This is a genomic window from Pseudomonas syringae group sp. J309-1 (genome assembly GCF_032582135.1).
Taxonomy (GTDB): domain Bacteria; phylum Pseudomonadota; class Gammaproteobacteria; order Pseudomonadales; family Pseudomonadaceae; genus Aquipseudomonas; species Aquipseudomonas quasicaspiana.
Window position 1 is genome coordinate 1 of record NZ_JAWHNU010000056.1, and the last position, 45004, is coordinate 45004.

Genomic DNA, 45004 nt, shown 5'->3' on the forward strand with positions numbered 1-45004 from the left:
GCCAAGGACGGTGAAGATTTCTAAAACCCGGTACCCAGTGGACCGTAAGGCTGCTCCGCTTAAGTGAACAGCATTACCTGCATGAGGGGCTTTTTGGATTACGTCACCAGCAGGTCAATTCTTGCTCGCTTCGACCCCTGCGGTGTTGTCCAGCAAGCTCTTGGTCGCCGTTTGCAGGAAGCTGTCAAGCTTCTCGCGCATTTCCTTGGCACCAGGCGCATTCGGAATCACTTCAGCATGCGGGGTATGTCCCAAGGTGTAGGACAGAACCTTGGGCTCCATGTCCTTGGGTTCAATCAGAATCCGGTCTTGAGTGACCAAAGCAACGGTCTGTTCACCACCCGATGGCTTGATCACGCCAAAGCCCGTGTCGCCAGCCGGCAGATTGAGCAGGTCGCGCCCCCAGCACTGATGACGGGTTTCACCGCCAAGACGACCCATGATCGTCGGCACGATGTCGATCTGGGTTCCTACAATACTGCTGCGCTGACCAAACTTCTCTTGAACACCCGGAGCGATAATCAACATCGGCACATTGAAGCGTCCCAGATCCATTTCAGTAATCTGCTGATGATTACCGAAACCATGGTCACCCACTACAACAAACAGGGTTTCCTTATAGAACGGCTCTTTCTTGACCTTCTCGAAGAACTGGCCAAGCGCCCAATCTGAATAACGCATTGCAGTAAGGTGTTCGTCCAGCGAGCCTTGACCGGTAACTTTCTCGACCGGCAGGTTGGTCGGCAATGCATAAGGTGTGTGGTTGGAAAGGCTTTGAAGCAGCGCATAGAAAGGCTTGCCCTTCTCCGCACGAGCTTTCAACTCCTGCGCGCCGCGATCAAACATGTCCTGATCAGAAACACCCCAGGTCGGATCGGAGAACACTGGATTGACGAAGTCTTCACGACCCACAAAATTGGTCATGCCCTGATTACTGAAGAAACCTGACTGGTTGTCCCAGGCGAAGTTACCGTTGTAAACATAGACGTCGTCAAAACCACGGGCACTCAGCAACTGCGGCAAGCCAGACAGCTTGTGTGCGCCCTCAGGCATGCGCATCAGGTACTCGAAAGCCGGCAGATTGGGGAAGCAAGCCATGGTCGCGAACATCCCCTGGTGGGTGTGCGTACCATTGGAGAAGAAGTGATCGAACAACAGGCCTTCTTTGGACAACTTGTCGAAGTACGGCGTGATGCTCGACTCATCACCCAATGCGCCCACGGCGTGCCCCGCGAAACTTTCCATCAGGATGACAACGACGTTCTTGATTGGCAGCGTATTTTCCACCGGCGGCGTGAAGTCGCGGCGGACAGAAGCAATATCGCCATCTACCAGCTTGTCGTGACTGGTCAACAGCATGCCACGCACGATCTGCTCCGCCTCTGCTTCAGGCAGCGTGGCTTTCCAGGCGTTGTCGCGATGCGATGACATGCTGGCCTTGGCCGCGGAGATCAACGTCAGGGTGCCATTGAGGCCCAGTGTGTTGGCGAAATTGGATTCCGTGGTGTAAGCGTCACCCCAGCGCAGCGGCGGCCCCTGGCGCAGCGTGCCGCGCACGGCAACAACAGCGATGAGCAGGCAAACCACGAATACGCCAATACGCGCATACCAGGGCGCAACGACGCGATTGCTGGCATCGCTGACACTGAACTCACCACGTGGGCGGGTTGCACGATCAACACCTTTGAATACCAGGCTCAGCAACCATGTTACTGCAGCCCAGGCCAACAGATAGCGCACCACCGGAAAGCCGTACCACAACATGCTCAGAACGGTCTTTGGATCTTCCTTAACGTACTGGAACACCAGACCATTCAAGCGCTGGTGGAACTCGCGGTAGAAGTCCATCTCCATCAGGCCGAGAAACAGCGTGATGCTGGCAACCAAAGTTAGCCAGAAACGAAAGAAGCCTCGTGCAGCCATTGCCCGCGCGCTGAATAAAGAGAGCAGCAGCGGGACAAGCAGGTAAACCGTCAGACGCAAGTCGAAACGCATGCCGTTGAACAGGGCTTCGACAAATGCCGAGGCCGGTGTATCACCGATCATCTCGCGGTTATAAACCAGCAAAGCGACCCGCAGCAGCGTGTACATGACCATCAGCACCAACGCGCTGAGCAGCGTATAGGCAAGGTGCGATTTGACGGTGGGTTGCAGCGAGCGCGACGACGCGTGCTTATGAATCATAGCGTCCGGTTTAGCCATGTTGTTCTAGGATCCGTTGGATTCAAAGTAAGGTTCGAAAAGCAGTCGCGCCCGGCAATGACAGGGCATTGGCGAACGACGGGCGCAAATCTTACGTGATCGCCCAGGATTTAGCAGCGATACACGGCAGATGTTTTACTTTCAGCTGTAGGAAGTCGGGTGAGAAGTGAGAGGAAGGCGGATGATAAAACCCGGCCACACCAGTACCCATCGCTAACGGCTGAAAAGCGCGCGCAATCTTCTATGAAGAGGCGTGAAAATTTTGTAGTGGCGAATCGACGGTAATGGGCGCCCTTAGCATGTTACGCAGGCATCGCTCCCCGGCAGCAGAAGCCTGCGTAACTTTCGCAGAGGTCAGTCGTTGCTGGGTTTGTTCACAGCCTGCAACACATACTGCGGCAACGCGAACGCGCCGATGTGCACTTCAGGATTGTAATAGCGCGTAACAATGCCGCTGCCTGCGAAACGCTGACGCAAGGTTTCCAGTGGCAACTTGCGATAAGCCGGATCGGTCGCGCCCCACGCAAATGTCATGGCACCACCGATGTAAGTCGGAATCGCTGCCTGATAGAAATGCCAGTCCGCGAACAGGCCACGCATGCGCCCTGCCGTGGTTTGCACGCCGCTGAGCTGCATGAACGGAGTACCGTTCTGCGTCACCAGAATACCGCCTTCGTTCAGGCAGCGATGGCAGGCCTGATAGAAGTTTTCCGAAAACAACACCTCGCCCGGACCAATCGGGTCGGTGGAGTCGGAAATGATTACGTCGAATTTCTCTTCAGTGGTCGCGACAAAACGCATGCCGTCGTCGATCACCAGATTAAGGCGCGAGTCATCGAAGGCACCCTTGGAGTGTTCCGGCAGGAACTCCTTGCACATCTCAACCACGGTGCCGTCGATTTCAACCATGGTGATGTGTTCAACGGTGTCGTGCTTGGCCACTTCACGCAGCATGCCGCCATCACCGCCGCCGATGATCAGTACACGACGGGCTGCGCCATGAGCCAGGATCGGCACGTGGGTCAGCATCTCGTGGTAGATGAATTCGTCAGCTTCGGTGGTTTGAATCACGCCATCCAGAGCCATGACCCGGCCCATGCGCGGGTTCTGGAAAATCACCAAATGCTGATGCTCGGTGCGCACTTCGTGAAGCATTTTTTCAATGCGAAAGCGCTGGCCGTAACCCTCGTACAACGTTTCTTGATAATCGCTCATGGGTAGGTCCCTGATGAATGCTGAAGACAGGACGGCCAGCCGCCCATAAGAAAGGCGCGCATTCTACGTCGCGAAAGATGACAGGTCGAACCTCGGATGACGCAATCGCTGAAAACCCTGGGTTTCTGTTAAAAAAATCCCCGAGTCTGAAGATGCGCATTTTGTAGGAGCTGCGGAAGGCTGCGAAGCGTTTAACCTGATACACCGCTATCGCAGCCTTCGGCAACTCCTCACACTGCATATAAATCATTGAATGCACGAGATTTTCATTTAGGAGCCGAGCTTGCTCGCGATAAACGATAACGCGGTATGGCTTATGGCTGTGTCTCATATATCGCGGGCAAGCCTCGCTCCCACAGGGGATATGCGTGCCTCATGCTTCGCGGACAAGCTCCGCACATGGAACCGAGTCAAATCCGCACATTACCCCGCGGGCCAGCGAGGGCCCAGATGACCAGCCCCAGCACAGGCATCAGGACGATCAGCAATATCCAGAGAACCTTGATCCCGGTTTCTGCTCCACTTTTCAGTACGTGGATGACGGCCCAGATATCGAGAGCCAGAATAATCAGCCCTACCAAACTATTAAACGTCGAACCCATGATGTTGCTCCAGATTGAATACTTGCCGCTTAGGATAGTGGCTTTCCTGCAGGGTTCCGTTGAACCAACAGCATATTTGCAGGTTCCGAATCGGATCAGGTCATTATTTAAACAGTGACCTTCAGATTTTTCAGACAGGTCGGCCAGTCATGCAAACACCCGCACAACCAAGATCGCTCTGGGCCTCATGGTTAGCCCAGGTTCAGTCCACGCCCCTTCTCAGCCTGGGGTTTCTGCTGGTGGTACTGGTCGTCCTCGGGCTTTTCATTGCCAGCGGTTACAACGCTATTTACGGCACCAATCAAGACAACCTGCATTACGCGCTACTCGGTGGTACCGCAGGTTTCGCGGCGACGGCTTTAGGGGCAATCGTTGCCGTGGCACTGAGGGAAGTTGCTCAGCGGACTCAGGATGTGATGCTGGGTTTCGCAGCCGGAATGATGCTTGCCGCCAGTTCGTTTTCGCTGATTTTGCCCGGCCTGGCGGCGGCCCGTGAAATAACCGACAGCGGGCCTCTCGCTGCAGGCACCGTAGTGCTCGGCCTTGGGCTGGGCGTGCTATTGATGCTTGGCCTGGATAAATTCACCCCCCATGAACACGAAAGTGTCGGCCGCCAGGGCCCTCATTCCGAGCGCATCAACCGGGTCTGGCTGTTCGTGCTGGCAATCACTCTGCACAACCTGCCCGAAGGCATGGCAATTGGCGTCGGTTTTGCCAATGGTGACATGGAGGTCGGGATACCACTGGCCACTGCCATTGCGATTCAGGACATCCCCGAAGGTCTGGCTATCGCTTTGGCGTTGCGGGTAACGGGCCTGTCTTCAATGAAAGCCATGCTGGTCGCGGTTGGCTCAGGTTTGATGGAGCCAATCGGCTCGCTGATTGGCCTGGGGATTTCCAGCGGCTTTGCCATCGCTTATCCGGTCAGCCTGGGGCTGGCTGCGGGCGCGATGATCTTCGTGGTGTCGCACGAAGTGATTCCGGAAACCCACCGCAATGGCCATCAGACTTCAGCGACCCTGGGGCTGATGGGCGGCTTTGCGGTGATGATGTTCCTCGACACGGCGCTGGGCTAAGCCGTTAAAGGCTGCGCAGCGCTTCCAGTGCCGGCGCTGCGTGGATGTTCAATGCAGCACACAACTCAAGCACACGAGCCTGATCATTACCGTAGATGAGTACCGTCTGCAGTTCATCATCCAGCGGCTGGCTGAAATTCATCAACACATAGCCACCGTTTTCCTTATTCATGCTGCCCAGCTGAATCTGGATGCGATTGAGCGCAACCAGCGCCTCAACCTTGGCCAGTTGCTTGGGCTTGATATTGAACACCACCTCTTTACCAAACGATTCGACGATCTGCGCGAACAGGTCCATGTAGGTATCGGCCTGAAACAGTACGGTGTCAGGCAGACTGCCCACCACCACCCACTCACCCAACGGGATCGGAAACGTGTCGTCGTAATTGATATCGGAATTGGCGGCCAGAAACGCCGAAGGATCCGCATAGGCCTGTGCGGCCTCATCGGCAACACGCTCGATATCCTGCTCGCCCATGCAACCCGAACTGATTTTGCCGATTAATTCGATGAGTTGATTCTTCACGGGAGATCCTGATCACGAGCAAAAATAAAGGCGCGAAGGATACCGGCAATTCCTTCGCGCCTCTATCACTTAAGCCGGTAATCGATCAGCCAGCGAGCCGGGCCAGTTGCTCAGCGGTATCTGCGGCCCCCATGGTTTGAGCGGCGGCCAGCGGCGTGACGCCCTTGGCGTCCCTGGCATTAGGGTTGGCGCCCTTGCTGATCAGGTAGTCGACAATAGCGGTTCGGTTGAACATGGCCGCCATCATCAGTGCAGTGCGACCGTCAGCCGAAGCACCTTCGACTTCAGCGCCGCCATCGACCAGCAATTTGACCACTTCGAGATCACCTTTGAATGCAGCCCCGGCAATCGGGCTTTGACCGTTGTCATTACGAATCTCCGGATCAGCCTGATAGTTGAGCAATACCTGCACGGCATCCTTGTGGCCGTGATAGCTGGCGAGCATCAACAGCGTGTCGCCTTTGTGATTGCGCAAATTCGGCGTAAGGCCTTTCTCCAGCAATCTGTCCAGCATTACTGCATCGCCGCGACGGGCGACGTCAAATACCTGCTCGGCAAACTCCAGAGCCTCTTCGTCGTTCATTTGCACAGGTTGATGGCTGGTGTTCTGGTCTGACATCGGTGACTCCCGCAGAAAATGAGGCATGGGCAGAGCAACCGCACGGCAACTCCCTTCTTGCATTTAATGACCGCAAGTCTCCAGAGGCGTTCGTCCAGAATCAAGGTAGATGGCAATCTACTACCCGTCATCGACTAGTGAGGCGTCCACCCCATCTTTTTTATTGGCTGGCCGAATAAAAACCCCATCACGCGGTCGTAGTATTCACGAAACAAGACACGACCTGCCCGCTGAATCCTTTCTGCTCCCCGCAGCAAAGTTCCCTCGCTGCAAAAAAAAACCTTAAAAAAACCGCAAAATGCAGGATGCCCGGCAGCCATTCATGCATATTGCACGAATCCGTAAAAACAAATTATTTATAAATCATTGTTTTTAAAGGATTTTTTTATAACACAAACACTGGCACAGTCACTGCACTAGTACTACCAAGCTTGTTATCCCATGAGCAATGGAGCCGCTAGACATGACTTTTATCCAAGAGAAATTCGCTTCCGTATTCTCCGAATTCGACGTAACCACTCAGGCCCGCCCGGATGGCGGTGTGCTGCTGTCGTTGCGTAACGGCGAAGGCAAACAAATCCGTCGTTCTATTTCCTACGCTCAGTTGCACACCCCAGTGCAGCTTGAGTGGGTGATCAGCGCGATTCGTCGTGACCTGGCTGGCCAGGCAAGCGACCTGCCCGCGATCTCCATGCTGCAAAGTCAGCACCGCTTTGATCTGCCGACTTACCACACCCGTTGATTTTGAATGTTGACTGTCCGTTTCATGCTGCATTGATTCAAACGCTTCGCTCCCTTTGTTTAGCCGTGATTGCCAATTGGCATTCACGGCTTTTTTTTGCTTTGGTGAAAGATCAGCCGAAACCCAGCCCCTGCAGGAGACGACTTTTGGGGAGGCGGAACCTTTGACTGTGCAAAGCCAATGGCTCGCCGACAAGTTGGCTCTCGTCAAACAAAATGCAATTACCTGCCTTGGAATGCATTTTCTGTAGGAGCTGCCGAAGGCTGCGAGGCATTTCTCCTGATACACCGCGATCGCAGCCTTCGGCAGCTCCTACAGATCTATGCTTGCTTCGCGACAGCGGTGTGTCATGGGCATAAGGCGCGCTCCTGCAGGGAACGTCTGATTGTTGCTCACTTGATGATGCCCTGACACAAAGCCTCCCCCACCGCCTGAGCTCTGTTGGAGACCCCGAGCTTGCTGTAGATGCTTCTGAAGTGATATTTGACCGTCGCCTCGGATACTTGCCGGATCGTGGCGATTTCCCAAGCGGTTTTGCCGTCACGCGCCCATTCGAGAATCTCGACTTCCTTCTCGCTCAGCCCTCGAGAGCGCAGTTTCGTCCCTCGCCCTACCAAATGCAGGACCGGAACCAGACTGGATAACAAATACATATCAGGAGCCTTGAGCGCTCGACTCAATCCGTTGAGTGAACAGATCGAAGTCACCCCCTGAAAACTGCGCGCCGGACTGGTATAGCCGTAGGAACAAGCCGGTGTCAGCGCATGTTTTTCTACGCTCTGTATATAACTGTCAGTGGGTGGATAGCGCTTGAATGCCGCTTTCCAGTCGATAAACCCCAATTGCTCCCGGTAGTGATTGACCACCGGATCGTCCATCAACAGCAATTGACGTCGATAATGCTGACTCCAGGAGCGATCAATGTTGGAGGTCACCAACGTCAGCAGCATTGAGCCCCTGAACTGGCAAAATATCGCCCCTTCGCACTGACACTCCTGGCGTAACCAGTCCAGCGCATTCTCGATAGCCTGATTACTGTCCAGCTCATGAATGCTCCTGACCATCTGTTGTATGAGAGGGTTTTCGGTCGAGTTGATTGATTCAGCACTTCCCATCGCAGTTCGCTCCTTTGTCCAGGCACGGCGCAGGGTTTGAAGGATTGTTAGTTGGCTGCGCCAGGGATGGATCGATCAGAAAACTACACGATTAAAAGCTTTGTAGAACAACTCCAGAAACAAACAGGTATTACGCACCCAAGTAAAAGCCTCATCCTACTTTTCAACAAGACGAGGCTTACACGTAATGGCTTGGTATTGGCTGAACAAGTTGAATCGTCTGACCGGCAGCCGCGATTCATTCCTGCAATAGCAGCCGGAACTCAGCGGCTAAAATGCGCCCAGGTCGATGTCGGTGAAGCTGGCAACATTGACGTGCCCCTTCAACTCGCCACCGTCACGCACCAGGCCACACGTAGCCATGCCAGCGGCCTTGGCGGCATCCAGCTCTTCGACGATATCCGACAGGAAAACAATCTCTTCAGCCGGCAAGCCAATCGCCTTGGCGATGTTGCAGTACGATTGCTCCTCGCGCTTGGGGCCCGAGGTGGTGTCGTAATAACCGCTGAACAAGCCCGAAAGGTCGCCCGCGTCCGAGCAACCGAAGATCAGTTTCTGTGCCTGAATCGAGCCAGAGGAATAAACGTAAAGCCCATAACCTTGTTGATACCAGCGCTGCAGCGCTTGCACTGCATCGGGGTAGACATGGCCCTTGAGCTGACCGGCGTCGTAACCCTGCTCCCAGACCATGCCTTGCAGCGCCTTGAGCGGTGTGGCCTTGCGATCCTCGGCTATCCAGCTCAGGAGAACCTCGATTACCTGCTCGACGTCAGCATCCGGCTGCGCGCTGTCTTCGCGCACTTTTTCAAGCTGTGCGGCGACATCAGGGCGAGAGGCGTGCTCGCGGACAAAATCCGGCAAATGTTTTGCCGCGTAGGGAAACAACACATCGAAGACAAAACTGACGGCGCTGGTAGTGCCTTCGATGTCAGTCAGGACCGCTTTGATTGTCATGAACTGAATCCTATAAATCGTCAAGCTGCGGAAATAGGCTGGCAATCTTCTCGCCAGTGAAGTTCGCAACCCAGCCCTCAGTGTTATTGAACAGGCGGATCGCGACGAAGTGCGGGTTTTCCCCCATGTCGAACCAGTGCGGCGTTCCCGCCGGAACCGAAATAAGGTCGTTCTTTTCGCACAGCACGGCATACACATACTCGCCGATATGCAACGTGAACAAACCACGCCCGGCGACGAAGAAACGTACCTCGTCTTCGGAATGGCGATGCTCATCGAGAAACTTTGCACGCAATTCGGCTTTTTGCGGGTGATCACTATTGAGGCTGATCACATCGACAGTGACGTAACCGCGCTCGGTCATGAGTTTGTCGATTTGCACCCGGTACGCATTGATCACCTCTTCCTGGCTGGCACCCGGGGTAATAGGCGTCGCAGCCTGCCAGCGGTCAAAACCCACGCCGTGCTCGGCCAGGGTCGACGCGATATCCTCGACATGGGTCAGGACTTTATCTGGCTGCTCAGGGCTGGACTGGTGATAAACATACAGGCTGCTCATGGCGGCGCTCCTCGGTTCAGTTAAACCCGGTTGAATATGCCCTGCGACTTTTACAGTTCGTTCAGGCAGAAGGCTAAAAACGTTATCGGTTCAGTATGGAGAGGGTTTTGAGTTCACATTCAAAAAGGAACTCGAACGCCTCGATCTGCCGCAGTGCATCGCTCATCTTCGCACCCCAGGTATATAAACCATGGCCGCGAATCAGGTAGCCCGCGCAATCAGGATGCGCATCAAGCCAGGGCTGCACCTTCGCCGCCAGACGCGCAATGTCCTGATCATTGTCGAAAATAGGAACCACGACCCGGGACTCATGGGTCACGACGCCACTGAAAGCCTTTTGCAGCTCGTAATCTTCAAACACCAAGTGATCGGCCTCGGTCAGACGCGACAATACTGTCGCATTGACTGAATGGGTGTGCAGCACCGCACCGACCTGCGGCTTGCAGTTGTACAGTTGCGTGTGCAGCAAGGTTTCCGCAGACGGCTTCTTGCCGGGCTCCAGGCTGTTACCGTCAAGATCTGTGGCCAGCACGTCGTCGATGCCCAACTGGCCCTTGTGTTTACCCGAGACGGTCAGCAGCACTTCAGTGGCGGAAAGCCGCGCCGAGTAATTACTGCTGGTCGCAGGTGACCAGCCACGACCGTACAGAAAACGACCGGCGTCGATAATTGCCTGACTCAGTTGTTCGCGGCTCATGCCCGCTCCTCTTTCATTCGTGTAGCTGCCATCACGGCAGCGGCCAGCGCCGCAGCACTGGCGATAGTAAATGTCCAGCCGGCCCCCAGGAAGTTCCAGGTGTAACCGGAGTAAAGCGCACCCAATGCGCCCCCCGTGCCCGCCAACGCGGCATAAAGCGCCTGCCCCTGACCTTGTTGTTGCGCACCGAAGCTACGTTGCACGAAATGGATGGCAGTGGCGTGAAAACTGCCGAATGTTGCGGCGTGCATTAACTGGGCAAACAGCAACACCACCAAGTGATCCGCAAGATTACCCAGCAACAGCCAGCGCAACGCCGCCAGCAGAAAACTGGTCAGGAGCACCTGACGTACCGAGAAACGCTGTAATACCCGGCTCATGGCCATGAACATCAGTACTTCGGCGACGACACCTAGCGCCCACAGCATGCCGATCAAACCGCGACCGTAACCCAACTGCTCCAGATGAAGGGTCAGGAAAGTGTTATACGGCCCGTGACTCATCTGCATGAGCCCGACGCAAGCGTAGAAGGCCAGTACGCCGGGTCGAGTCAATTGTCGGAAAAAGCCACCGCTGTCCGGATGCGTCGTCGACAACACCGGCTGAGCATTGGGAATCCACCAACTGCTGATGACAATCGCGGCAATGATCGCGACCAGCACACTGGGAAAATAGTCGAGGCTCACGCTCTCGAATAGCCGTCCCACGCCCACCACCGTCAGGATGAAACCGATGGAGCCCCATAACCGGATCTGGCTGTAACGAGACGTCTGGCCACGCAGATGTGCCAGGGTAATGACTTCGAATTGCGGCAGGATTGCGTGCCAGAAGAAGGCGTGCAGAGCCATGACCATCGCCAGCCAGGCATAGCTTTGCCTGACCAGAATCAGGGAAAGCGCGAGCAAACCACAAATAGCGCCAAGCCGCACGATGACCAGTCGGCGCCCGGTGTAGTCCCCGAGCCACCCCCACACATTCGGCGCAAGACAACGCATCAGCATCGGGATCGCAACCAGTTCACCAATGCGCGCGCTGGAGAATCCGAGATGGCTGAAATACAACGGCAGGAACGGCGCGGTAGAGCCTAGCAAGGCAAAGTAGAAAACGTAAAAGCCGGACAGCCGCCAATAAGGCAGCTGTCCAGCCGGGGGGTGCGTCACGTCAACAGACCCTGGCAGCGGCAACGCCTTCGGGCATTACAGTTGACCCAGCACAGGCGTAGTCACCCGAACATCGGCATTCTGACCGCGATGACGTAACAAATGATCCAGCAACACGATGGCCATCATGGCTTCGGCAATAGGCGTGGCACGGATCCCGACGCACGGGTCATGGCGGCCCTTGGTGATCACGTCCACCGGATTGCCGTGAACATCAATGGAGTGTCCTGGCGTAGTGATGCTGGAGGTCGGTTTGAGTGCCAGGTGCGCCACAATTGGCTGACCTGAGGAAATACCGCCAAGAATCCCGCCGGAATTGTTCGACAGGAAACCCGCGGGCGACAGCTCGTCGCGGTGCTCGGTGCCGCGTTGGGCGACACTGGCAAAACCGGCGCCGATTTCCACACCCTTGACGGCGTTGATGCTCATCAACGCGTGAGCCAGATCGGCATCCAGACGGTCGAACACCGGCTCGCCCAGCCCCGGCATAACGCCATCGGCAACGACGGTGATTTTTGCACCGACCGAATCCTGATCACGACGCAACTGGTCCATGTAGGCTTCCAGCTCCGGAACCTTGTCAGGATCGGGGCAGAAGAATGCGTTCTCTTCCACGCAATCCCAGGTTTTGAAGGGAATTTCGATCGGGCCAAGCTGACTCATGTAGCCGCGTACCACGATGCCCATCTTCGCCAGATACTTCTTGGCGATAGCACCGGCCGCGACGCGCATGGCCGTTTCCCGCGCCGAGCTGCGGCCGCCGCCGCGATAATCGCGAACGCCGTATTTGTGGTGATAGGTGTAATCGGCGTGGGCCGGGCGGAACTGAGCCTGGATGGCCGAGTAATCCTTGGACTTCTGATCAGTATTGCGAATCAGCAAACCGATGGAGGTGCCGGTGGTTTTGCCTTCGAAAACACCCGAGAGGATTTCCACCTCGTCGGCTTCCTGACGCTGGGTCGTGTGGCGGCTGGTGCCGGGCTTGCGCCGATCCAGATCGACTTGCAGGTCTTGCAGCGACAGCTCAAGGCCCGGCGGGCAGCCGTCAACGATAGCAACCAGCGCCGGACCATGGCTTTCGCCGGCGGTGGTGACAGTGAACAGCTTGCCGAAGGTGTTGCCGGACATGCGGACGCTCCGATAAATCAGCGAAAAAACCAGGTCGATATAAACAAGCCCGCCAGTATACGCAGGCTGCTCGTGTAGTTCATCCTCGAACCTTATCCGTCTGGCCGCGTCCAATCGGCATCCCATCAGATAGTGGCCCAACGATGTTACGCGTTATCGCTTTGATCCTTCCCTTGCTCACCGGACTTGCTCACGCTGCCACCCCATCCGTCCTGCAGCGCCCCATCGTTCTGCAAACCGCGACGGGTGAGCTGTCCGGCACCTTATTACTGCCCAAATCCACCTCTCCCGTACCGGTGGTGTTGATTATTGCTGGCTCTGGCCCGACTGATCGCGATGGCAATAACCCCGACGGCGGTCGCAACGACAGCATGAAACTTCTGGCGCGCACCCTCGCCAGACACAACATCGCCAGCGTGCGTTATGACAAACGCGGCGTCGCCGCGAGCAAGGCCGCTACTCCTGATGAGCGCAATCTGAGCATCGAGGCTTATGTAGCCGACGCAGAAGCCTGGGGCCAGAAACTCAAGACTGACCCGCGTCTGGGTCAGTTGATCCTGCTGGGTCACAGCGAGGGCGCACTGGTTGCATCACTGGCGGCTGAAAAAGCCGGTGCCGCTGCGGTGATCTCGGTAGCCGGTACAGGTCGTCCGGTGGATGAAGTATTGCGTGAGCAACTGCAAGAGCGCCTGCCTCCGCCTCTGCTGCTGCGCAGCAATCAATTGATCGATGAAATCAAGGCGGGCAAGACCGACAACGATGTTCCGGACGAGCTGGAAGTAGTATTCCGCCCGAGTGTTCAGCCGTATCTGATTTCGTTGTTCCGCCAGGCCCCGGCTGCCGCGTTCGGCAAATTGAAAGTTCCAGCGCTTATCATCCAGGGTCGAAACGATATCCAGGTCGGTGTCGGCGATGCAGAGCTGTTGAAGCAAGCCAAACCCGATGCCGAACTGGCCCTGATCGAGGGCATGAACCACGTGTTGCGCATCGTACCGAACGACATCAAGCAGCAACTCGAGTCCTACAAAAACCCGCAACTGCCGCTGTCCAGCGAGCTTTCCAAACGGATTCTGCGCTTTATCGAAGCCCTTCCAGCAGCGTGACCTGGAAAATTGGCGTCAGGAATCCTGGCGCCCCTTCAGTACCGGGGAAAACGGCCGATAGCTGATTGCTGGCTCTGTGTTTGCTGCACAGGGTCAAGGACAGGATCGCCGTGAACATGACTGAAACGAACGCGTTACCCGAAATCACTGAAAATACTCCAGTCGCCGAAGCGGAAGCGCCGGCGCCTGCGCAGCTGTGGGACGAAGTCAAGCCAGAGCATTTTGTGATGCTGCGCCTGGCGCCGTTGCAGACCGACCGGGCCACGGGTGGCCGGCCGTTGCGTTTTGTCCAGTTTGGCCGTGCCGAGCGGCATAGCAAAGAGGTGAGTCTGCTGCGCCTGAGCATCCAGTTGCCGGGGCAACGGGTGCGCCGCGAACAGAACCATCTGGATGTCTGGGTCGATCACGAAAAACACGTCGTGCGCTTCGGACCGGACTCGGGCCTGCAAATCGAGCCATGGAACCGTGGCATCGGCCGTTTCCTGATCGCTCAGGGCATTCACTGGGCGCAGAAAAAATGGTCGACCTATAAAGTCGAGAGCTTTGCCTTGCCGAGCAAGGACGGGCTCAACGAAGACACCCGCCTGCGCCGCGATCATTTCCTGAAAACTCAGGGCTTCGAAGTCGCCTACGCCGACGCGCAGCACATGAAAGGCAGCTTCAAGGAAGTTCAGGTCGGCAACCTGCACAGCACCTGGAACAACGACAAGATTCAGATCATCGAGATTCTCGAAGCTTCACAGATGCTGGAGAACGCCGAGAAGAAGATGATCGAGCAAGAAGTGGCGATCCGTCAGCATGAGGATCGCGTCGGCAAATACAAGCGTGAAGACAGTGGCCTGCGCTTCACTATTGCCTGTCTGGTGACCTTTGCAGTATTCCAGGCCGGATTACTGATCTGGATTGCGACCCACCGCTAGTCTTCAAAACTGATATAGCTCTCAAAACTGAAGGCGCTCATCGCGAGCGCCTTCAGCCTGATCAGTCAGATACGCGATTCAAACAGCGCCTGATGCTCCCGGCACTGGGCAGCGCTGAGCATGAACACGCCGTGGCCACCGCGCAGGAAGTCCAGCCAGGCGAACTCAACTTCCGGGTACAACGCCTGGACGTGAACCTGACTGTTACCCACTTCAACGATCAACAGACCTTTTTCGGTCAAATGATTTGCTGCCTGGCTCAACATCCGGCGCACCAGGTTAAGACCGTCACTGCCACAGGCCAGGGCCAGTTCCGGCTCGTGCTGGTATTCGTCCGGCATGTCCGCGAAATCTTCGGAATCGACATAAGGCGGGTTGGAGACGATCAGGTCAAAACGCTGACCCGGAAGGCCGTCAAAGCCGTCGCCCTGAACGGTGTAAACCCTGTTATCAACGCCGTGACGCTCGATGTTCTGGTTGGCAACTTCCAGTGCCTCAAAAGACAAATCAGCCAGCACCACTTCGGCGTCCGGGAACTCGTCGGCACAGGCAATACCGATACAGCCGGAGCCGGTGCACAGGTCGAGAATGCGCGCCGGTTCGTCAGCCAGCCAAGGGGCAAAGTGGTTTTCGATCAGCTCGGCGATGGGTGAGCGCGGGATCAGCACACGCTCATCAACAATGAACGACATACCGCAGAACCATGCTTCGCCCAGCAGGTACGGAGTTGGTACGCGCCCATCAATGCGGCGAGAGATCAAACGTTGCAGCTCCGAAATCTCATCAAGCTCCAGACGGCAATCCAGATAGCTGTCGGCAATCTCCCAAGGCAGGTGCAATGCGCCCAACACTAGCTGGCGTGCCTCGTCCCAGGCATTGTCAGTTCCATGACCGAAAAACAGATCTTCCTGATGAAAGCGACTGACCGCCCAACGGATATGGTCGCGCACGGTGCGCAAGCGGGATGTGATCACGGGGGGAAGCTCCTTGGAATACGTCTTGGGATTCTAGCAGCCATGACCGCAACACACGATGCCCGAGTGCCATTAGCGACCCGGCTCACGTTCGACGATGGTTTTGGATACGTGGCATTTCAATCAAGGCATAATGCTCACCGCCCAGATCGATCAACGCCGCTACAGGCCAGAGAAACCGGAGCTTCTCACCGTCGCCATTCCCAGAACCGTTCAGGCGGAGGAGAATGACGCAAAAGCCCCACACAAAGGAGCCCCAGATGTCCGATCCAAAGACCATGTTTCAACTCAGCGGCCGTGGCTATGCAGCGGCCACTTTGAGTAATGCCACGCTGATCATTATTGATGCCCAGAAAGAATACCTCAGCGGCCCGCTGGCCCTGACCGGGGTTAACGAAGCAGCCGCCAACATCTGCAAACTGGTTGCGGCGGCCCGTGCCGGCAAATGCCCGGTTGTGCACATCCGCCACCTCGGCACTGTCGGTGGCTTGTTCGACCCGCAAGGTGAGCGCGGTGAGTTCATGCCTGAGTTGAAGCCACTGGAAGACGAACGCATCGTTGAAAAACGTCTGCCCAACGCTTTCAACGGCACCGGCCTTGACGACTTGTTGCAAAGCCTTGGTCATCTGGACCTTATTGTTTGCGGTTTCATGAGCCATTCGAGTATCAGCACGACCGTACGGGCGGCGAAGGATTATGGCTATCGTTGCACGCTGGTAGACGACGCCTGTGCGACGCGAGACCTGCCAAGCCCCGACGGAGTCGTCAGCGCCCACATTGTTCATCGCACTGAAATGGCGATCATGAACGATAACTTCGCGACCCTGGCACTCACCAAAGACTTGATCTGAACCGCTAGAAACCAGCCCAGACTCCCCCTGCCCGGCCATGAGCATCACAGCTCCGCGCCGGCGTGCACCACGCCTCGCGGCTGTCGTACCCCATTCGCTGTATTCGCGGTTATGTGACGCTGTTCACATTACCGCCTATCCATTAATACCCGTCATTTGCCCTGAATCCTCTGCCTGCGGGAACCAGCCGCCGCCTGTCCGGGTCAGACCCCGATACTCTGGAGGAAAATCGGAATGAAAGTATCCGACGGTTTTGACGCCCGTCGCCTGCGTCCAAAAGGATCGGGCAGTTGGGGCGTGCGCATTGGTTCGGCCATTGCTGCCCTGTTGGCGACTTTCGGCGTGTTGCTGGCAATGGCGGGTGTTTCCAGCCTGATTGGTCGGCCCCAGGTGCTGGGTGAGCTTAATGCCAGCCCACTGGGCGCAGCGCTCGTTGTACTAAGTGGCTTGTTGGTGCTCTACGTTGGCATCTGGCTATGGCGTCGCTGCCGCGTGGGTAGTCGTCGCAAGAATGGCCTGAACATGTCGCCGCACTTGATGAAAAAGCAGGATTGAAAAACTTTTAGGCAAACACTGCTTGCATGTGGGATCGGCTTTAGCGGGAAAGGCAGCATTCCTGATGTCACATTTCGCTGACCATACCGGCCTTTTCCCGGCTAAAGCCGGTCCCACGCCCTATATGTGCATCACACCACCGCTCACACCGCGACTTGGTTAAACTAGCCCCCTTCGCGGAGGCTGACATGCAAGACGACGATTTTTCCCTGTTCAAAAACGAGTTACGCGGCGTCAAGCCCATCAAGCAAGAATATGCCGATGTAGGCAAACCCAAGACCGACCGTAAACTCCTGGCCAGACTGCGTCAGTCCGCGACGGTGCGCACCGATTCGGTGACAGTCGATGGGTTGTCGGATCAGTTCGTGATCGATGTCGGGCCGGAAGATGTGTTGAGCTGGTCCCGCGATGGCGTGCAGGAAGGCCAGATGCGCAAGCTGAAGCTCGGGCAGATCAGCTTCGAGGGCAGTCTGGATTTGCATGGCATGACGGTCGAGGTCGCACGGGAAACCCTGTGGGAGTTTCTCGCTGAAGCAACCAAACTGGAAGTACGTTGCGTGCGTGTCACTCATGGCAAGGCTGTGCGACTGGACGGCAAGCGCCCGATGATCAAAAGCCACGTCAACACCTGGCTGCGGCAACATCCTCAAGTGCTGGGTTTCTGTTCGTGCCAGGCAAAACACGGCGGCGCGGGAGCGGTTTACGTGATTCTCAAGCGGACCATGATGGAAGGTCGCGACGAGTAATCCGTCGCAACCTGAATGAAAAACCGGGGCGAGTTACGGACGCCCGCCCGGACCGCCACCACCTGGACCACCGCGGTCGCCACCTTCATAGTGACCGCCACCGCCGCCATGCCCGCCACCACCATGACCGCCGGGTCCACCTGGACCCCAAAACGGCCAGCAGCCTGAAACCGTAGACAGCACTGCAACCACCATCGCCACTTTAATCAATCGACCAACCATCACTTCACTCTCTCATGCGACAGGTATTTGTTACCTGTTCATTCAGACAGCGCGTGAGGGGTTATTTCTGTCGCGGGTTGGTAGGGGCTTGGTAAGCGACTGGATACATATCTACCACCCGTCCCCATCATCGATAACTACAGTGCCCACCTTCTAGCCTCCGCAATTGCCATATGCACCTATTTAGGTACACTGCACTCTCATGCCTGATGACACACCCGTTCTCACCGTACGTTTCTTTTGCACAGACGCTGGCAATGAGCCTGTTCGTGACTGGTTAGTAGCTCTACCCCGCCAACACAGGCGACTGATTGGTATCGACATCAAAGCTGTCCAGCTCGGCTGGCCGATGGGTATGCCCATTGTTCGAAAACTTGAAGTCGGGCTATGGGAGGTCAGGTCTGACCTTGGCGATACCATTGCTCGCGTATTGTTCGCAGTCGCTGCTTGCGAGATGGTGCTGCTTCACGGTTTTATCAAAAAAAGCCAGAAGACACCTTTGACGGAATTAACGACAGCACGGCAGCGCAAGTCGCGGCTATAAGGAGCCAATAATGAACAAGAATGTGGGATCTGACTTCGATGATTTCCTTGTGGAACAGGATCTTGCCGAAGAAGTTACCGCTGCGGCACTGAAAAAGGTCATATCCTGGCAGCTTGCGGAAACGATGAGGCTTCAGAAAGTCACCAAAAAAGACCTCGCCGAGCGGATGCATACAAGCCGCACCGTTGTGGACCGCGCCCTTGACGAGAGCGACGCGGGTATGACTCTGGCAACCTTGGCCAGTGCGGCACGCGCCTTGGGGCAACGCGTGGAAGTACGACTGTTGCCGAATATCAAGTAGCAATCGCCTCCCTACAGAGTGCCGTGAACCTGTAACAGCTGTTTAGAAGTCAGGCTCCCGACATCAAGCGATACAACTGCCGCCTGTCCTACGTTACTATGTCGCGCAACGCAGGCTTGCCCTGCATTTTTTGCTGGTCTGCGTGGCTATATCGTTCGATGTTGACTATCGACACGACGCCGCTGCTGACAGCATTACTTTTTACGGAACAGCCCCTGTGACACTGGAACAGAACTACACCGCGATCCTTGGCCAACTGGGGGAAGACGTTTCCCGCGAAGGTCTGCTCGACACCCCCAAGCGTGCTGCCAAGGCAATGCAGTATCTGTGTCGCGGTTATGAACAAACGCTGGAAGAGGTTACCAACGGTGCCCTCTTCAGCTCCGACGCCAGCGAAATGGTGATGGTCAAGGACATCGAGTTGTATTCGTTGTGCGAGCATCACCTGCTGCCGTTCATTGGCAAGGCGCACGTCGCCTACATCCCCAATGGCAAGGTGCTGGGTCTGTCCAAGGTCGCGCGCATTGTGGACATGTATGCCCGCCGCCTGCAGATCCAGGAAAACCTCAGCCGCCAGATCGCGGAAGCAATAATGCAAGTGACCGGCGCACTGGGCGTTGCCGTAGTGATCGAAGCCAAACACATGTGCATGATGATGCGCGGTGTCGAAAAGCAGAATTCGTCGATGATCACCTCAGTGATGCTCGGTGAATTCCGCAACAACGCTGCTACCCGCAGCGAGTTCCTCAGCCTCATCAAGTGACCGACGCCCTGCCCGGCTGATCACTCGCCGGGCCTTGGGCGATACGTTCCCGCCTGTTTCTCGCGAGGTCTTTTACGTGTTTATAAAAGCATTGAGGGTTGGCCTTGGCCAACTGGTCATCTTCATCGACTTCATCACCCGTCCGGCGAAGAAAAAACGCACGCCCGAAGCTCAGGCGGCTGTCGAGCAGTCAGCAAAGAATCTCAGCCTGTATCAGTTCAATGCCTGCCCGTTCTGCGTCAAAACCCGTCGCACTCTGCACAAGCTCAACGTCCCGGTTGCGCTGCATGATGCAAAAAACAACGAACAGGATCGCCAGACACTGCTCAATGAAGGCGGCAAAATCAAAGTGCCTTGCCTGCGCATCGAGGAAGCTGGCAAGACCACCTGGATGTATGAGTCCAAAGTGATCATTGATTACCTGAATCAGCGCTTCGCAGCGATCTGATTCAACGGCGCACGCCCGACATCAGTTCGGGCAGCCTTCCTGACGGCACGCCGCATACTGTTTCAGCTGCTCGACGCGCACTCTGGTCTGCTCTGCCAGACACCGGGATTGCAGCAGCGGCCACATCGAGCCGAAATCCTCAGCCTTGCCTGCCTGATACATACAATCCGCATCACGGAAAGCAATCCACTTCTGCTGCGCAGCCTTGAACGCCTGCTTCTTCTCGGGCGTCTGCAAGTACGCTATTTGTGCCTTGTATTGTTTGTTCAGCTCCGCATCCAGCGTTGCCAGTTGCTGACCTGCGCAACGATTCATCGCAGCCTGGCTGGCATCACAGTCTGTGTTTTGTGCCGAAGCAGAGCAGCCAATACCCAGCGCCATGAACATCAGCACCGCCATCATTGAAAAGCGCATCGGGAACTCCTTTCCTTAAAGTCGTTGTTATCGGGCTACGGGGCCGTACCCAAGAGGCGCGCAGACTAAATGCCTGTGATGACACAGCCAAGTGATTTCAGCTCTGCTAAAACAATCGGACATAAAAAAGCCGGTCATGTTGCATGACCGGCTTTTCAGGTGTCCGTCGCGATCAGTCCAGCATGCCCACATAGCCAGGTTGCGCCTTCACCCGCTCCAACCATTGCTCGATGCCAGGGTATGGCGTCAGGTCGAAACCACCCTGATGGGCAACATGGGTGTAGGCATACAACGCAATGTCTGCGATGGAGAAGTGATCGCCCACCAGGAAAGGCGTGCGTTTGAGTTGCTGTTCCATCACTGCCAACGCTCGGTAGCCAGCTTTGTGCAGCGAACGATATTCCTCCAGACGCTCTTCAGGCAGCCCTAGGTAGAACTGGATAAAGCGCGCGACGGCGATGCTCGGCTCATGGCTGTACTGTTCGAAGAACTGCCATTGCAGCACTTGCGTGCGCAGTCGCGGTTCGCTCGGCAGGTACTGGCTGCCATCGGCGAGGAAATTGAGGATCGCATTGGATTCCCACAGGCAGGTGCCGTCCTCAAGCTCCAGGACAGGGATCTTGCCGTTGGGGTTCTTCTCCAGAAACGCTGCGGTCTGGGTTTCACCCTTGAGAATATCCACCGGCACCCAGTGATACTCGACGCCCAGCAGGTTGAGCATCAGCTTGATCTTGTAGCAGTTGCCCGATTTGTAATCGCCGTAAACCTTGTACATACCCGTCCCCTTGAATTCCCTTGATGCCCGCAGCTAAGCGGCTCGCTCCAACCGGGCCTGACGCACGACCGCCGCCAATCGCTTCAGGCCCTCATCGAGACGGGCCGGATCAATGTGGCTGAAGTTGAGCCTTAGATAACCATGGTTGGCATCTGGATCAGCGAAAAACGGCTCCCCCGGCATAAACGCGACATCCTGCCTGAGCGCTTCGTCGAGCAGAGTCCGTGTATCCATTGGTTGCTTGAGCGTCAGCCAGAAAAACAAACCACCTTGCGGGCTGTTCCAGTCAGCTATATCGGCAAAATGTCGTTTTAGTGCAGCCTCAAATGCATCCCGCCGCTGACGGTAGAAAGTCTGCAACTCAGACAAGTGTTCGCGGTAGTGCTCGGTACCGATCCATTGCAGGGCCTGCCACTGGCCTAAACGGTTGGTGTGCAGATCGGCAGACTGCTTCAAACGCAGCAAATGCGGGAACAGATCAGGACTGGCAATCAGGTAGCCGACCCGCAAACCTGGCAACAGGGTTTTCGACACAGTACCGGTGTAGATCCAGCTGGCCTTTTGCAAACGGCTGGCGATGGGCTTGGCACTGCCGCCATCAAACGTCAGATCGCGATAGGGTTCGTCTTCGATCAAGGTCACGCCGAATTCATCCAGCAGAGCAGCCACGGCCACACGACTGGCTTCGCTGTAACGCACTGCGGAAGGATTCTGGAAAGTCGGAATCAGATAGGCGAACGCAGGCTGGTGTTGCTCCAGTTGCTGTCGCAAGGCCTGCAAATCCGGACCATCGGTTTGCAGCGGCACTGTCAGGCAATCAGCACCGAACAACTGGAAAATCTGCAACGCCGCCAGGTATGTCGGTGCTTCGAGCACGATCTGCGTGCCTTTGTCGATGTAAAGCTTGGCCGCCAGATCCAGCGTCTGCTGCGAGCCGCTGACGATCAACACCTGACTGGCGTCGCACTGCAGGCCGATAGCTCGCGCCTCTGCAGCCAGGGCTTCGCGCAAGCCAGGCTCGCCTTCACTCATGCCGTATTGGCCAAGCGCAACAGGCATGTCCGCCCACTCCACTTTGGGCAGCATGGCTTCGGCTGGCAGGCCACCGGCAAACGACATGACTTCCGGACGCTGGGCCGCAGCAAGGATTTCACGAATCAGAGAACTTTTAAGCCGGGACACGCGTTCAGAGAAAGCCATTGAGATCACCGCTAGCCGAAGTAATTGGAAATAAGTCAAACTGGTTGACCGAAATTACGACGCCAGACATAGATACGTCAATATGCTTGACCTTAAAAATTCCGCATCCCAACAAGCCGCCATGGAAGCTTTTTTCTTCGGCTACCAGGCATTCACGGCTAAAGCTGACGAAATGCTTGCTCGACGAGGCTTCAGCCGGGTGCATCAGCGCATCGTATTTTTCATTGCCCGCTATCCCGGTTTGAGCGTTAAAGAGCTGCTCTGCGTGCTCGGTGTGAGCAAGCAGGCACTCAATGCGCCGCTGCGCCAACTGATCGCCATGGACCTGGTACACAGCACCGCCCCCGACAGCGACAAGCGCAAACGCTTGCTGGGGCTGACCGAAGAAGGCTCGAAGTTCGAACAGGCTTTGCGGCGCGAACAAGTGAAGTTGTTGCAGCGCGTTTTTGCCGAGGCGGGTCTCGAAGCCGTTGACGGCTGGCTGCAGGTCAATGAAGCACTGAGCAGGACGCTACAGAATGGTGCCCGGCCTGTTTCTCGTGAGGAGGATTGAAAACCTGACATCGGCTCCTATCAGACAAAATATAAATAAACGTGTTTGCAGCCAGGCTTGGGCTGCTTCGTAACTGTACTCACGTTTACGAATCCCGCTGTATCGCAACACTTTGATACCAGTACGTTTACGCTTGCGGCCTGCCGTTGCACTGCTCAAGGATGGATTGATGAACGCCTCACCCCCCGCCCGTCTGCGCCCATTGGCCGACACTTCCCCCGCCGCAATCGTTGCTGGTTTTATCGCCATGATGACGGGCTGTACCAGTTCGCTGGTGCTGATGTTTCAGGCAGGCCAGGCAGCCGGGCTGACCAGTGCGCAGATATCTTCGTGGATCTGGGCATTGTTCGTCGGTATGGCTGTGTGCAGCATCGGTCTTTCCTTGCGCTATCGGACACCCATCACCGTGGCTTGGTCGACCCCCGGCGCAGCTTTGCTGATCACCAGCCTGGGCGGAGTGGCGTATCCAGAAGCCATCGGTGCGTTTATCACCAGTGCAGTGCTCGTCATCATTTGCGGGGTAACCGGCAGCTTTGACCGACTGGTAAAAAAGCTTCCCGCCTCTCTGGCTGCGGCGTTACTGGCCGGCATTCTGTTCAAGATCGGCAGCGAAATCTTCGTCGCCGCCCAACACCGCACCGCGCTGGTATTGGGGATGTTCTTCACCTACCTGCTGATCAAACGGATATCGCCACGCTACGCGGTACTGGCTGCACTCCTGGTGGGTACTGCACTGTCAGGCTGGTTGGGTTTGCTGGACTTCAGCGGCTTTACGCTGGAGGTCTCGATGCCGGTCTGGACGACGCCAGAGTTTTCTCTGGCGGCAACGGTGAGCATCGGCATTCCGCTGTTTGTGGTGGCCATGACGTCACAGAACATGCCGGGCATCGCCGTGTTGCGTGCTGATGGTTATCACGTACCAGCCTCTCCGCTGATTTCAGTCACCGGTATCGCGTCATTGTTGCTGGCACCGTTCGGTTCCCACGGACTCAATCTGGCCGCTATCAGCGCGGCCATCTGCACCAGCACCCACGCTCACGAGGACCGCGACAAGCGTTACACGGCGGCCATCTGGTGCGGAATCTTCTACGCCATTGCCGCCATCTACGGTGGAGCGCTGGCGGCGCTATTCGGTGCGTTCCCCAAGGAACTGGTGCTATCGATCGCCGCTTTGGCGTTGTTCGGCTCGATCATTAACGGCCTGACCGTTGCGATGAACGAACCCAGGGAGCGCGAAGCGGCACTGATCACCTTCATGGTGACGGCGTCAGGCCTGACCCTGCTTTCGATTGGATCGGCGTTCTGGGGGATTGTGGCGGGGGTTGTGACGATGCTGATCCTGAATGGGACGTCGCGTCGGTAGAAGCAGGTCGCTTCAGAAATACATCTACCGGATTCGAAGATGATCCTGCGCCACAAACAAGTGGTCTGTAGGAGCTGCCGAAGGCTGCGATGGCGGTGCATCAGACTAAGTGCTCGCAGCCTTCGGCAGCTCCTACGGGCCAATAAAGATTCAGTGTTTCGCTACAACCTGAAATGCCCAACCATCCCCTTGAGCTCCGTCCCAAGTGATGCAAGCTCAGTACTCGACGCTGCATTGCCCCGCATGGCCAGGGCGGACTGATCGGCGCTGGCGCGAATATTAGTGACGCTGCGATTGATCTCTTCGGCGACCGACGTCTGTTGTTCTGCCGCTGCAGCAATTTGCTGGTTCATCTGCTGGATCATCGAAACCGCCGCAGCAATGCTGCCCAACGCGCTTTCGGTTTGCAGCGCATCGCTGACCGCAAGCCTGACCAGTTCACCACTGCTCTGGATTTGTGCCACGGAGGCTGAAGCACCACTGCGAAGGCTGCTGACGAGTCGTTCGATTTCCTCAGTGGATTGCTGAGTTCGCCTGGCCAGCGCTCTTACCTCGTCGGCAACCACGGCAAAGCCCCTGCCCTGCTCACCTGCGCGCGCGGCTTCGATAGCCGCATTCAGCGCCAACAGATTGGTCTGTTCGGCCACGCTTTTAATGACCCCAAGCACCGTGCCGATGTTCTGGATCTCGTTGCTCAGGTTTTCAATGCTGTCGATGGCCGACGCAGAAGAACTGGCCAATTGCTCAATGCGCTGCAAACTCTGACGCACCACTGTCTGGCCGCTGTCGACCTTCTCATCAGCGCTCTGCGCGGCAAGCGCCGCTTGTTCCGCATTGCGGGCAACGTCATGCACCGTTGCCGTCATCTGGTTCATGGCCGTCGCGACCTGCTCGGTCTCTTCCTGCTGATGACTGACTTCGCGATTAGTCTGCTCAGTGACAGCCGAAAGAGAATGCGCAGAACTGGCCAACTGATCGATACCTGCCTGCAGACCGCTGACGATGCCACTCAGGCCAGCCCCCATTTGCTGCATGGCGAGCATCAACTGGCCGATTTCATCCTTGCGCCGTCCGTCGATACTACCGCTCAGGTCCCCCGCAGCAATACGTTGCGCAGTGGCAATGACGCTGCGCAACGGGTGAACGATCAGGCGAGTGATCAACAGCGAAGCCATCACACCCACCAACAAGGCCACCACCGATGAGCCGATGATCTGCAACGTGTTCGTGGTGAGTTGCGCCTGCATCGACTGATCTTCGGCGGCGTAGGCTTGCTTCACTTGCTCGACGACCTGCGTGGCGTTGGCAGCCAGTTGCAGTGATACCTTGGCTTCGCTGTCGAGCAGGTCGGTGTATTCACTGAGTTTTTCAGTGAAATTGACGATATGCGTACTGACCTCACCCAACACAGTCTGATAGCCCTCGTCCTTGACGACACCTTTGAGCTCCTCGACCAACGCCTTGGCATCATCCGCCTGCGTGATTTTGCCAGTCTTGACCTCGTCACCCGAGCCTGTCTTGCGGCTTTTATCGAGACGCACCCGGGCCTCGTCCATTGCCTGCATCATCAATTTTGAGACCTGGCTGACCTGATTGGCCTGCTCGATGAACTCCGAACCCTGCTCGCCCTTCGACTCCTTAAGGCCATAGGCGCCGTCATCCGCCAGCCCGGACTGTAGAACATCCAGATTGTTGGCGACGCTAGAGACGGACCAACTGGCCATTTCCAGCGCAATGTCCTTGCTTTGGCTGATATCGACGAACTGATCGAAGGACCTGCGATAAGCCCCCAATGTCTGCTGGACCTCGGTCATGCGTGACTCGCTGGCGGGGGACTGACTTTTCAATTGCTCAGCCAGTGCATTCAACTCATCAACGCCAACATGCAGTTGCTCAACGATCTTCGGATCACTGCGCAGCGCGTATTCCTGCTCCAGCAACCTGACCTTGAGGAGCCCGCTGTTCAGGGAAGACATCTGGTTAAGGCCATCGAAGTGAGCGCTGATGCTTTTCAGCGACCAGACACCTATAGCGGCCACCAGCGCGGTCAGCAGCAAAACCAGCGTGAAACCCACGCCGAGTTTCTTTGCCATCCCAAGGTTGGCAACGCGAGCTTGCATGGCCGAAATCATAGCGCTCATCTCCGTTCGATCACTCAAGGCGTTCAGGCCGAACACTCAGGCCGTTGATTCACGCCATTCAATAATCGTGCAGATTCGCAATGAGCCTGAAGATGTACAAGTCTTTGACGCCGAGATAATGGCAAATAGCTATGCCGAAGTCGTTTTCAGACTTATCCGGGGCAACTTGGGATTATCAGCCTGCGTGCGACGTCGAGACTTGAGCATAAAAGCAGCGGATGACTTGGCAGCAGTTGCAGGGTAAACGTCCGATTCGGAGCGATTACCCTGCGTGAAGCGCTAAACGTGCGCAGGGGTATTCAGCAAGTCGCAGCCCCCACCAGCAAGGTTCCCGCATCCGCATCGAGTGTGGCTTCGATGCCTAGCGGCACCGCGTGGTTGATAGCGTCATGGCCAATGGAAAGACCGCCCAGAACAGGAATGCCCAGATCACCCAGTCGTTCCATCAAGACACTCGAATGGGTGATCGATCCGGTAGCGCCTTTAGGTTCGCTGAACTGCCCAACCGCAATGCCTGCCAATCCATTCAACGCACCACTGTTGAGTAGATGAGTAAGCAGGCGATCGACACGATAGGCCGCTTCGCTCACATCTTCGATCAGCAGAATGGCGCCGTTGAGATCTGGCATGTAATCAGTACCCACGCTGCTGCTGAGTATGCTGAGATTGCCTCCCAGCAATACACCATGAGCCGTGCCGCGGGTACGCACATCGAAGGTGCGCTCCGCTGCATCGGCTGCGACCAGAACCGGTTCGGTGCTCATGGTCACGTGTCGCAAACCGCTGACGAACAGACCGCCGCGCTCAAGCTGACTGGCCACCGGCCCGTGGATGGTTGCCAGTCGCGCATGCTGCCAAAGCGCACCGTGAAATGCAGTGATATCAGAAAAACCAATCACCAGTTTCGGATCGCGTTTAACCGCGTCGAAATCAAGATGCTGAACGATGCGTTGCGCGCCGTAGCCGCCACGATTACAAAACAGTGCGCGGATCTCCGGATCAGCCAGCGCAGCATTGAAGTCTGCAAGCCGGTGTTCATCGGTGCCAGCATAAAAAGAATGAGTATCCAGTGCGTGAGGATAAATCCGGGGCTTGAGACCCCAGCTCTTGAGAACCTCTGCCGCACTTTCGACTTTTGCTGCCGCCACCGGACCAGCAGGTGAAACCAGAGCGACTGCATCTCCGGGGCGGAGCGCATGAGGGCGAAGGGTTGGCAAACAGATGGAAGACATTACAAGAGCTCAAGTTTCAGGTCAGTGGGCCAATGTAGATTAGTCTCGGCTGTCGATCCACACCGAAAAACATTTACCTGATTTTTTGAAAACCTACCGCCAGCGGGCGCGCGCTTGCTCATCATCCAACTGGATCACAACGCATTCGCACGATGATCTTCACTTGCCGGGCAGTGCCTCAGCGACTTCAATCAATCTTTGACTATTTATGAGGAAATGCCATGAGCAGCCACACCAACCGCCAATTCCTGCTCGCCAAACGCCCGGTCGGCCAGGCGAGTCGCGAAGACTTCACTTATCAGGAAATACCGGTCGGCGAGCTGGCAAGCGGGCAGATTCTGGTCAAGAACCATTACCTGTCACTGGATCCGGCCATGCGCGGCTGGATGAACGAGGGCAAGTCGTACATCGCCCCTGTCGGTCTGGGCGAGGTGATGCGCGCACTGGGCGTGGGCGAAGTGATCGCCTCGCAAAGCGAACAGTTCGCGGAAGGTGACTTTGTTCAGGGCGCACTGGGCGTTCAGGACTATTTCCTGGGTGAGCCTAAAGGCTTCTACAAAATCGACCCTAAACTCGCACCGCTGCCCCGCTACCTTTCAGCGCTGGGCATGACCGGCATGACCGCCTACTTTGCGCTGCTGGATGTCGGAGCGCCGCAGAGTGGCGACACCGTAGTGATTTCCGGCGCAGCGGGTGCCGTGGGAAGTGTCGCCGGACAGATCGCCAAGCTTAAAGGTTGCCGAGTGATTGGCATCGCGGGTGGTAAACAGAAGTGTGAATCGCTGGTTAATGAGCTGGGCTTCGACGGCGTCATCGACTACAAGAGCGAGGATGTTCTGGCAGGTCTGAAGCGTGAGTGTCCCAATGGCGTGAATGTCTATTTCGATAACGTCGGTGGCGACATTCTCGACGCCGTACTCAGCCGTCTGGCGCCCAAGGCGCGGGTCGTGATCTGTGGCGCGATCAGTCAGTACAACAACACCTCGCCCGTCAAAGGGCCGAGCAATTACCTGTCGCTGTTGGTCAACCGGGCCCGCATGGAGGGTTTTGTGGTCATGGACTACGCCAGCAGGTTTGCCGCTGCCGGGCAGGAGATGGCCGGCTGGATGGCTGAGGGCAAACTAAAGAGCCGTGAGGACATTGTCGATGGGCTGGAGACGTTTCCCGAAACCCTGCAGAAGCTGTTCAAGGGCGAAAATTTCGGGAAGTTGGTGTTGAAGGTTTAGCCTCGAGAAATCGGGGTCCTATCAATCCAAAACATCATCACCTAATTGCTATGCATTCCTCAGGGGCTCGTGCGCTCCTACAGGTCTGGCGTTTGGCGCGAAACTCATTGCCATAAATCAATCTGTAGGAGCTGCCGCAGGCTGCGAATGCATTCTGCCTGCCCACCGCCATCGCAGCCTTCGGCAGCTCCTACAGATCAGCATACGGCGGCGTAACGGAGGACTACGTCCCTACCTACTGCGCTTGCAACACCTCATCCGCCTTGCCGCCTGCATCCTGAATCACCAGATGAATGAAATGCAGTTTGGTGATCACTGCAGGTGGGAGGACGAACGGATAGAAGTCAGGCTGGCCCATGCTGCGCGACAGCTCGTTGAGCATCCCGGCCAGTTCGATCCAGGCATTGACGAATGACAGGAACGCAGGCCCGCCGGGGTGTTGCGGGTCGTAAAGGGTTTCCAGCGGGAACGGCTGATAATCCAGGTCCATATCCCGGGCACTCATGCCAAAACCCAGCGCGGTATCGACCGCATCCATCATGTGCAGGTAATGCGCCCAGGTCTCCGCCCAATCCTCCCATGGATGCATGGTGGCGTAAGCGCTGACGAAGTTCTGCTGCCAGTCGGCAGGCGCCCCGTTCTGGTAATGGTGATCCAGTGCCTCGGCATAACTGGCGCGTTCATCGCCGAACAGGTTGCGATACCCGTCCTGCCACCAGGTATTTGCGATCAACCGATCCCAATAGTAGTGGCCCACTTCGTGACGGAAATGCCCGAGCAGAGTCCGATACGGTTCGTGCATCTGTACGCGAATTTTTTCGCGATGGGCGTCGTCCGCCTCTTTGATATCCAGGGTGATCAAGCCGTTGGCGTGCCCGGTGGTCGGCGCTTTGCCTTCCAGATCAACGCCAAGAAACTCAAATGCCAGCCCGCGCTCTTCGTCCTGAGTTTTGGGGATGACTTTCAGCCCGAGGGAAATCAACTGCGCAACCAGTCGACGCTTGGCGGTTTCCACCTTGCACCAGCGCTCACCGTTTTCCGGGATCGACAGGTCGGGAATGGTCTTGTTCAAGCTACAGGCAATGCAGAACTCGCCACTGTCATCGGCGGGAAACAGCCAGTTGCAGGCCGCAGGCGTATCAACGTTGGCACAACGTCGATACAACCCGGCTCCCGGCTCGTCACTCAGGCGCCAGGTGTCTTGATCGGGGCCAGGCTCAAGAGCTGCAACCCGTCCCTGCTCTGGCAGATAACCAAGCGCCGCGGAGCAGGCCAGACACTGGGTATTGGGAAAGAATACAGACTGACCACACTGGCACTGCCAAACCTTGCTGTTACGCCGGGTCTCGCCAACAAAAGGTGCAGCAATACGTGAACTGAGTTGCTCGAAAAACCGGTACATGGCGATCTCCTGGTGGGCCAGCATGCACTAGATCATCGCCGGTTGCCGTCGTTCCGTGGAGTTGATGCGTGACGTGGATCTTTGCTGAATCATCGATCTTCTGGGCGATGACGCCCCGTGGGGCATCCACAGGTAAAGGGATTGCGCGAACGTCGTGGGAGCGAATTCATTCGCGAAGGGGCCGATACATACGCAGCCTGTGTATCGTCTGAAATGCCGCCTTCCCGAATAAATTCGGTCCCACAGGATTTGCATCGCACATCAGTTTGCAGGCAAACATAGACCTCCCACATGAAGCACTTATCCCGTCAGGTCAGCACATGGCCTTTCAATCCACCGCGATGCCATGCTTCGCCAAAAAGCCTACAAACGCCTCTTCATCCAGCACCTTCAAACCCAGCTCGTTGGCCTTGGTCAACTTTGACCCGGCCCCCGGCCCGGCGACCACGGTGTGGGTTTTAGCCGATACCGAGCCGGACACCTTGGCCCCCAGGCTTTCGAGTTTTTCCTTGGCGACGTCGCGGCTCATCAGTTCCAGCGAACCGGTCAACACCCAGGTCTGCCCCGCCAAAGGCAAGCCTTCGACGACTTTCTTCTCGCTCTGCCAGTGCATGCCGAAGTCTTTCAACTGGGCTTCAATGGCCAGCCCGCGTTCGGCGTTTTCCGGTTTGTCGAAAAACTCACGCACCGCTCTGGCCTGTTTCTCGGGCAAGGCCTGACGCATGTCCAGCCAGTCAGCCTTGATGATGCCTTCCAGCGAGCCAAACTTGTCGGCCAGCTTCTGAGCGGCACCGGGACCTACCGAAGGGATGTTCAGCTTGTCGACCATGCCACCCAGCGTCGCGCTGGCAGCGAACTCTGCGCCCAGCTCACCCTCATCCTGCAATTGCAGGCCGCGCTCGTTCAGCAGCGCGTCAATCACATTTTGGTTGTGCCCGTCTTCAAAGAAGCTGTGGATCTCATGGGCTACTTCAAGACCGACATCCGGCAAATACGTCAGCACTTCAGGCAACGCCTGTTTGACTCGCTCCAGCGACGCCAGTGAGCGAGCCAGCACCTTGGCGGTCTCCTCGCCCACATCCGGAATACCCAGCGCATAGATAAACCGCGCCAGCGTGGGTTGCTTGCTGTCTTCGATGGCCTTGAGCAGCTTTTTGCTGGAGATTTCCGCGAAGCCCTCCAGATCGACGATTTGCTCAAAGGTCAGTGCATAGAGATCGGCTGGCGAACCAATCAGTTTTTCGTCAACCAGCTGTTCGATGGTTTTGTCGCCCAGGCCTTCGATATCCATGGCCCGTCGCGAGACGTAATGGATGATCGCCTGCTTGAGTTGCGCACCGCAGGCAAGTCGACCCACACAGCGGTAAACCGCGCCTTCGCTGACGGTTTCCTTGCCCTTGCTGCGCTTGATCAACTGCGTGCGCTCGACATGGGAACCACACACCGGACAGGTTTGCGGGATTTCTACCGCGCGGGCGTCTTCCGGACGACGCTCAAGCACGACTTGCACCACTTGAGGAATCACATCGCCTGCGCGACGGATGATCACGGTATCGCCGATCATCAGTCCCAAACGTGCCACTTCGTCCATGTTATGCAGGGTCGCGTTAGCGACAGTCACGCCTGCTACCTTCACGGGCTTAAGGCGTGCTACCGGCGTAACAGCGCCCGTACGCCCTACTTGAAACTCGACGTCGAGCAGTTCGGTCAGTTCTTCCATGGCGGGGAATTTATGGGCGATGGCCCAACGCGGCTCACGGGCACGAAAACCCAGCTCGCGTTGTGCAGCCAGGTCGTTGACCTTGAACACCACACCGTCGATTTCGTAGGTCAGGGCCAGACGCCGCTCGCCGATGTCACGGTAATACTCAAGGCATTCTTCAATGCCATCTGCCAGTTTCAGTTCGCGACTGACCGGCATACCCCATTCCTTGAGCTGGTTCAGGTTGCCGATATGAGTGTCAGAGATTTCCGCAGACACTTGGCCCAGACCATACGCACAGAATTCCAGCGGGCGGTTAGCGGTGATCTTCGAATCCAGCTGACGCAGGCTACCCGCTGCCGCATTACGCGGGTTGGCAAAAGTCTTGCCGCCGATTTCCGCCTGACTCGCATTGAGCCGCTCGAAGCCCGCCTTGGACATGAACACTTCACCGCGCACTTCCAGCACTTCGGGCCAGCCGGTGCCATGCAGCTTCAGCGGGATATTACGCACAGTGCGCACGTTGATGCTGATGTCTTCCCCGGTGGTGCCGTCGCCACGTGTAGCGCCCCGTACCAGAGCGCCATCACGGTACAACAGGCTGACCGCAAGGCCATCGAGTTTAGGTTCGCAGCTGTATTGCACTTTTGCGCCGCTGCCAAGCAAATCACCGGCAGGCAAGTCCAGCCCTTCGGTGACGCGGCGGTCGAACTCACGCATGTCGACTTCTTCGAAGGCGTTACCCAGGCTGAGCATCGGTACTTCGTGACGCACCTGAGTAAATGCCGACAGCGCTGCACTGCCGACCCGCTGCGTGGGCGAATCAGGCGTGACCAGATGCGGATTTTCCGCTTCAAGCGCTTTGAGTTCGTGGAACAGCCGGTCGTACTCCGCGTCCGGAATGCTCGGCTCGTCGAGGACGTGATAGCGGTAGTTGTGCTGATCCAGTTCGGCGCGCAGTTCAAGGATTCGGGTTTCGGCGGCTTTCATGCGGTGTTCTCTTCAAAAGCAAAAGAGCAGCCTAGGCTGCTCAGATGTTGGTACGGTCTATCAGGGCATAACCCGTGGGAGCGAATTCATTCGCGAATGCAATAGATCAGTCAACGATGATGTTGAATCTACCGGCCTCTCGCGAATGAATTCGCTCCCACAGGATGTTTACCCAAGCATAAATCAACGACGCTGAGTCAATGCGCGGCGTTCGAATTCGACGATGCGCTGACGGTAATGCTCAATGGTCTGTGCGGTCATGACGCTGCGCTGGTCATCCTTGAGTTCGCCATTGAGTTCATGGGCCAGCTTGCGAGCAGCGGCAACCATGACGTCAAAAGCCTGTTTCGGATGACGTGGCCCCGGCAAGCCGAGGAAGAAACTAACGGCGCGGGTGCTGAAATGATCAATGTCATCCAGATCAAATACGCCAGGCTTGACCGCATTGGCCATGGAGAACAGCACTTCACCGTTGCCTGCCATGCTTTCGTGGCGATGGAAAATATCCATCTCACCAAAACGCAGACCGCTTTCCAGAATGTTCTGCAACAACGCCGGGCCTTTGAAGCCACTTTCGTCGCGGCAAATAACGCTGATGACCAGCACTTCCTCTACAGGCGGCAGGTCCTTGTCTTCAGTGATGCGCTGGGCAGGCTTGTCATCTTCGAAGGCATCTTCGCGCCCGGTGAACAGGCTCGGGCCGTCCATGTCCAGGTTGAGATCGCCTTGCTGCGGCTCATCCTTGCGTTTGTTATTGCGCTTGCTCTGACGCGGCGTCGCGCTCATCGACGGCAGGTCTTCCTCGTCGAGCTGCGGCTCTTTATGTGTGTCGAGCACTCGCGGTGGGCCCAGCAACTCGGCGGAGGACGGTTCATCGTCATCCGGCAGGTTCGAGAAGCTGCGGTCCAGCCTGAATTTCAATTTCCCCTTGCTGCCGCGCATACGGCGCCAGCCATCAAAAAGAATACCGGCAATGACAATTATGCCGATGACGATCAGCCACTCGCGCAGACCGATTTCCATGTAATCCAGTGCCTCTAATGAAGAATGCTTGAAATAAGGGCCTAAACCCCTTTAAAACGTGGTGCCAAGTCTCTGTTCTGACTGGCAATTTGCCCACGCGAAAAGAAAAAGTGGACATTAAACTAGCACGACCAAAGGTAACTTTACACCGTCTGTTACATCTGGTTTGTGCGCAAAGCGATATCTACCGCACAGAGTTGTTCACGCAAAGCTATTAAATGGCCATTTCTACCGCGCAGAACAGGCATTGCTAGGCATCGACCAATGCCATCGCCTCCTCTACATCCACCGCCACAAGTCGCGAACAACCCGGTTCATGCATGGTGACACCCATCAATTGATCGGCCATTTCCATGGCGATCTTGTTGTGGGTGATGTAAATGAATTGCACAGTCTGCGACATCTCCTTGACCAGTCGCGCATAGCGTCCAACGTTGGCATCGTCCAGCGGTGCATCCACTTCGTCGAGCATGCAGAACGGTGCAGGATTGAGCTTGAAGATGGCGAAAACCAACGCCAACGCAGTCAAGGCTTTCTCGCCACCGGACAGCAAATGGATCGTGCTGTTTTTCTTCCCCGGCGGGCGCGCCATGATTGTTACCCCTGTATCGAGTAAATCTTCGCCCGTCAGTTCCAAATAAGCTGAGCCTCCACCGAAAACTTTTGGAAAAAGTGCCTGAATTCCACTGTTTATCTGATCGAAGGTCTCTTTGAATCGATTTCGCGTCTCCTTGTCGATCTTGCGGATCACGTTTTCGAGGGTTTCCAGTGCCTCAACCAGGTCAGCGTTTTGCGCGTCCAGATAGCGTTTGCGCTCAGACTGCTGCTGGTACTCATCGATGGCTGCAAGGTTGATCGCGCCCAGCCGCTGAATCCGTACGGCAATGCGCTCAAGTTCTTCTTCTGCGTCTTTTTCGTTGGCCTCAGCGGTCAGGGTTGCCAGCACGCCCTGCAGGTCGTAACCGTCCTCAAGCAACTGATCCTGCAATGTGGTACGGCGCACCGTGAGGGATTGCCACTCCATCCGCTGCTGTTCCAACTGCCCACGCAGCAATTGTGATTGCTGCTCGGCCTGGGTACGGCGCTTCTCGGCGTCGCGCAATTCGCGATCGGCATCTTCCAGCGCATTCTTGGCGGTACGCATTTCATCGTCCACCGCCATGCGCCGCTCAAGTAATTCTTCAAGTTTCAGGCGCAGCTCTTCCAGCGGGGCTTCGCCCTCCTCCAGATTCAAATCGAGCTGCTCGCGCTTTTCGGTCAGGCGCTCGGACTGCATCTCCAGACGCTCAAGCGCCTGTCGTGTGGAATCGTGCTGAGCCCTCAGCGAGCCAAGGCGTACAGCCAGCTGATGGGCGTGGTCCTTGTGTTGACGGGCTTCCTGACGCACGCGGTCAAGGTGCTCGCGCAGACTGTCGCGCTGGGCCTGAAGCAGTTCACGCTGCTCGGTGTCCAGCGCCATGGCGTCCAGCGCATCCTGCAATTGCAGGCGGGATTCACCGAGATGCTCGTGCTCCATGGTGCGTTGCTCGCCCAGCTCGGCGAGTTCTTCATCCAGTCGGGTACGACGCAAGGTGAGCTGTTCGACCTTGACCCTGGCGGCAGACAATTGCGCCCGGAGCTCGCTTTGCTGACGGGTTTCATCCTGGACCCGGCGGCGCAACTCTTCCCGGGCCTCTTCCTGATTCGATTGCTGTTCACGCAGTATCAACAGCTGCTCTTCAAGGGTGGCCAGGGTGGCTTCACGCTCATCGCGCTCCTGCCCCAGACGCTGCAACTCCTGACCGCGGGCCAGCACGCCGCTTTGCGCTTCACTGGCGCGACGTACCCGCAGAAAGTGCCGCCCCACCCAATAACCATCGCGACTGATCAGGCTTTGCCCCGCTGCCAGTTCACCGCGCTGGGCCAGCGCTTCGTCGAGGGTTTCCACCGGACGCACCTGGCCCAGCCAACTGGCGAGGTCCATGGCACTGTCGACTTTATCCAGCAGACTGCCGGGGATTCGCGCAGCCTCGGCGCTAGTACTGACCAGCCGCAAATCGCCCTGCTGGAAACCTGCAAGATCAAGCCCGCTGAAGTCATCCACCAGCACAGCCTGCAGGTCCGCACCCAGCACGGTTTCCACCGCCAGCTCCCAACCCGGCTCAACCCGCAGGCCTTCAGCCAGCCGTGGTTGTTCAGCCAAATCATGATCGCGCAGCCATTCGGCGGTACCGGTGTCGGGATCAAGCGCAGCCTGCTGCAACGCTTCAAGGGATGCTAAACGGCCGTTAAGCCGCTGCAATTCGCCTTGCGCTTGTTGCTGCGCCTGATTGGCCTGTTGCAGCTCATTGCGCAACTGCTCAAGCCGCTCGACAGCTTGCTCTTCGCCGATGTGCAACTCTTCGAGGGTCATTTCCCGGGTAGCAAGGTCTTCGTCCAGCTGCAGGATCGCCGCGTCTTCCGGATCGGCTTTGAGCAATTCCAACTCTTCACCCAGCCGTCGCTGCCGCTCGGCCAGTCGCTCCAGGCTGTGTTCCAGTTGCTGGATACGCGACTGCTGGACTTCCGCCTGACGCCGCGGCTCGGCGGATCGCAGGTTGAAGCTGTCCCACTTTTCCTGCCAGCCATGCATCGCGCTTTCAGCATCTTCCAGCGATGCCGCGGATTCCTCGGCGGCAGCACTGGTCATCTCCTGCTCGGGCTCAAGCATTTCCAGCTCTTCGCCCAATGTAGCCAGCAGCGTGCGGTCGTGGCCCAGATGGGATTCGGTTTCCTGACGGGCGCGCTCGGCTTCACGCAGGTCGTCCTGCAATTGGCGCAGACGCTGCTGACCGTGCTGGATACTTTGCTCGACACGAGCAATGTCACCGCCCACGGAGTAGAAGCGCCCCTGAACCAGATTGAAGCGCTCGGACAGGTCGTGGTGACCGTCACGCAAACGCTCGATGCTGGCATCGGCATTGCGCTGTTCGGCGACCAAGGCCTCGAAACCGACCTCCTGATTGCCAATCACCGCCTCGCGCTGACCCACCTGCTCGTTCAGCGCCTGCCAGCGCAACGCTGACAACTGTGCCTTGAGCTGACGCTCCTCAGCTTTGTATTCCTGATACTTCTCGGCAGCCTGAGCCTGACGATGCAAGCGTTCCAGCTGGCGCTCCAGCTCTTCGCGAAGGTCGGTCAGGCGCGCGAGGTTTTCGTGGGTACGGCGGATACGGTTTTCAGTTTCGCGACGGCGCTCCTTGTACTTGGAGATACCCGCCGCTTCCTCGATGAAATTACGCAAGTCTTCCGGCTTGGCTTCGATCAGCTTGGAGATCATGCCCTGTTCGATGATCGAATAGCTGCGCGGACCCAGACCGGTACCGAGGAAAATATCAGTAATGTCCCGCCGACGGCATTTGGTGCCGTTCAGGTAATAAGTGTTCTGGCTGTCGCGGGTGACCTTGCGGCGGATGGAAATCTCCGCGTAGGCCGCGTACTCGCCAACCAGCGTCCCGTCCGAGTTATCGAAGACCAGCTCGATGCTGGCCTGGCTGACGGGCTTGCGGCTGGTTGAGCCATTGAAGATCACGTCGGTCATCGACTCGCCGCGCAGGTTCTTGGCCGAGCTTTCGCCCATGACCCAGCGCACGGCGTCAATGATGTTGGATTTGCCGCAGCCGTTAGGGCCGACGACCGCCGCCATGTTACTGGGGAAGTTCACCGTAGTGGGGTCGACGAAGGATTTGAACCCCGCCAGCTTGATGCACTTCAGCCGCATGGGGTCAGCCCGCTTCCAGAGCTGAAAGCACCAGCTGACAGCTGCGTTGCCCGTAATCGGTCAATACGCTGCGAACCCGCGTGGTATCCCGGGCTATCACTGCTTCAAGCAATTGCTCGAACAGGGTCAGGTAGTCACGCATCTCTGCCTTGCGCTGGTCCAGCGCCAGGTAATAGCTGCGGCTCATGGACGGTTGCAGGTTATCGACGGTCTCCTGCAGGTAAGGATTGTTGGCAAACGGATAAGCCGCACGCATCACGTTGAAGCTGTCTTCTACGAAAGCCTTCACGTCCTGGCGCTCGTAACTGGCAATCAGCCGCTGCTGGATTTGCAGGAAACTCGCCAGATCGCTCTGCTGCTGCCACTTCTCGGCTACCGCAATGCCCAGCAGTACATACAATTCAGTCATCAGCGTGCACAGGCTCTGCACGTTATGGGCATTGAGTACCGTGACCTGCGCGCCGCGACGCGGCAGGATCGCCACCAGATGACGGCGTTCCAGAATCAATAACGCTTCGCGCACCGAACCACGGCTGACGTTCAACGCCTGCGTGACTTTTTGTTCCTGAATGCGCTCGGCAGGCTTGAGCTCGCCACGAATGATGCGCTCGGCAAGGTGGTGAGCGATTTGCTCGGCGAGGCTGTCCGGAGCCTTGAACGTCATGTCTTTCCCAAATGCTGGTGATAACCAAGCGGCGCAGTGTATCCCAAGGAAGGCCTATGGCGCAGGGCCATACCGGTGGAAACTGGCACGAAATAAGCAAAACTTTCAACAGATCGTGTCAGTTCGTCGCACTGGCAGCCCGCTGATACCCGGTGACCGATCTAAAAACGACACTTCCTGACCTAAGAGTCAGAAACAAATTGACCGAAAAGTCAGACCTGATAAATTCGGCTTTATGTTCGACGATCAGAAAAAACGCGCAGAGGCCTTCCGTGATCCAATTTCTCTTGAACAATGAGCTGCGCACCGAACATAGCCTGGACCCCAATCTGACGGTTCTCAACTACCTGCGCGAACACCTGCACAAGTCTGGCACCAAAGAAGGTTGCGCCAGTGGGGACTGTGGCGCCTGCACGGTGGTAGTCGGCGAACTTGAAACCGATGCACAGGGTGAAGACAGCCTGCGTTATCGCAGCCTCAATTCTTGCCTGACCTTTGTGGCGTCCCTGCACGGCAAGCAGTTGATCAGCGTTGAAGACCTCAAGCATCAAGGCAAGCTGCACAGCGTTCAACAGGCCATGGTCGACTGCCACGGCTCGCAATGCGGGTTCTGCACCCCCGGCTTTGTCATGTCGTTGTTTGCCCTGCAAAAGAACAACGCACAGCCCGACAGTCACAAAACCCACGAAGCGCTGGCGGGCAACCTCTGCCGCTGCACTGGCTATCGCCCTATTCTCGATGCCGCCGAACAATCGTGCGGCAAGCGTCAGCCGGACCAGTTCGACGAACGAAAAACACAGACCATCGCTCGCCTGCGCAGTATCACGCCGACGCAAACCGGTGAGCTGACTGATGGCGACAAGCGCTGTCTGGTGCCGCAGACCGTCGCTGATTTGGCGCAATTGTATGAAGCCCACCCACAGGCGCGACTGCTGGCAGGCGGGACCGATCTGGCCCTTGAAGTCACTCAGTTCCACCGACCGCTGCCGGTGATGATTTATGTGGGCAATGTCGCCGAACTGAAACGCATCGAGCATTTCGACGACCGACTGGAAATCGGCGCTGCCACACCATTGACCGATTGCTACACCGCCTTGAGCGCCGAGTACCCGGACTTCGGCGAGCTGCTGCAGCGCTTTGCGTCGTTGCAGATCCGCAATCAGGGCACCCTGGGCGGCAATATCGGTAACGCATCCCCAATTGGCGACTCCCCTCCTTTGCTGATCGCCCTGGGTGCGCAAATCGTACTGCGCAAGGGCGACACCCGCCGCACCCTGGCACTTGAGGACTACTTCATTGATTACCGGGTGACTGCGCGGCAGGAAAGCGAATTTATCGAAACCGTTATCGTGCCTAAAGCCAAGGCGCGACAGGCCTTCCGCGCCTATAAAGTCTCGAAGCGGCTGGATGACGATATTTCCGCGGTCTGCGCGGCGTTTAATCTGCACGTCGAGGACGGCAGCATTGTTGATGCGCGAGTTGCCTATGGGGGGATGGCGGCAATTCCCAGGCGCGCCGCCGCCTGCGAAAAGGCATTGAAGGGCGCGCCATGGACATCTGCCACAGTGGAAGCTGCCTGTACGGCACTGGCGGAAGATTTCACGCCCCTGTCGGACTTCCGCGCCAGCAAGGAATATCGTCTGCTCAGCGCGCAGAACCTTCTGCGCAAATACTTCATCGAGCTGCAAACGCCCACCCTTCAGACGCGGGTGACGGCTTATGTCTAACCATTCAGGGATCAAGTCCCAGGCCGAAATGATCGCCCTGTTTCAACAGGACCTGACCACCGGCGTCGGCCGCAGCGTCAAGCACGACAGCGCCGACAAACATGTGTCCGGCGAGGCGGTGTATATCGATGACCGTCTTGAGTTCCCCAATCAACTGCACGTGTATGCGCGTCTTTCCGACCGTGCCCATGCACGGATCATCAGCGTCGATACCGCCCCTTGTCACGCCTTTGAAGGTGTACGGATTGTCATCACCCACGAAGACATTCCCGGCCTGAAAGACATCGGTCCACTGCTTCCCGGCGACCCATTGTTGGCCATCGATAAAGTGGAATTCGTCGGCCAGCCGGTGCTCGCTGTTGCCGCTCGCAGCCTCGATATTGCTCGTCAGGCGGCCATGGCGGCAGTGATTGAATATGAAGATCTGGAGCCCGTTCTGGATGTAGTCCAGGCGTTGCGCGACAAGCATTTCGTGCTCGACAGCCACACTCACAAGCGCGGTGATTCCGCTGCAGCGCTGGACGTTGCCAAGCATAGAATCCAGGGCAGTCTGCACATCGGCGGCCAAGAGCATTTCTATCTGGAGACGCAGATTTCCTCGGTGATGCCCACCGAGGACGGCGGCATGATCGTCTACTGCTCGACCCAGAATCCCACTGAAATACAGAAGCTGGTCGCCGAAGTGCTGGACGTTTCGATGAATAAAATCGTCGTCGACATGCGCCGCATGGGCGGTGGTTTTGGCGGCAAGGAAACCCAGGCAGCGAGTCCTGCGTGCCTGTGTGCAGTGATCGCGCGCCTGACAGGGCAGCCCACCAAAATGCGCCTGCCCCGTGTCGAAGACATGCTGATGACCGGCAAGCGTCATCCGTTCTACATCGAGTACGACGTCGGCTTTGATGACGATGGTCGTCTGCATGGCATTCAGCTGGATCTGGCAGGCAACTGTGGTTACTCGCCGGATCTTTCCGCTTCGATTGTCGATCGGGCAATGTTTCATGCCGACAACTCGTACTACCTGGGCGAAGCCACGATCAATGGCCATCGCTGCAAGACCAACACTGCGTCCAATACTGCGTATCGCGGCTTCGGCGGTCCCCAAGGCATGGTCGCCATTGAAGAGGTCATGGATTCCATAGCCCGATATCTCGGCAAGGATCCATTGGTCGTGCGCAAAGCCAATTACTACGGCAAGACCGAGCGCAACGTCACCCACTACTACCAGACCGTCGAGCACAACCTGCTGGAAGAAATGACTGCCGAGCTGGAAGAAAGCAGTCAATACCACGAACGCCGCGAAGCGATTCGGGTGTTCAACGCCAGCAGCCCGATCCTCAAGAAAGGCCTGGCACTGACCCCGGTCAAGTTCGGCATCTCCTTTACTGCCAGCTTTCTCAATCAGGCCGGCGCGCTGATCCATATTTACACCGACGGCAGCATCCACCTGAACCACGGCGGCACAGAGATGGGCCAGGGCTTGAACGTCAAAGTCGCGCAAGTCGTGGCCGAGGTGTTCCAGGTCGATATCGACCGGATTCAGATCACCGCAACCAACACCGATAAAGTGCCTAACACCTCACCAACTGCTGCTTCCAGCGGCACGGATTTGAATGGCAAGGCGGCGCAGAACGCGGCGGAAATACTCAAACAGCGTCTGGTGGAATTCGCCGCGAAACACTTCAAGGTCGAAGAAACAGACGTCGAGTTTCGCAACGGCCATATTCGCGCTGGCGAGCAGATAGTGTCGTTCCAGTCGTTGGCGCAACTGGCGTGGATGGGGCAGGTTTCGCTGTCCAGCACCGGTTATTACAAAACGCCGAAAATCTTCTATGACCGCAGCCAGGCACGGGGCAGACCTTTTTACTACTTCGCCTTTGGCGCGGCTTGCAGCGAAGTGATCGTCGACACGCTGACCGGCGAGTACAAGATGCTGCGCACGGATATCCTCCACGACGTCGGTGCGTCTTTGAACCCGGCCATCGACATTGGTCAGGTCGAAGGCGGCTACATTCAGGGCATGGGCTGGCTGACCACTGAAGAGCTGGTATGGAATGACAAAGGCAAACTGATGACCAACGGCCCGGCGGGCTACAAGATTCCGGCGGTCTCGGATATGCCGTTGGACCTGCGCGTCAAACTGGTGGAAAACCGCAAGAACCCGGAAGACACCGTGTTCCACTCCAAGGCTGTAGGCGAACCGCCGTTCATGCTCGGCATCTCGGCCTGGTGTGCGATCAAGGATGCGGTGGCGAGCCTGGGCGACTATCGCCATCAACCCAGTATCGACGCGCCTGCGACGCCGGAACGGGTGTTATGGGGGTGTGAGCAGATGCGTAAGACCGAGTCGCCTCAATCGCGAGCAAGCTCGGCTCCCACGGGGGACCGTACTCCCCTGTTGGGGCCGAGCTTGCTCGCGATAAGTTCGACACCGGTGTCAAGCCCGGAGGTAAAACCATGAATAACTGGATCAGCGCCCTCGCCGACTTGCAAACCCAGGGTGAAGCCTGCGTCTTGGTCACCATCATCGAAGAGCGCGGTTCGACGCCACGCAATGCCGGTTCGAAGATGGTGGTCAGCGCCGAGCGTATCTTCGACACCATTGGTGGCGGGCATCTGGAATACAAGGCCATGGAAATCGCCCGGGAAATGCTTGCAAGCGGCAGCCAGAACACTCGACTGGAGCGCTTTAGCCTCGGCGCGAGCCTGGGCCAATGCTGCGGCGGTGTGAATGTGCTGCTGTTCGAGCCCATGGGCCAGCCCCAGGCACAGATCGCAGTGTTTGGTGCCGGTCATGTGGGCCGGGCGCTGGTTCCTTTGCTGGCCAGCCTGCCCTGCCGGGTGCACTGGATCGATTCCCGTGAACAGGAGTTTCCCGCGCAGATCCCCGACGGCGTTCGCAAGATCGTCGCTGAAGACCCGCTGGATGAAATTGATGAGTTGCCCAAAGGCAGTTACTGCATTGTCATGACCCACAACCATCAACTGGACCTGGAACTGACCGCCGCAATTCTCAAGCGCGGCGACTTTGCCTACTTCGGTTTGATTGGCTCGAAGACCAAGCGGGTCAAATTCGAGCACCGGTTACGTGATCGCGGTTTTGATTCGGCACTGTTGCAGCGCATGCGCTGTCCGATGGGGCTGAGCGAAGTCAAAGGCAAGCTGCCTATCGAGATAGCCGTGTCGATTGCCGCCGAAGTCATCGCCACCTACAACGTCAATTTCGGGCAGCACAGCGCCAGCGCCGAGCCTGTTGCCAAACTCCTGCCGGTGTCACGCCGCAGTCAGGTGTAACAAACATGTCTCCTGTAGGAGCTCATGAGCACCGCGAGGCAGCGATAGCGCTCTGCCTGATACACCGCCGCTATCGCGGCCTCGCGGTGCTCTTACAGAAAAGTATTGCAATTTAGATCGTTGCGTTTTGTTTGACAGGACCTATATGAACCCAAGTAAAAAAGCCTACCGCGCTGCCATTCTGCACAGCGTTGGCGACCCGGCCGAAGTCGGCATCGAGGCCTCTTACCAGTACTTTGCTGATGGTCTGATGCTGGTCGAGGATGGCAAGATTTCCGCCCTTGGCGACGCAACCGAACTGCTGAATAAACTCGGTCACGACGTTGAAGTGACCGAGTACCAAGATGCACTGATCACGCCTGGCTTCATTGACACCCACATCCATTTGCCGCAGACCGGCATGGTCGGCTCCTACGGCGAGCGCCTGCTGGACTGGCTCAACACTTACACCTTCCCGTGTGAAAAACAATTCGCTGATCCGGCGCATGCCGCCGAGGTCGCGGACATTTTCCTCAAGGAACTGCTGCGCAACGGCACCACCACTGCGCTGGTGTTTGGCAGCGTGCACAAAGAGTCGGTGGAGGCGTTCTTTCAAGCGGCAGAAAAGCTCAACCTGCGGATGATCGCAGGCAAGGTGATGATGGATCGTAATGCTCCGGACTACCTCACTGATACCGCAGAGTCGGGCTACGCCGACAGCAAGGCGTTGATCGAACGCTGGCACGGCAAAGGCCGTTTGCACTACGCGGTCACGCCGCGTTTTGCGCCGACCAGCACCCCGGAGCAACTGACGCTGGCTGGGCAACTGCTCGCCGAGTATCCCGACGTGTACATGCAGACTCACATCAGCGAGAACGTCGAAGAAATGCAATGGGTAAAAGCGCTATTCCCGGAGCGCAGCGGTTATCTGGACGTGTATGACCATTTCAAACTGCTGGGCGAGCGCTCGGTATTTGCCCACGGCGTACACCTCTGCGACAGCGAATGTGCACGCCTTGCCGAGACCGGTTCAGCCATCGCCTTCTGCCCGACGTCGAACCTGTTTCTGGGCAGTGGCCTGTTCAACCTGCCCATGGCTGAAAAGCACAGGGTCAACGTCGGCGTCGGCACTGACGTGGGCGGCGGCACCAGCTTCTCGATCCTGCAGACTCTCAACGAAGCCTACAAAGTCATGCAGATGCAGGGTGCAAAACTGAGCCCTTTCAAATCGCTCTACCTGGCTACGTTGGGCGGCGCGCGGGCGTTGCGCCTCGATGACCGAATTGGCAGTCTGCAGGTGGGTAATGAAGCTGATTTTCTGGTGCTGGATTATCACGCCACGCCGCTGCTGTCCTATCGCTTGAAACAAGCCAGAGACATTGCCGAGATATTGTTTGTGCTGATGACACTGGGGGATGACCGGACGGTGCAGAAGACCTATTCGGCTGGGGAGTTGGTGCATAGCAGATAAGGCGGAACTGCCGCAAAACCCTTGTGGGAGCTGGGCTTGCCCGCGATAAGGCTGAATGCGATCTAAAGTGAATCGCGTCCAGCCTTATCG

Annotated in this window: 41 protein-coding genes and 1 pseudogene; 18 read left to right on the forward strand and 24 right to left on the reverse strand. The window is 57.0% G+C overall.

The window, feature by feature from the left end:
- Positions 1 to 114 precede the first annotated feature (114 nt).
- From RX972_RS23580 to RX972_RS23590, 3 genes are all read right to left on the reverse strand, one after another.
- Positions 115 to 2202, reverse strand: a complete 2088-nt coding sequence (locus tag RX972_RS23580; RefSeq protein WP_316879097.1) for an LTA synthase family protein — start codon at positions 2200 to 2202, stop codon at positions 115 to 117.
- Between the two features lie 354 nt (positions 2203 to 2556).
- Complete coding sequence (gene speE, locus RX972_RS23585; RefSeq protein ID WP_095099563.1) at positions 2557 to 3417, reverse strand: polyamine aminopropyltransferase; 861 nt, start codon at positions 3415 to 3417, stop codon at positions 2557 to 2559.
- A 410-nt stretch (positions 3418 to 3827) separates the two neighbouring features.
- Positions 3828 to 4019 carry a PLDc N-terminal domain-containing protein gene (locus tag RX972_RS23590; RefSeq protein ID WP_099267294.1) on the reverse strand — a complete coding sequence of 64 codons (192 nt, stop codon included), beginning with the start codon at positions 4017 to 4019 and terminating at the stop codon, positions 3828 to 3830.
- 149 nt (positions 4020 to 4168) lie between these two features.
- Between RX972_RS23590 and RX972_RS23595 the strand changes: the two genes are divergently transcribed.
- Complete coding sequence (locus RX972_RS23595) at positions 4169 to 5095, forward strand: ZIP family metal transporter (protein ID WP_316879102.1); 927 nt, start codon at positions 4169 to 4171, stop codon at positions 5093 to 5095.
- A 4-nt stretch (positions 5096 to 5099) separates the two neighbouring features.
- Here the strand turns inward: RX972_RS23595 and RX972_RS23600 are convergent, their stop codons facing one another.
- Both RX972_RS23600 and RX972_RS23605 read right to left on the reverse strand, forming a co-directional pair.
- Complete coding sequence (locus RX972_RS23600; RefSeq protein WP_122706037.1) at positions 5100 to 5621, reverse strand: hypothetical protein; 522 nt, start codon at positions 5619 to 5621, stop codon at positions 5100 to 5102.
- Between the two features lie 85 nt (positions 5622 to 5706).
- Entirely contained in the window at positions 5707 to 6240 is a 534-nt protein-coding gene (locus tag RX972_RS23605; protein ID WP_316879105.1) for an ankyrin repeat domain-containing protein, read from the reverse strand.
- 463 nt (positions 6241 to 6703) lie between these two features.
- Between RX972_RS23605 and RX972_RS23610 the strand changes: the two genes are divergently transcribed.
- Entirely contained in the window at positions 6704 to 6982 is a 279-nt protein-coding gene (locus RX972_RS23610) for a DUF3509 domain-containing protein (protein ID WP_099267298.1), read from the forward strand.
- Positions 6983 to 7374: 392 nt separating this feature from the next.
- Here RX972_RS23610 and RX972_RS23615 read toward each other — a convergent pair whose 3' ends face one another.
- The 6 genes from RX972_RS23615 to aroC all read right to left on the reverse strand — a co-directional run bounded on the left by RX972_RS23615 (position 7375) and on the right by aroC (position 12595).
- The gene (locus RX972_RS23615) at positions 7375 to 8097 is read right to left on the reverse strand and encodes a helix-turn-helix transcriptional regulator (RefSeq protein WP_099267299.1); all 723 of its coding nucleotides are present in this window, start codon (positions 8095 to 8097) and stop codon (positions 7375 to 7377) included.
- Between the two features lie 270 nt (positions 8098 to 8367).
- On the reverse strand, positions 8368 to 9051 hold the full coding sequence (gene mtnC / locus RX972_RS23620) for an acireductone synthase (RefSeq protein WP_316879109.1): 684 nt from the start codon (positions 9049 to 9051) through the stop codon (positions 8368 to 8370).
- Between the two features lie 10 nt (positions 9052 to 9061).
- On the reverse strand, positions 9062 to 9610 hold the full coding sequence (locus RX972_RS23625) for a 1,2-dihydroxy-3-keto-5-methylthiopentene dioxygenase (RefSeq protein WP_027898889.1): 549 nt from the start codon (positions 9608 to 9610) through the stop codon (positions 9062 to 9064).
- 82 nt (positions 9611 to 9692) lie between these two features.
- Positions 9693 to 10307, reverse strand: a complete 615-nt coding sequence (locus RX972_RS23630; protein WP_316879112.1) for a methylthioribulose 1-phosphate dehydratase — start codon at positions 10305 to 10307, stop codon at positions 9693 to 9695.
- Complete coding sequence (locus RX972_RS23635; protein WP_316879114.1) at positions 10304 to 11467, reverse strand: MFS transporter; 1164 nt, start codon at positions 11465 to 11467, stop codon at positions 10304 to 10306. Before RX972_RS23635 ends, RX972_RS23630 begins: the two co-directional genes overlap by 4 nt.
- Positions 11468 to 11503: 36 nt before the next feature.
- Complete coding sequence (gene aroC, locus RX972_RS23640; protein WP_099267303.1) at positions 11504 to 12595, reverse strand: chorismate synthase; 1092 nt, start codon at positions 12593 to 12595, stop codon at positions 11504 to 11506.
- A 143-nt stretch (positions 12596 to 12738) separates the two neighbouring features.
- Between aroC and RX972_RS23645 the strand changes: the two genes are divergently transcribed.
- Complete coding sequence (locus tag RX972_RS23645; protein ID WP_099267304.1) at positions 12739 to 13698, forward strand: alpha/beta hydrolase; 960 nt, start codon at positions 12739 to 12741, stop codon at positions 13696 to 13698.
- 116 nt (positions 13699 to 13814) lie between these two features.
- On the forward strand, positions 13815 to 14618 hold the full coding sequence (locus tag RX972_RS23650; protein WP_027898894.1) for a hypothetical protein: 804 nt from the start codon (positions 13815 to 13817) through the stop codon (positions 14616 to 14618).
- Between the two features lie 65 nt (positions 14619 to 14683).
- On the opposite strand, the gene prmB is transcribed toward RX972_RS23650, so the two are convergent.
- Complete coding sequence (gene prmB, locus RX972_RS23655; protein ID WP_122706019.1) at positions 14684 to 15592, reverse strand: 50S ribosomal protein L3 N(5)-glutamine methyltransferase; 909 nt, start codon at positions 15590 to 15592, stop codon at positions 14684 to 14686.
- A gap of 260 nt (positions 15593 to 15852) precedes the next feature.
- Here prmB and RX972_RS23660 point away from each other — a divergent pair, with 260 nt between their 5' ends.
- The 3 genes from RX972_RS23660 (at position 15853) to RX972_RS23670 (ending at position 17744) form a co-directional block, all read left to right on the forward strand.
- On the forward strand, positions 15853 to 16443 hold the full coding sequence (locus RX972_RS23660; protein WP_316879120.1) for a cysteine hydrolase family protein: 591 nt from the start codon (positions 15853 to 15855) through the stop codon (positions 16441 to 16443).
- A 234-nt stretch (positions 16444 to 16677) separates the two neighbouring features.
- Positions 16678 to 16998, forward strand: a complete 321-nt coding sequence (locus RX972_RS23665) for a hypothetical protein (RefSeq protein WP_027898897.1) — start codon at positions 16678 to 16680, stop codon at positions 16996 to 16998.
- Between the two features lie 188 nt (positions 16999 to 17186).
- Entirely contained in the window at positions 17187 to 17744 is a 558-nt protein-coding gene (locus tag RX972_RS23670; protein WP_027898898.1) for a Smr/MutS family protein, read from the forward strand.
- A 33-nt stretch (positions 17745 to 17777) separates the two neighbouring features.
- Here RX972_RS23670 and RX972_RS23675 read toward each other — a convergent pair whose 3' ends face one another.
- Complete coding sequence (locus RX972_RS23675) at positions 17778 to 17966, reverse strand: hypothetical protein (RefSeq protein ID WP_049826778.1); 189 nt, start codon at positions 17964 to 17966, stop codon at positions 17778 to 17780.
- A gap of 202 nt (positions 17967 to 18168) precedes the next feature.
- On the opposite strand from RX972_RS23675, the gene RX972_RS23680 reads away from it, so the two are divergent.
- The 4 genes from RX972_RS23680 to RX972_RS23695 all read left to right on the forward strand — a co-directional run bounded on the left by RX972_RS23680 (position 18169) and on the right by RX972_RS23695 (position 20022).
- Positions 18169 to 18510: a type II toxin-antitoxin system RelE/ParE family toxin gene (locus RX972_RS23680; RefSeq protein WP_316879123.1), complete on the forward strand. Its 342-nt coding sequence runs from the start codon at positions 18169 to 18171 to the stop codon at positions 18508 to 18510.
- 10 nt (positions 18511 to 18520) lie between these two features.
- Positions 18521 to 18811, forward strand: a complete 291-nt coding sequence (locus RX972_RS23685) for an XRE family transcriptional regulator (protein ID WP_122805865.1) — start codon at positions 18521 to 18523, stop codon at positions 18809 to 18811.
- Positions 18812 to 19028: 217 nt separating this feature from the next.
- Positions 19029 to 19574 carry a GTP cyclohydrolase I FolE gene (gene folE / locus RX972_RS23690; RefSeq protein WP_027898901.1) on the forward strand — a complete coding sequence of 182 codons (546 nt, stop codon included), beginning with the start codon at positions 19029 to 19031 and terminating at the stop codon, positions 19572 to 19574.
- A 76-nt stretch (positions 19575 to 19650) separates the two neighbouring features.
- Complete coding sequence (locus RX972_RS23695) at positions 19651 to 20022, forward strand: glutathione S-transferase N-terminal domain-containing protein (protein WP_316879126.1); 372 nt, start codon at positions 19651 to 19653, stop codon at positions 20020 to 20022.
- Positions 20023 to 20043: 21 nt separating this feature from the next.
- On the opposite strand, the gene RX972_RS23700 is transcribed toward RX972_RS23695, so the two are convergent.
- From RX972_RS23700 to RX972_RS23710, 3 genes are all read right to left on the reverse strand, one after another.
- The gene (locus RX972_RS23700; protein WP_316879128.1) at positions 20044 to 20436 is read right to left on the reverse strand and encodes a lysozyme inhibitor LprI family protein; all 393 of its coding nucleotides are present in this window, start codon (positions 20434 to 20436) and stop codon (positions 20044 to 20046) included.
- 172 nt (positions 20437 to 20608) lie between these two features.
- Positions 20609 to 21211 (reverse strand): glutathione S-transferase family protein, encoded by a 603-nt coding sequence (locus RX972_RS23705; protein ID WP_099267310.1) that lies wholly within the window; start codon positions 21209 to 21211, stop codon positions 20609 to 20611.
- Between the two features lie 33 nt (positions 21212 to 21244).
- The gene (locus RX972_RS23710; RefSeq protein WP_027898905.1) at positions 21245 to 22411 is read right to left on the reverse strand and encodes a PLP-dependent aminotransferase family protein; all 1167 of its coding nucleotides are present in this window, start codon (positions 22409 to 22411) and stop codon (positions 21245 to 21247) included.
- 82 nt (positions 22412 to 22493) lie between these two features.
- Here RX972_RS23710 and RX972_RS23715 point away from each other — a divergent pair, with 82 nt between their 5' ends.
- Together RX972_RS23715 and RX972_RS23720 are read left to right on the forward strand one after the other, a co-directional pair.
- Entirely contained in the window at positions 22494 to 22964 is a 471-nt protein-coding gene (locus tag RX972_RS23715) for a MarR family transcriptional regulator (protein WP_316879131.1), read from the forward strand.
- Positions 22965 to 23133: 169 nt separating this feature from the next.
- Entirely contained in the window at positions 23134 to 24327 is a 1194-nt protein-coding gene (locus RX972_RS23720) for a benzoate/H(+) symporter BenE family transporter (RefSeq protein WP_316879133.1), read from the forward strand.
- Positions 24328 to 24488: 161 nt separating this feature from the next.
- Here the strand turns inward: RX972_RS23720 and RX972_RS29630 are convergent, their stop codons facing one another.
- The 3 genes and pseudogenes from RX972_RS29630 to RX972_RS23730 all read right to left on the reverse strand — a co-directional run bounded on the left by RX972_RS29630 (position 24489) and on the right by RX972_RS23730 (position 27700).
- Complete coding sequence (locus tag RX972_RS29630; protein WP_406643969.1) at positions 24489 to 25370, reverse strand: methyl-accepting chemotaxis protein; 882 nt, start codon at positions 25368 to 25370, stop codon at positions 24489 to 24491.
- A pseudogene (locus RX972_RS29635) lies at positions 25350 to 26468 on the reverse strand (HAMP domain-containing protein); the annotation flags it as partial. The pseudogene RX972_RS29635 and the gene RX972_RS29630, both read right to left, overlap by 21 nt.
- Positions 26469 to 26767: 299 nt before the next feature.
- Entirely contained in the window at positions 26768 to 27700 is a 933-nt protein-coding gene (locus tag RX972_RS23730) for an LD-carboxypeptidase (protein WP_316879136.1), read from the reverse strand.
- A gap of 221 nt (positions 27701 to 27921) precedes the next feature.
- On the opposite strand from RX972_RS23730, the gene RX972_RS23735 reads away from it, so the two are divergent.
- A complete protein-coding gene (locus tag RX972_RS23735) occupies positions 27922 to 28926 on the forward strand; it encodes an NADP-dependent oxidoreductase (RefSeq protein WP_316879138.1) in 1005 nt (334 codons plus the stop codon).
- A 235-nt stretch (positions 28927 to 29161) separates the two neighbouring features.
- Here RX972_RS23735 and RX972_RS23740 read toward each other — a convergent pair whose 3' ends face one another.
- The 5 genes from RX972_RS23740 to RX972_RS23760 form a co-directional block, all read right to left on the reverse strand.
- Positions 29162 to 30328 carry a putative zinc-binding metallopeptidase gene (locus RX972_RS23740; RefSeq protein ID WP_231673674.1) on the reverse strand — a complete coding sequence of 389 codons (1167 nt, stop codon included), beginning with the start codon at positions 30326 to 30328 and terminating at the stop codon, positions 29162 to 29164.
- A 328-nt stretch (positions 30329 to 30656) separates the two neighbouring features.
- Positions 30657 to 33020, reverse strand: a complete 2364-nt coding sequence (ligA, locus tag RX972_RS23745) for an NAD-dependent DNA ligase LigA (protein WP_316879141.1) — start codon at positions 33018 to 33020, stop codon at positions 30657 to 30659.
- A gap of 183 nt (positions 33021 to 33203) precedes the next feature.
- Positions 33204 to 34043 (reverse strand): cell division protein ZipA, encoded by an 840-nt coding sequence (gene zipA / locus RX972_RS23750; RefSeq protein WP_027898913.1) that lies wholly within the window; start codon positions 34041 to 34043, stop codon positions 33204 to 33206.
- A gap of 250 nt (positions 34044 to 34293) precedes the next feature.
- Positions 34294 to 37782, reverse strand: coding sequence for a chromosome segregation protein SMC (gene smc / locus RX972_RS23755; protein ID WP_316879143.1), 3489 nt, complete (start codon positions 37780 to 37782; stop codon positions 34294 to 34296).
- Positions 37783 to 37786: 4 nt separating this feature from the next.
- Positions 37787 to 38446 (reverse strand): GntR family transcriptional regulator, encoded by a 660-nt coding sequence (locus RX972_RS23760; protein ID WP_027898915.1) that lies wholly within the window; start codon positions 38444 to 38446, stop codon positions 37787 to 37789.
- A 272-nt stretch (positions 38447 to 38718) separates the two neighbouring features.
- Between RX972_RS23760 and xdhA the strand changes: the two genes are divergently transcribed.
- From xdhA to guaD, 4 genes are all read left to right on the forward strand, one after another.
- On the forward strand, positions 38719 to 40173 hold the full coding sequence (xdhA, locus tag RX972_RS23765) for a xanthine dehydrogenase small subunit (RefSeq protein ID WP_316879145.1): 1455 nt from the start codon (positions 38719 to 38721) through the stop codon (positions 40171 to 40173).
- Positions 40166 to 42631, forward strand: a complete 2466-nt coding sequence (gene xdhB, locus RX972_RS23770; RefSeq protein ID WP_316879147.1) for a xanthine dehydrogenase molybdopterin binding subunit — start codon at positions 40166 to 40168, stop codon at positions 42629 to 42631. Before xdhA ends, xdhB begins: the two co-directional genes overlap by 8 nt.
- The gene (gene xdhC / locus RX972_RS23775; protein WP_316879149.1) at positions 42628 to 43464 is read left to right on the forward strand and encodes a xanthine dehydrogenase accessory protein XdhC; all 837 of its coding nucleotides are present in this window, start codon (positions 42628 to 42630) and stop codon (positions 43462 to 43464) included. The genes xdhB and xdhC overlap by 4 nt, the downstream gene beginning before the upstream one ends.
- 145 nt (positions 43465 to 43609) lie before the next feature.
- Positions 43610 to 44914, forward strand: coding sequence for a guanine deaminase (gene guaD / locus RX972_RS23780; protein WP_316879151.1), 1305 nt, complete (start codon positions 43610 to 43612; stop codon positions 44912 to 44914).
- The last annotated feature ends 90 nt before the right edge of the window (positions 44915 to 45004 follow it).

Bases quoted from the DNA above. Each gene is read 5' to 3' on its own strand.
- RX972_RS23665 (WP_027898897.1), top strand. From the start codon at position 16,678: ATGAAAGTATCCGACGGTTTTGACGCCCGTCGCCTGCGTCCAAAAGGA.
- RX972_RS23660 (WP_316879120.1), top strand. From the start codon at position 15,853: ATGTCCGATCCAAAGACCATGTTTCAACTCAGCGGCCGTGGCTATGCA.
- RX972_RS23705 (WP_099267310.1), bottom strand. From the start codon at position 21,211: ATGTACAAGGTTTACGGCGATTACAAATCGGGCAACTGCTACAAGATC.
- zipA (WP_027898913.1), bottom strand. From the start codon at position 34,043: ATGGAAATCGGTCTGCGCGAGTGGCTGATCGTCATCGGCATAATTGTC.
- RX972_RS23605 (WP_316879105.1), bottom strand. From the start codon at position 6,240: ATGTCAGACCAGAACACCAGCCATCAACCTGTGCAAATGAACGACGAA.
- RX972_RS23730 (WP_316879136.1), bottom strand. From the start codon at position 27,700: ATGTCTTCCATCTGTTTGCCAACCCTTCGCCCTCATGCGCTCCGCCCC.
- RX972_RS23700 (WP_316879128.1), bottom strand. From the start codon at position 20,436: ATGCGCTTTTCAATGATGGCGGTGCTGATGTTCATGGCGCTGGGTATT.
- RX972_RS23645 (WP_099267304.1), top strand. From the start codon at position 12,739: ATGTTACGCGTTATCGCTTTGATCCTTCCCTTGCTCACCGGACTTGCT.
- RX972_RS23590 (WP_099267294.1), bottom strand. From the start codon at position 4,019: ATGGGTTCGACGTTTAATAGTTTGGTAGGGCTGATTATTCTGGCTCTC.
- RX972_RS23720 (WP_316879133.1), top strand. From the start codon at position 23,134: ATGAACGCCTCACCCCCCGCCCGTCTGCGCCCATTGGCCGACACTTCC.
- xdhC (WP_316879149.1), top strand. From the start codon at position 42,628: ATGAATAACTGGATCAGCGCCCTCGCCGACTTGCAAACCCAGGGTGAA.
- smc (WP_316879143.1), bottom strand. From the start codon at position 37,782: ATGCGGCTGAAGTGCATCAAGCTGGCGGGGTTCAAATCCTTCGTCGAC.
- RX972_RS23675 (WP_049826778.1), bottom strand. From the start codon at position 17,966: ATGGTTGGTCGATTGATTAAAGTGGCGATGGTGGTTGCAGTGCTGTCT.
- RX972_RS23580 (WP_316879097.1), bottom strand. From the start codon at position 2,202: ATGGCTAAACCGGACGCTATGATTCATAAGCACGCGTCGTCGCGCTCG.
- RX972_RS23650 (WP_027898894.1), top strand. From the start codon at position 13,815: ATGACTGAAACGAACGCGTTACCCGAAATCACTGAAAATACTCCAGTC.
- guaD (WP_316879151.1), top strand. From the start codon at position 43,610: ATGAACCCAAGTAAAAAAGCCTACCGCGCTGCCATTCTGCACAGCGTT.
- RX972_RS23610 (WP_099267298.1), top strand. From the start codon at position 6,704: ATGACTTTTATCCAAGAGAAATTCGCTTCCGTATTCTCCGAATTCGAC.
- RX972_RS23685 (WP_122805865.1), top strand. From the start codon at position 18,521: ATGAACAAGAATGTGGGATCTGACTTCGATGATTTCCTTGTGGAACAG.
- RX972_RS23735 (WP_316879138.1), top strand. From the start codon at position 27,922: ATGAGCAGCCACACCAACCGCCAATTCCTGCTCGCCAAACGCCCGGTC.
- mtnC (WP_316879109.1), bottom strand. From the start codon at position 9,051: ATGACAATCAAAGCGGTCCTGACTGACATCGAAGGCACTACCAGCGCC.
- RX972_RS29630 (WP_406643969.1), bottom strand. From the start codon at position 25,370: ATGCTCGCCATGCAGCAAATGGGGGCTGGCCTGAGTGGCATCGTCAGC.
- xdhB (WP_316879147.1), top strand. From the start codon at position 40,166: ATGTCTAACCATTCAGGGATCAAGTCCCAGGCCGAAATGATCGCCCTG.
- RX972_RS23595 (WP_316879102.1), top strand. From the start codon at position 4,169: ATGCAAACACCCGCACAACCAAGATCGCTCTGGGCCTCATGGTTAGCC.
- RX972_RS23740 (WP_231673674.1), bottom strand. From the start codon at position 30,328: ATGTACCGGTTTTTCGAGCAACTCAGTTCACGTATTGCTGCACCTTTT.
- RX972_RS23670 (WP_027898898.1), top strand. From the start codon at position 17,187: ATGCAAGACGACGATTTTTCCCTGTTCAAAAACGAGTTACGCGGCGTC.
- RX972_RS23760 (WP_027898915.1), bottom strand. From the start codon at position 38,446: ATGACGTTCAAGGCTCCGGACAGCCTCGCCGAGCAAATCGCTCACCAC.
- aroC (WP_099267303.1), bottom strand. From the start codon at position 12,595: ATGTCCGGCAACACCTTCGGCAAGCTGTTCACTGTCACCACCGCCGGC.
- ligA (WP_316879141.1), bottom strand. From the start codon at position 33,020: ATGAAAGCCGCCGAAACCCGAATCCTTGAACTGCGCGCCGAACTGGAT.
- speE (WP_095099563.1), bottom strand. From the start codon at position 3,417: ATGAGCGATTATCAAGAAACGTTGTACGAGGGTTACGGCCAGCGCTTT.
- RX972_RS23715 (WP_316879131.1), top strand. From the start codon at position 22,494: ATGCTTGACCTTAAAAATTCCGCATCCCAACAAGCCGCCATGGAAGCT.
- RX972_RS23710 (WP_027898905.1), bottom strand. From the start codon at position 22,411: ATGGCTTTCTCTGAACGCGTGTCCCGGCTTAAAAGTTCTCTGATTCGT.
- RX972_RS23615 (WP_099267299.1), bottom strand. From the start codon at position 8,097: ATGGGAAGTGCTGAATCAATCAACTCGACCGAAAACCCTCTCATACAA.
- RX972_RS23680 (WP_316879123.1), top strand. From the start codon at position 18,169: ATGCCTGATGACACACCCGTTCTCACCGTACGTTTCTTTTGCACAGAC.
- RX972_RS23625 (WP_027898889.1), bottom strand. From the start codon at position 9,610: ATGAGCAGCCTGTATGTTTATCACCAGTCCAGCCCTGAGCAGCCAGAT.
- RX972_RS23630 (WP_316879112.1), bottom strand. From the start codon at position 10,307: ATGAGCCGCGAACAACTGAGTCAGGCAATTATCGACGCCGGTCGTTTT.